The 55343-nt window shown below is 62.2% G+C and carries 56 protein-coding genes and 2 pseudogenes (1 of these 58 running past the window's edge); 34 read left to right on the top strand and 24 right to left on the bottom strand.

The features are described 5' to 3' along the window. From HMPREF9695_RS24790 to xth, 4 genes and pseudogenes are all read left to right on the top strand, one after another. Positions 1-418, top strand: a pseudogene (locus HMPREF9695_RS24790) (helix-hairpin-helix domain-containing protein); its annotated part reaches 1163 nt to the left of the window's first position; the annotation flags it as partial. Between the two features lie 127 nt (positions 419-545). After that, positions 546-731 (top strand): DUF3606 domain-containing protein, encoded by a 186-nt coding sequence (locus HMPREF9695_RS24785; protein ID WP_006023679.1) that lies wholly within the window; start codon positions 546-548, stop codon positions 729-731. A gap of 140 nt (positions 732-871) precedes the next feature. Further along, entirely contained in the window at positions 872-2686 is a 1815-nt protein-coding gene (gene ligD, locus HMPREF9695_RS24780) for a DNA ligase D (protein WP_202988751.1), read from the top strand. Positions 2687-2689: 3 nt separating this feature from the next. Further along, positions 2690-3520: an exodeoxyribonuclease III gene (xth, locus tag HMPREF9695_RS24775; RefSeq protein ID WP_006023677.1), complete on the top strand. Its 831-nt coding sequence runs from the start codon at positions 2690-2692 to the stop codon at positions 3518-3520. Positions 3521-3527: 7 nt separating this feature from the next. On the opposite strand, the gene HMPREF9695_RS24770 is transcribed toward xth, so the two are convergent. Continuing rightward, complete coding sequence (locus tag HMPREF9695_RS24770) at positions 3528-4118, bottom strand: SOS response-associated peptidase family protein (RefSeq protein WP_006023676.1); 591 nt, start codon at positions 4116-4118, stop codon at positions 3528-3530. A 58-nt stretch (positions 4119-4176) separates the two neighbouring features. Between HMPREF9695_RS24770 and HMPREF9695_RS24765 the strand changes: the two genes are divergently transcribed. The 5 genes from HMPREF9695_RS24765 to HMPREF9695_RS24745 all read left to right on the top strand — a co-directional run bounded on the left by HMPREF9695_RS24765 (position 4177) and on the right by HMPREF9695_RS24745 (position 7849). Then, positions 4177-4683: an SOS response-associated peptidase family protein gene (locus HMPREF9695_RS24765; protein ID WP_024921644.1), complete on the top strand. Its 507-nt coding sequence runs from the start codon at positions 4177-4179 to the stop codon at positions 4681-4683. Positions 4684-4695: 12 nt separating this feature from the next. Then, the gene (dinB, locus tag HMPREF9695_RS24760) at positions 4696-5781 is read left to right on the top strand and encodes a DNA polymerase IV (protein ID WP_006023674.1); all 1086 of its coding nucleotides are present in this window, start codon (positions 4696-4698) and stop codon (positions 5779-5781) included. A gap of 409 nt (positions 5782-6190) precedes the next feature. Then, positions 6191-6376, top strand: a complete 186-nt coding sequence (locus HMPREF9695_RS24755; RefSeq protein WP_006023673.1) for a hypothetical protein — start codon at positions 6191-6193, stop codon at positions 6374-6376. A gap of 319 nt (positions 6377-6695) precedes the next feature. After that, on the top strand, positions 6696-6854 hold the full coding sequence (locus tag HMPREF9695_RS24750; RefSeq protein ID WP_006023672.1) for a hypothetical protein: 159 nt from the start codon (positions 6696-6698) through the stop codon (positions 6852-6854). 680 nt (positions 6855-7534) lie between these two features. Beyond that, a complete protein-coding gene (locus HMPREF9695_RS24745; protein WP_006023671.1) occupies positions 7535-7849 on the top strand; it encodes a DUF736 domain-containing protein in 315 nt (104 codons plus the stop codon). 68 nt (positions 7850-7917) lie between these two features. Here HMPREF9695_RS24745 and HMPREF9695_RS24740 read toward each other — a convergent pair whose 3' ends face one another. From HMPREF9695_RS24740 to HMPREF9695_RS24725, 5 genes are all read right to left on the bottom strand, one after another. Next, positions 7918-8181 (bottom strand): WGR domain-containing protein, encoded by a 264-nt coding sequence (locus HMPREF9695_RS24740; RefSeq protein ID WP_006023670.1) that lies wholly within the window; start codon positions 8179-8181, stop codon positions 7918-7920. An 84-nt stretch (positions 8182-8265) separates the two neighbouring features. Beyond that, positions 8266-8727 carry a thermonuclease family protein gene (locus HMPREF9695_RS24735; RefSeq protein WP_006023669.1) on the bottom strand — a complete coding sequence of 154 codons (462 nt, stop codon included), beginning with the start codon at positions 8725-8727 and terminating at the stop codon, positions 8266-8268. A 556-nt stretch (positions 8728-9283) separates the two neighbouring features. After that, positions 9284-9754: a hypothetical protein gene (locus HMPREF9695_RS26525; protein ID WP_006023667.1), complete on the bottom strand. Its 471-nt coding sequence runs from the start codon at positions 9752-9754 to the stop codon at positions 9284-9286. A 75-nt stretch (positions 9755-9829) separates the two neighbouring features. Continuing rightward, entirely contained in the window at positions 9830-10318 is a 489-nt protein-coding gene (locus HMPREF9695_RS24730) for an Hsp20 family protein (protein ID WP_006023665.1), read from the bottom strand. A 352-nt stretch (positions 10319-10670) separates the two neighbouring features. Beyond that, on the bottom strand, positions 10671-11690 hold the full coding sequence (locus HMPREF9695_RS24725) for an NADP-dependent oxidoreductase (protein WP_024921669.1): 1020 nt from the start codon (positions 11688-11690) through the stop codon (positions 10671-10673). Positions 11691-11778: 88 nt separating this feature from the next. Between HMPREF9695_RS24725 and HMPREF9695_RS24720 the strand changes: the two genes are divergently transcribed. Next, positions 11779-12762, top strand: coding sequence for a LysR family transcriptional regulator (locus HMPREF9695_RS24720; protein WP_024921668.1), 984 nt, complete (start codon positions 11779-11781; stop codon positions 12760-12762). 183 nt (positions 12763-12945) lie between these two features. Here HMPREF9695_RS24720 and HMPREF9695_RS24715 read toward each other — a convergent pair whose 3' ends face one another. Beyond that, positions 12946-16449, bottom strand: a complete 3504-nt coding sequence (locus tag HMPREF9695_RS24715) for an ATP-binding protein (RefSeq protein ID WP_006023662.1) — start codon at positions 16447-16449, stop codon at positions 12946-12948. A 3-nt stretch (positions 16450-16452) separates the two neighbouring features. Next, complete coding sequence (locus HMPREF9695_RS24710) at positions 16453-17721, bottom strand: metallophosphoesterase family protein (RefSeq protein ID WP_006023661.1); 1269 nt, start codon at positions 17719-17721, stop codon at positions 16453-16455. 509 nt (positions 17722-18230) lie between these two features. On the opposite strand from HMPREF9695_RS24710, the gene HMPREF9695_RS24705 reads away from it, so the two are divergent. After that, on the top strand, positions 18231-19967 hold the full coding sequence (locus tag HMPREF9695_RS24705) for a retron Ec67 family RNA-directed DNA polymerase/endonuclease (protein WP_006023660.1): 1737 nt from the start codon (positions 18231-18233) through the stop codon (positions 19965-19967). Between the two features lie 101 nt (positions 19968-20068). Here HMPREF9695_RS24705 and HMPREF9695_RS24700 read toward each other — a convergent pair whose 3' ends face one another. From HMPREF9695_RS24700 to HMPREF9695_RS24685, 4 genes are all read right to left on the bottom strand, one after another. Then, the gene (locus HMPREF9695_RS24700; RefSeq protein ID WP_006023659.1) at positions 20069-21217 is read right to left on the bottom strand and encodes a UvrD-helicase domain-containing protein; all 1149 of its coding nucleotides are present in this window, start codon (positions 21215-21217) and stop codon (positions 20069-20071) included. Next, the gene (locus tag HMPREF9695_RS24695; RefSeq protein WP_006023658.1) at positions 21214-22848 is read right to left on the bottom strand and encodes an ATP-dependent nuclease; all 1635 of its coding nucleotides are present in this window, start codon (positions 22846-22848) and stop codon (positions 21214-21216) included. Before HMPREF9695_RS24695 ends, HMPREF9695_RS24700 begins: the two co-directional genes overlap by 4 nt. An 88-nt stretch (positions 22849-22936) precedes the next feature. Next, the gene (gene scpB / locus HMPREF9695_RS24690; protein ID WP_006023657.1) at positions 22937-23599 is read right to left on the bottom strand and encodes an SMC-Scp complex subunit ScpB; all 663 of its coding nucleotides are present in this window, start codon (positions 23597-23599) and stop codon (positions 22937-22939) included. Position 23600: 1 nt separating this feature from the next. Continuing rightward, positions 23601-24542 (bottom strand): DUF1403 family protein, encoded by a 942-nt coding sequence (locus HMPREF9695_RS24685; RefSeq protein ID WP_006023656.1) that lies wholly within the window; start codon positions 24540-24542, stop codon positions 23601-23603. 123 nt (positions 24543-24665) lie between these two features. Between HMPREF9695_RS24685 and HMPREF9695_RS24680 the strand changes: the two genes are divergently transcribed. The 3 genes from HMPREF9695_RS24680 to HMPREF9695_RS24670 all read left to right on the top strand — a co-directional run bounded on the left by HMPREF9695_RS24680 (position 24666) and on the right by HMPREF9695_RS24670 (position 27828). Then, a complete protein-coding gene (locus HMPREF9695_RS24680; protein ID WP_006023655.1) occupies positions 24666-25961 on the top strand; it encodes a site-specific integrase in 1296 nt (431 codons plus the stop codon). 131 nt (positions 25962-26092) lie between these two features. Further along, a complete protein-coding gene (locus HMPREF9695_RS24675; protein WP_006023654.1) occupies positions 26093-26530 on the top strand; it encodes a hypothetical protein in 438 nt (145 codons plus the stop codon). Beyond that, positions 26509-27828: a hypothetical protein gene (locus HMPREF9695_RS24670; protein ID WP_006023653.1), complete on the top strand. Its 1320-nt coding sequence runs from the start codon at positions 26509-26511 to the stop codon at positions 27826-27828. The genes HMPREF9695_RS24675 and HMPREF9695_RS24670 overlap by 22 nt, the downstream gene beginning before the upstream one ends. Positions 27829-28042: 214 nt before the next feature. Here the strand turns inward: HMPREF9695_RS24670 and HMPREF9695_RS24665 are convergent, their stop codons facing one another. Beyond that, on the bottom strand, positions 28043-28441 hold the full coding sequence (locus HMPREF9695_RS24665) for a hypothetical protein (RefSeq protein WP_006023652.1): 399 nt from the start codon (positions 28439-28441) through the stop codon (positions 28043-28045). A gap of 41 nt (positions 28442-28482) precedes the next feature. Here HMPREF9695_RS24665 and HMPREF9695_RS24660 point away from each other — a divergent pair. The 5 genes and pseudogenes from HMPREF9695_RS24660 to HMPREF9695_RS24640 form a co-directional block, all read left to right on the top strand. Beyond that, positions 28483-29412: pseudogene (locus HMPREF9695_RS24660) on the top strand (site-specific integrase); the annotation flags it as partial. Positions 29413-29813: 401 nt separating this feature from the next. Next, positions 29814-31019 (top strand): plasmid partitioning protein RepA, encoded by a 1206-nt coding sequence (repA, locus tag HMPREF9695_RS24655; protein ID WP_006023650.1) that lies wholly within the window; start codon positions 29814-29816, stop codon positions 31017-31019. Positions 31020-31021: 2 nt separating this feature from the next. Continuing rightward, positions 31022-32041 (top strand): plasmid partitioning protein RepB, encoded by a 1020-nt coding sequence (gene repB, locus HMPREF9695_RS24650; protein WP_006023649.1) that lies wholly within the window; start codon positions 31022-31024, stop codon positions 32039-32041. A 219-nt stretch (positions 32042-32260) separates the two neighbouring features. After that, positions 32261-33493, top strand: coding sequence for a plasmid replication protein RepC (gene repC / locus HMPREF9695_RS24645; protein WP_006023648.1), 1233 nt, complete (start codon positions 32261-32263; stop codon positions 33491-33493). Between the two features lie 618 nt (positions 33494-34111). Continuing rightward, positions 34112-34444: a single-stranded DNA-binding protein gene (locus tag HMPREF9695_RS24640; protein ID WP_006023645.1), complete on the top strand. Its 333-nt coding sequence runs from the start codon at positions 34112-34114 to the stop codon at positions 34442-34444. 82 nt (positions 34445-34526) lie between these two features. Here HMPREF9695_RS24640 and HMPREF9695_RS24635 read toward each other — a convergent pair whose 3' ends face one another. Both HMPREF9695_RS24635 and HMPREF9695_RS26075 read right to left on the bottom strand, forming a co-directional pair. Beyond that, on the bottom strand, positions 34527-34898 hold the full coding sequence (locus tag HMPREF9695_RS24635; RefSeq protein WP_024921879.1) for a transcriptional regulator: 372 nt from the start codon (positions 34896-34898) through the stop codon (positions 34527-34529). Positions 34899-34981: 83 nt separating this feature from the next. Continuing rightward, positions 34982-35311: a helix-turn-helix domain-containing protein gene (locus tag HMPREF9695_RS26075; RefSeq protein WP_006023643.1), complete on the bottom strand. Its 330-nt coding sequence runs from the start codon at positions 35309-35311 to the stop codon at positions 34982-34984. A gap of 303 nt (positions 35312-35614) precedes the next feature. On the opposite strand from HMPREF9695_RS26075, the gene repC (HMPREF9695_RS24630) reads away from it, so the two are divergent. After that, positions 35615-36847 (top strand): plasmid replication protein RepC, encoded by a 1233-nt coding sequence (gene repC, locus HMPREF9695_RS24630; protein ID WP_006023642.1) that lies wholly within the window; start codon positions 35615-35617, stop codon positions 36845-36847. Positions 36848-36887: 40 nt separating this feature from the next. Here repC (HMPREF9695_RS24630) and HMPREF9695_RS24625 read toward each other — a convergent pair whose 3' ends face one another. Together HMPREF9695_RS24625 and HMPREF9695_RS24620 are read right to left on the bottom strand one after the other, a co-directional pair. Further along, positions 36888-37313, bottom strand: coding sequence for a hypothetical protein (locus tag HMPREF9695_RS24625; protein WP_006023641.1), 426 nt, complete (start codon positions 37311-37313; stop codon positions 36888-36890). After that, complete coding sequence (locus HMPREF9695_RS24620) at positions 37310-38011, bottom strand: ParA family protein (protein ID WP_006023640.1); 702 nt, start codon at positions 38009-38011, stop codon at positions 37310-37312. Before HMPREF9695_RS24620 ends, HMPREF9695_RS24625 begins: the two co-directional genes overlap by 4 nt. A gap of 535 nt (positions 38012-38546) precedes the next feature. Here HMPREF9695_RS24620 and HMPREF9695_RS24615 point away from each other — a divergent pair. Further along, positions 38547-38969 (top strand): hypothetical protein, encoded by a 423-nt coding sequence (locus HMPREF9695_RS24615; RefSeq protein ID WP_006023639.1) that lies wholly within the window; start codon positions 38547-38549, stop codon positions 38967-38969. Positions 38970-38971: 2 nt separating this feature from the next. Then, positions 38972-41311 carry a relaxase/mobilization nuclease domain-containing protein gene (locus HMPREF9695_RS24610; RefSeq protein WP_006023638.1) on the top strand — a complete coding sequence of 780 codons (2340 nt, stop codon included), beginning with the start codon at positions 38972-38974 and terminating at the stop codon, positions 41309-41311. A 242-nt stretch (positions 41312-41553) separates the two neighbouring features. Here the strand turns inward: HMPREF9695_RS24610 and HMPREF9695_RS24605 are convergent, their stop codons facing one another. The 3 genes from HMPREF9695_RS24605 to HMPREF9695_RS24595 all read right to left on the bottom strand — a co-directional run bounded on the left by HMPREF9695_RS24605 (position 41554) and on the right by HMPREF9695_RS24595 (position 43453). Beyond that, the gene (locus tag HMPREF9695_RS24605; RefSeq protein WP_024927759.1) at positions 41554-41910 is read right to left on the bottom strand and encodes a nuclear transport factor 2 family protein; all 357 of its coding nucleotides are present in this window, start codon (positions 41908-41910) and stop codon (positions 41554-41556) included. Between the two features lie 68 nt (positions 41911-41978). Next, complete coding sequence (locus HMPREF9695_RS24600; protein ID WP_006023636.1) at positions 41979-42683, bottom strand: class I SAM-dependent methyltransferase; 705 nt, start codon at positions 42681-42683, stop codon at positions 41979-41981. Between the two features lie 5 nt (positions 42684-42688). Beyond that, positions 42689-43453 carry a class I SAM-dependent methyltransferase gene (locus tag HMPREF9695_RS24595; protein WP_006023635.1) on the bottom strand — a complete coding sequence of 255 codons (765 nt, stop codon included), beginning with the start codon at positions 43451-43453 and terminating at the stop codon, positions 42689-42691. Between the two features lie 86 nt (positions 43454-43539). On the opposite strand from HMPREF9695_RS24595, the gene HMPREF9695_RS24590 reads away from it, so the two are divergent. Both HMPREF9695_RS24590 and HMPREF9695_RS24585 read left to right on the top strand, forming a co-directional pair. Then, positions 43540-44352 carry a helix-turn-helix transcriptional regulator gene (locus HMPREF9695_RS24590; protein WP_006023634.1) on the top strand — a complete coding sequence of 271 codons (813 nt, stop codon included), beginning with the start codon at positions 43540-43542 and terminating at the stop codon, positions 44350-44352. A 244-nt stretch (positions 44353-44596) separates the two neighbouring features. Next, positions 44597-45313 carry an RNA polymerase sigma factor gene (locus HMPREF9695_RS24585; protein ID WP_152544231.1) on the top strand — a complete coding sequence of 239 codons (717 nt, stop codon included), beginning with the start codon at positions 44597-44599 and terminating at the stop codon, positions 45311-45313. 189 nt (positions 45314-45502) lie between these two features. Here the strand turns inward: HMPREF9695_RS24585 and HMPREF9695_RS24580 are convergent, their stop codons facing one another. Beyond that, on the bottom strand, positions 45503-45886 hold the full coding sequence (locus HMPREF9695_RS24580; protein ID WP_006023631.1) for a winged helix-turn-helix transcriptional regulator: 384 nt from the start codon (positions 45884-45886) through the stop codon (positions 45503-45505). A gap of 108 nt (positions 45887-45994) precedes the next feature. Between HMPREF9695_RS24580 and HMPREF9695_RS24575 the strand changes: the two genes are divergently transcribed. Beyond that, a complete protein-coding gene (locus HMPREF9695_RS24575) occupies positions 45995-46975 on the top strand; it encodes an MBL fold metallo-hydrolase (RefSeq protein WP_006023630.1) in 981 nt (326 codons plus the stop codon). A gap of 148 nt (positions 46976-47123) precedes the next feature. On the opposite strand, the gene HMPREF9695_RS24570 is transcribed toward HMPREF9695_RS24575, so the two are convergent. Beyond that, a complete protein-coding gene (locus tag HMPREF9695_RS24570) occupies positions 47124-47477 on the bottom strand; it encodes a DUF5335 domain-containing protein (RefSeq protein ID WP_006023629.1) in 354 nt (117 codons plus the stop codon). A gap of 430 nt (positions 47478-47907) precedes the next feature. Here HMPREF9695_RS24570 and HMPREF9695_RS24565 point away from each other — a divergent pair, with 430 nt between their 5' ends. The 4 genes from HMPREF9695_RS24565 to HMPREF9695_RS24550 all read left to right on the top strand — a co-directional run bounded on the left by HMPREF9695_RS24565 (position 47908) and on the right by HMPREF9695_RS24550 (position 50439). Then, entirely contained in the window at positions 47908-48819 is a 912-nt protein-coding gene (locus HMPREF9695_RS24565; protein WP_006023628.1) for a DnaJ C-terminal domain-containing protein, read from the top strand. Then, a complete protein-coding gene (locus HMPREF9695_RS24560) occupies positions 48820-49167 on the top strand; it encodes a chaperone modulator CbpM (protein ID WP_006023627.1) in 348 nt (115 codons plus the stop codon). A 76-nt stretch (positions 49168-49243) separates the two neighbouring features. Continuing rightward, positions 49244-49732, top strand: coding sequence for a phosphate-starvation-inducible PsiE family protein (locus HMPREF9695_RS24555; RefSeq protein ID WP_006023626.1), 489 nt, complete (start codon positions 49244-49246; stop codon positions 49730-49732). A gap of 191 nt (positions 49733-49923) precedes the next feature. Then, positions 49924-50439: a nucleotide exchange factor GrpE gene (locus HMPREF9695_RS24550; RefSeq protein WP_006023625.1), complete on the top strand. Its 516-nt coding sequence runs from the start codon at positions 49924-49926 to the stop codon at positions 50437-50439. 855 nt (positions 50440-51294) lie between these two features. Here the strand turns inward: HMPREF9695_RS24550 and HMPREF9695_RS27215 are convergent. Continuing rightward, on the bottom strand, positions 51295-51585 hold the full coding sequence (locus tag HMPREF9695_RS27215; RefSeq protein ID WP_006023622.1) for a glutaredoxin family protein: 291 nt from the start codon (positions 51583-51585) through the stop codon (positions 51295-51297). Between the two features lie 12 nt (positions 51586-51597). Further along, positions 51598-52329 (bottom strand): peroxiredoxin, encoded by a 732-nt coding sequence (locus HMPREF9695_RS24535; protein WP_006023621.1) that lies wholly within the window; start codon positions 52327-52329, stop codon positions 51598-51600. A 97-nt stretch (positions 52330-52426) separates the two neighbouring features. On the opposite strand from HMPREF9695_RS24535, the gene trxC reads away from it, so the two are divergent. From trxC to HMPREF9695_RS24510, 5 genes are all read left to right on the top strand, one after another. Further along, positions 52427-52945: a thioredoxin TrxC gene (gene trxC, locus HMPREF9695_RS24530; protein ID WP_343299494.1), complete on the top strand. Its 519-nt coding sequence runs from the start codon at positions 52427-52429 to the stop codon at positions 52943-52945. A 174-nt stretch (positions 52946-53119) separates the two neighbouring features. Beyond that, entirely contained in the window at positions 53120-53599 is a 480-nt protein-coding gene (locus HMPREF9695_RS24525) for an Hsp20 family protein (RefSeq protein WP_006023619.1), read from the top strand. A 96-nt stretch (positions 53600-53695) separates the two neighbouring features. Beyond that, positions 53696-54202: an Hsp20/alpha crystallin family protein gene (locus HMPREF9695_RS24520; RefSeq protein ID WP_006023618.1), complete on the top strand. Its 507-nt coding sequence runs from the start codon at positions 53696-53698 to the stop codon at positions 54200-54202. 72 nt (positions 54203-54274) lie between these two features. Continuing rightward, on the top strand, positions 54275-55012 hold the full coding sequence (locus HMPREF9695_RS24515) for an NADH dehydrogenase ubiquinone Fe-S protein 4 (protein ID WP_006023617.1): 738 nt from the start codon (positions 54275-54277) through the stop codon (positions 55010-55012). 9 nt (positions 55013-55021) lie between these two features. After that, positions 55022-55343, top strand: a 322-nt coding sequence (locus HMPREF9695_RS24510; RefSeq protein ID WP_006023616.1) for a DNA-directed RNA polymerase subunit omega, incomplete at its 3' end; no start/stop codon positions are given.

Raw genomic sequence — 55343 nt, 5'->3', positions numbered from 1 at the left:
AGCAGCCGGCATCGTCCTGGTCCGCCAGCGGCCCGGGTCAGCGAAGGGCGTGATGTTCATCACATTGGAGGACGAGACAGGCATTGCCAACCTCGTCGTCTGGCCGAAGGTCTTCGAAACCAATCGCCGCGCCATCATGGCGGCGAGCATGATCGCCGTGCACGGCCGCATCCAGCGCGAGGGCGACGTGGTTCATCTGGTCGCGCAGCGGATCGTCGACCTGTCGGGCGAGCTGGCCAGCGTCGGCGAGCGCGAGGCCAGCTTTCCGCTGCCTTACGGTCGCGGCGATCAGGTCCGCAACGGCGGTTCGGCCCCCGATCCACGCGAGCGGGCGCCGAGGGCGGTGCGAACGCGCGACATCTATGTGCCAGACCTCCATATCGACACCATCAAGGTGAAAACGCGAAATTTCCACTAGCGGCGGCCGCGAAACTAAATCCGTTTCACAGTTGAAAGCATTCGAGGGCCGATCAACAATACCGCTGCAATTACCATAAGGATCGGAAATCAACGCAACGGACCGATCCAGCCCCAGGGAGATGCAAATGGCCGACGACAAATCGAAACGAGGCAATGCCGACCGTCGGCGCGTCGCCGGCGGCGAAGGGTACGAAGTCAGTTATTTCGCCAAAAAGCACGGCATCACGAAGGACCAAGCCGAGGGCCTGATCAAGCGGATCGGCAATGATCGCAACAAACTCAACGCAGCCGCCGAAAAGCTGAAGAAATAAACGCAGCGCGGCGAAAGGCTGTTCATCCAGGACAGTTACGCGATCAAAGGACAGGTCGTTCGATTATGGCGACGACGCCCAAAACAAAAGCAAGATCGACCGCACGCGAGACGAAGTCTTCGTCGGCGCGAACATCCGCGGTGGCGCCGGCATTCCGTCCCGTTCAGCTCGCTACGCTGGTCGACGCGGTCCCGGCCGGCGACCGCTGGATTCACGAGATGAAATATGACGGCTATCGCACGCTCGTCGCCGTCGGCGGGGGCGAGGCGCGTGCCTATACCCGTTCGGGCCTCGACTGGTCCGGCCGCTTTCCCTCGATTCTCTCCGATGCCCGTAAGCTCAAGGTCCGCTCTGCTCTGATTGACGGCGAGGCGGTCGTGCTCGATCCCGAGGGGCGCTCGAATTTCCAGAAGCTGCAGGGCGCGCTGAAGGGCGCGCCGGCGAGCATCGACTATTTCGCGTTCGATCTGCTCGAACTCAATGGGGATGATCTCACCAGCCTTCCCCTTCTCAAGCGAAAAGCCAAGCTCAAGGACATTCTTCCCGCGAAGGGCACCCACATCCGCTACTCGGATCATATCCAGGGAAACGGCGAGAGACTGCTCAAGAGCTTTTGTGCGGCCGGGCTCGAGGGTGTCGTCTCTAAGCTCGCCAACTCGCGATATGTCGGCGCACGCGCCGGCAGCTGGGTGAAAACCAAATGCATCAAGCGGCAGGAATTCGTCATCGCCGGCTGGACGCCGTCCGACAAGAGCCGCGCCTTCCGGTCGCTCATTCTCGCCGTCCATGACGGCGGCACGCTGCGCTACGCCGGAAAGGTCGGCACGGGCTTCGATACGGCCGAACTCGCGCGCCTGATGAAGATCATGGCGCCACTCGAACAGAAGGCAGCGACGGTCGAGGCACCACGCGCCGAGGTCCGCGGCGCGCATTGGCTGCGGCCGAGGCTCGTGGCCGAGATCGCCTATACCGAGATGACCAACGAGGGAACGCTTCGGCACCCCAGCTATCTCGGGCTGCGCGAGGACAAGAAGCCCGAGGCCGTCGTGCTCGAGACTGAGCATCACGCCGCCGAACTGCCGGCGCCGGCGACAAGCACGGTCGTCATCACAAGCCGCGACCGCGTCATTTATCCGGAAGCCAATATCACCAAAGGCCAGCTCGCCGACCACTATGCGGCTGTCGCCGAGATCATGCTGCCCTGGATCGGCAGCCGGCCGATCAGCCTTGTCCGCTGCCCACAGGGCCGCGCAAAGCAATGCTTCTTCCAGAAGCACGATGCCGGAAGCTTCGGCGAGACGGTTCACCACATTGGGATTGTCGAGAAGGATGGCCACGAAGAGCCCTATCTCTATATCGACGATGCCGATGGGCTCATGACCTGCGTGCAGATGGGAACGATCGAATTCCATGGCTGGGGCGCGCGTATCGAAGATGTCGAGAAGGCGGATCGGCTGATCTTCGATCTCGACCCCGATGAAGGGCTCGATTTTGAGGCGGTTCGCGAGGCTGCCTTCCAATTCCGCGACATCCTGAAATCGATGGGCCTCGAGACGTTTCCGATGGTGACCGGCGGCAAGGGCGTGCATGTCATCGCGCCGCTCACGCCGAAAGCCGAATGGCCGCAAGTCAAGGACTTCGCCTATCGCCTCGCGCAGGCGGTCGCGCAGAACGATCCGAAGCATTTCACTGCGGCGCTTGCAAAGTCCCGGCGCAAGGGGCGCATCTTCGTCGACTATCTGCGCAACCAGCGCGGCGCGACAGCGGTCATGCCCTACAGCGCCCGCACGCGCGCCGGCGCCTCGGTTGCCGCGCCGATAAGCTGGGGCGAGATGAAGACCATCGACTCGCCGGCGCATTTTCACATCGGCGATGCACCGGAGCTGGTGCGCCGCACGAGCTCCAAAACCCTGGCAGGCTGGGGCCGTGCCGAACAAGTTTTGCCCGATATCTAATCCATGAAAATCGCGACCTACAACGTCAATGGCATCAATGGCCGCCTCCCCGTTCTCCTGCGATGGCTCGCACAATCGCAACCCGATATCGTCTGCCTCCAAGAGCTGAAGGCGCCGCAGGAGAAATTTCCGGACAAACCGATCCGCGATCTCGGCTACGACGCGATCTGGCAGGGGCAGAAGAGCTGGAATGGCGTCGCCATTCTCAGCCGCGTCGGACAGATCCACGAAACCCGCCGCGGCCTTCCCGGCGATCCCGACGACAGCCACAGCCGCTATATCGAGGCAGCCGTCAACGGCATCCTGATCGGCGGACTCTATCTGCCGAATGGCAATCCAAAGCCCGGTCCGAAATTCGATTACAAACTTCGCTGGTTCGACCGGTTGATCGCGCATGCCGGCGAACTTCTCGCCACGGGCCAGCCGGTGATGCTCGCAGGCGACTTCAACGTGATGCCGACCGATCTCGACGTCTACAAGCCCGAGCGCTGGCTCGACGACGCTCTCTTCGCTCCCGAAGCGCGCGCAGCCTATTTCCGGCTACTCGAACAAGGTTGGACCGACGCGCTCCGTACGCTCCATCCCGACGAGGCCATCTACACCTTCTGGGATTATTTTCGAAATGCGTTTGCACGAAATGCCGGGCTGCGCATCGATCATCTGCTGCTCAGCCCGCCGCTTGCCGAACGCCTCGTCGACGCTCAGGTCGACGTTGCGGTACGCGGATGGGAAAAGAGCAGCGATCACGCCCCCGTCTGGATCGAGCTTGCGGATGCGACGACATCCGCGAGGCGCGCAGCGCCCCGTCGGCGCGTGACGCCCGTCCGCGCTTGAGGCGTCGTCAACCAACCTGTGCGACAGACAATGTCCCCGCAGGCAGCGGCTTGATCAGCGACTTCGCCGAGATCGCGGGATTGAGCCAGTCAGCCCACGCGGAGCGTTCAAGAATGACGATCTGCCGATCGTGGTAGGGCTTGATATCGGGCCCCGGCTCCATCGTCAGCATCGTGTAGGCCTCTCCGACATCCTTGGTGTCACGCCAGATTCCAGCGATGCAGAAGATCGCCTCGTCGCGCTTCGTGAAAAGCCATTTGTCCTTCTTCTTCTTTCCCTTTTCCGCCGGATCAGTAAACTCGTAGAACCCATCCGCAACAATGAGACAGCGGTTGCTGGTGAACTCGCGACCATCCGAGCGGAAATTATAGACCGGCCGCTTGTTCTGGCCGGGCCAGCTCCACCGGCGCTGCACCAGGTCGGCTTCGTCGCTCGCGCCTTCGACCGGGCGGATGATCGGACCCATGTCGGTGATTTTAATATCTTCGCGAGCCTCGATGTTCGGCGAGCCTTCGCTGAACCGGATTTTGATCTTGAGATCGGCGAAGTCCTCGACGATCGAGGCGACATCCACCATCAGCCGATAGTCATTGCACATCGCTCCCCCTTTCCTGGCATTGCACTGGCGTGGTGTTCCTATTATGTTCTAAAATGCCATGACCGTGAAGGCCTTCAATTCTGATGCACCACTCGACGAACGCCGCGTCATCGTTCGACGCTCCGGCGACGAGGTCGAGATGGTCGAACTGCCGTGGGGCCTGAAGCCGGGCGAGACCGGCGCACGCCCCTGCACCGTCGTACGCGGCGAGGGGCGAACCTTTCCCAATCATCGTTGCCTCGTCCCGGCCACCGAGTTTCGCCATCGTAGCAATGGTAAAGACTACAGCTTCAGGCTTGCGAATGGTGACTGGTTTTATTTTGCCGGAATTTGGCGGCCGGCGACGCGCGACTGGCCCGAGGCCTATGCGATCATCACCATCGAATCGAACGGCGATATCGCGCCCTATCACGACCGCCAGATGGCGGTGCTACGTCGAAATGAGCGTATGGGCTGGCTCGATGCCATGCGCCCCGAGGCGGACATCTTGTGTCCCCTGCCGGCCGGAAGCTTTCGTGTCTCTCGTTTTCACTACGCCCGCGACCAATCCATGCTCGCGCTTTGACGACGTTGTGCCGTGGCAACGGAGTCGGACATCATCCAGCGCAAGATTATCCATGTGGACATGGACGCCTTTTATGCGTCGGTCGAACAGCGTGACGATCCGCACTTGCGCGGACGACCCGTTGCCGTCGGCGGGTCGGAGGCGCGTGGCGTCGTCGCGGCAGCGAGCTACGAAGCGCGTGCTTTCGGTGTTCGCTCGGCGATGGCATCGATCACGGCCAAGCGCCGGTGTCCCGACCTCATCTTCGTGCCACCAAGATTCGATGTGTACCGTGCGGTGTCGGCGCAGATCCGCGAGATCTTCGCCGAACATACCGATCTGATCGAGCCGCTCTCACTCGACGAAGCCTATCTGGACGTGTCGGAGAACAAGCACGGCATTCCGATCGCGAGCGAAATCGCGACCATCGTCCGCGCGCGCATCAAGGAGGTCACGGGCCTCAATGCCTCCGCCGGCATTTCATATTGCAAATTCCTTGCGAAGATGGCGAGCGACCTCAACAAGCCGAACGGCCAGGCCGTTATCACACCCAGCAAAGGCCCATCTTTCGTCGAGGCGCTCGCGGTGAAGAAATTCCACGGCGTCGGGCCTGCGACGGCGGAGAAGATGGGCCGGCTTGGCATTCACACCGGCGCTGATCTCAAGGCGAAACCGCTGGCCTTCCTGCAGCAACACTTCGGAAAAGCGGGAGGCTGGTACTATCGAATTGCCCGTGGAATCGACAATCGGCCCGTCGAGCCCGATCGGCCGCGCAAATCGATCGGCGCGGAAGACACTTTTCACACCGACCTGTTCGACAGCGCGAGCGTGTATTCTGAAATCAGCGCTCTTGTCGCGAAGGTTTGGCGTCTCTGCGAAGCGAAGCAACTGCGGGCGCGCACGGTGACGCTGAAGGTGAAGTACGCCGACTTCCAGCGGATAACGCGAAGCCGCACCGTCTCGCAGCCGTTTCAAAGCGCGGCGCAAGTCGACGAGCTATCGCGGGCGCTGCTCGATCCCTTGTTCCCGGTCGAGAAGGGAATCCGGCTCGTCGGCGTCACGGTCTCCTCGCTCGAAGACGCGGCCGAAATCTCTGAAGGGCAACTCGCGCTGCTCTAAAGTGCGAAGGCGCGAAAGCGCCGGCTGAAACGCTTCCGGAGGGAGAGCGTGGCCGTTGGCCGCGCGGTCCCGGTTGGGATCGGCAGCCCGCCTGCCGGCCGGGGACGATCTGGATCGGCGATTGCTGCGGAGTGTGACGGCGGCCCATCGCGGGAAGCCGCGGCGTTCCCAGCAGCTTCCGGCGAGGGAAAAGGACGTAGCACACAGGTCGTCTTGCCCGCCGCGAACCAATCCCGCTCTTCAGCGATGGCGTCCTGGCCCTCCTCCGGATCTTCCACGATCAACCCACAAGGGGTCGGCTAGCAAGCTGCCGCCACTGCGGCTGCGCCTTCGCGGTGATCGCGACCGGAGGCGGTCCATCGAGGAGCCATCGAGCGGGAATTGGCCCGCTCCGGATGGAGCCTTCGAGATGTCGCACGATCTTTCACTTGCCCAGAATCACGCGTTCCAGCTTGCCCGCACCCTCATGGTCCCGGTGACGCTCTTCAAATCCGGCGATGCCTATGGTGCCCTCCCCTCCGACGAGCTCGACGACGCCGACGATCTCGAACTGATCCACGAATTCGACCCCTACGAGCGCGGCCCGGCTCACTGAGCCGGTTGCGCTGGCGCCGAGCAGCGCGGTGCCTCGACTATCGGCAGAGCCGATCCCGCAGCGCGCTGCAGAACCAAGAAAGAATGGGCCAGCCATAACGTCGAGCCACGGCCATCTCTCTCTCATTGATGGCCGATCATACCGGCAGTCGGGCCGCGTCAAGGACGCGCGGTTGCCCCCAATTTTCCGCCGCTGCCCGTTGGGCGCCGTCAGAAAATCGGCACCCCCGCGCGCCGGCTCTGCCGGTCGCCTCGCGATCCCTGACCCGTCCCTCCAACACCTGGTGCGTGCCTCCGTCATCGAGACGAAGGAGGTTCATATGGAAGACATTCGTGACATCTACGCCGAAATCGCAGAACTCCGCGCTGAGCTTGCGCATTGCATCCTGACGCGCAGGGAGCGCCGCGAAACGCAGCTGCGGCTTGTTCAGGCGCTCACCGAAGCCGACCATCGGCAGCGCGAAGCGGAGGTGACTTAGGCTCCTTATTGTGTCGGCGCTGGCACCGGGTGTTGCCGCATCCGGAAGGAAGCGCTTCCGTCTCTCGGGTGAAGGCCCCGCCTCTCGGCGGACCCGTCGTCGATTAAGTGTAGAGGTGGCGGGTCAGAGCGACACGCAGGAGCCAGCCTTCGCCATCCGGCCAGCATGTCAGGTGTTGTGGGTGTGGAGTCTGGATTGTCGAGTGGGACGGCCGAGAAATCGTGCGAACCGGACATCGCGCGCCGGGCGGCCGCGGTGCCGCGATATTCGCGCGAAGGCGGGTGGTCGCGGAGCCCTTGCCGGAGACGGTTGCGGTCGGCGCGATCGACGCCGGCCTGAAGGGGCAAGTGCACCGTGATGTTGCCGTCGAATGCGATAACGGTGTCGATATGTGAGCCTGTCATCATTCCCGAGGTGTTTGCGAAAGCCACCCCCAACACGAGCCCGATTGGCCTGGTCTGACCGAAGGACGAGCACGCAAGCGTCCTCTCGATCTTGTCCCCGCAACGTCCTGCGACGACTTTTTTCCGCCGCCTTCGGCTTTGCATCGCGAGACAAAAAAGCCGTCTCCGGCCGCCTTCCACTGCGTTGCAGCCCTTCGGGTGCGGGTCGATCGCCTCCGGCCTCACGACCGCCATCGGGTCGCGATGGGCGCGGCCCTGAAACAAGGGAACGAGACAATGGCTAACATCGGCACCTTCACCTCGAACGGCAACGGCTTCACGGGCACCATCCGCACCCTGACCTTGAACGTCAAAGCTCGGCTGGTCCGCATCGAAAACCCCTCCGACAAGGGCCCGCACTTCCGCATCTTCGCCGCAGCGAATGCCGAGCTCGGCGCCGCTTGGCAGAAGCACTCCGACCAGACGGACCGCGACTACCTCTCGGTCAAGCTCGACGATCCGAGCTTCCCCGCCCCGATCTACGCGACCCTGGTCGAGGTCGAAGGCGAGGAAGGCCTGCAGCTGATCTGGTCTCGGCCGAACCGTGACTGACCCGGGCGACGAGCGGGCCCCGCCGTGAGGCGGGGCCTTCGCCATGCTCGAGTCGCGCCTGGCAGCCGCTAGTTGCGATCTGCAGCGCCAACATCGTGATAGCCACGCCGCCTTTTTGCACGCTCAAGCTGGCCTAGAGCGACGGAGGCTTCCTCGGGCTGGTCGAAGGTCTCCATCATCGACTGGCCGGTGGGCCCGATGCGCCCCCAGTTCCGGATGACCGACGCGCCGCCGAACAGCGTCGGTTGAAGCGCGAGCGCGTAGAAGCGCCGCATGTTTCGGGCCGGCTCGACGCGATGCAGATGGAGCTGTTCAGGAACCTCGTTGGCCATGACGTGAGTCTCGCTTCCTTTAGAAGCGGCGTCCAACGCCTTTCATGAATCAATCTGCGCTGACCGATTCATCAGCCTGATCAGTCAGTCGCACCAGTTTCGACGCGGGCCGCCCCAAGGGCGAGCGAGCCCTTCGGCGATCAATGGCGCGCCAAGCGAGTGGCCAGCCCGCCTTACCACGCGCAGCTTGCAGCCTAAACGGTCTTCGTCCCGGTCCGCGGCGACGAGAGAGAACGGACCGGCATTGAGTAAATCGAGGAGTCTGCGCTTGGCCGCCTCTCCCTTCATCCGCTCTGTCTCGCAGTGCGGCGGGCTCAGTTCGGGAGCATCGATATCCGCTATGCGGATCTTGACCCGCAGATGCCAGAAGGTGTCGCCGTCGACGACGCAGGTCGCGCGCCGCGCTTCGCCGCATATCGAGAACGTCGCCGCAAGGCTGTCCGGATAGGAGGCGGGCAGCGGCCGTTGTGTCGGACTGGCCCGAAAGGGTGGATCCGAGGCGAGCGTCGTCGCCGCAACCAGCAGCATTCCCGCGGCCAGCATCATCTCGGTCTTTATGAAACTTCTCCCTTGATCGATCGAAGCCGGCGATCTCCTCTAGTCTCGGGTCCTTGCTGGAATGTCGATCATGCAGGTCAGACCCTGGAGGCATTCGCCCTTGCGCTTGGCTTGGGCGATCAAGATTTTGGCGAGCCGCCTGCGGCGGACGGCTCTATTCGCTTCGCTCACGGAGCCCGCAGGCGGTCTCCGCCGGGTCCGGTGACGATCCTCTCGCGAGACCATTTAAGCCGAGGTCAAGCCGATGCCCCTTTTCGGCGGCCTTACGGCGCGATCGCCTCCGATCAAGTACGCACCCATCGGGGTCGCGATGCCCGCCGCCCGAGAAGGGCTACGTTTATCGAGGTCGAATGCCGGACAGCCCTTCGGTCATCTGCTCTCGTCCGAACCGCGACTGAGACGCCACGTAGAAGGTCCCGCCGTGAGGCGGGGCCTTCCCAGACAAGTCAGCGACGATGGCCAGCGTTGGATCGGCAAGACACCGACGGATGCGGCCCGTGCCTTAGGCGGCCGGTAGGTTGGTCAAAATCGCCACTGCGCTGGCTTATGCCTGCGCAGGTTCGGGATGAACAAAAGCTCCACCCCCGCCGATTCTTGGCGGTATGGTGGCCAGAGCGGGACAAGGCGGCGGATCGTCGTCGTCATCGCGCCGGCGGCGGGATACGATGCGAGACCATTTTCTCAGCGCGGAGCGGCGACGCCGCTCCGGCGGCATATGCCCCAGCCCAAAGGCTGGGTTCGTCGAAAGCGTTAGGCTGTCGAATGTGTCCAGCGCCTTCAGAGCGCGCAGAATCTCGTCCACCTCGACAATAGAGCCATCCTCTAGCTGACGCAGCGATGGAGAGCCCGGAACTGCGCGGGCGTCAGACGCCCAGGAGGCTAACAGGGCCCGCTTCTCAGCACGGCTCATCTCCGGATCATTTATAACGTCATCAGGCTGCTGGAATATCGGATGTCCAGCGCCGCGGCGTGCTTTATGGCGATCAATGTTTGAAAAGCTGCTATATTCAGTCATCTCCGTTTCTCCGCAATTCGTGACACCCGGATAGATCGGGAGGCAAATCGCAGGGTTTAGGTTTGGTCGACGGGCTCAGGCAGCTTTGCGCTGCGGCTCCGTATCCTGGCTGATCTGCTTCGTCTTGCCGTTGTCTTCCGCCGATGGGGCGCTGCGCGTCGAGCCGATGGCGATCCGGCGAGGCTTCAACTCCTCGGGAATCTCCCGCACCAGATCGACCGACAGCAGGCCATTCTCCAACGTAGCATTGGCGACCTTGACGTGGTCGGCAAGCTTGAACGCTTGTTTGAAATCGCCGATCGCCAACCCTTGGTGAAGAATCTGCCTATTCTCCTGGCTCGGCCTTTTCTGTCCCGTCACGATGAGCTCAGGACCGTCCTGGGTGAGCTCCACCTCATCCGGGCTGAAGCCGGCGATTGCCATGGTGATGCGGTAGTCGTTGTCGCTCTTCTTCTCGATGTTGTAAGGCGGCCAGTCTGAGCGCACGCTGGTATCGAGCATGTCGAGAAGGCGATCGAAGCCCACCGTCGAGCGGTAAAGGGGCCTATAATCGAAGCTTCTCATAGCCATATCCTCCGTAAAGCAACATGGATTACAAGCAGCGTCACAGCGTCTCTGCGACGCCTATTGGTCGGGCCGAAGCCCCGACGCAGAAGGATTTGGGAGAACCAAAAACTCAGTTCAAGAGAGCAAACCGAGATTTTTTGAACGATGTTTACGTTCAAGCAGCCGGATCGATGACGTCGGAGCGGATGCCGTAAACTACACCCTCCGACGGCGAGCCGCCGTCCGAATGGGCTCGACAAACGACACACTCAGCCCCGCCGCGAGCCCGGACGGCCTTGCCGCTTCGCTCATCAAAGCGCCCACCATCTCGAATCAGGCGCCGTCCCAAGACGCGGCTTTGGGATTGACGTCATTTTACCGCCAGGACGATCTTGCCTTGAATGTGCCCCTTGGCAGCTCGCTCGTGCGCAAGCCGCGCGTCGGCAAGGGCATAGGTGCTATCGAGGACGACCCGGATCGTGCCTGCAGCAAGCAAGCTTCCAATCTCCGCCAGCTGCGCGCCACTCGACCGGACCTGAGTCGCCGAGACCGTGACGCCCAGCTTTTTCGCATCCTCCGCGCCGGTGAAGCCAAGAGGAAAGACAGGAAACAGTGCGCCGCCCGGCTTCAGCGTGCGCAAAAACCGTCCGGTGCCGGGTCCGCCCACGGCGTCGACCACAAGATCGACGTCATGCGCCACGTCCTCGGGAGGCGTCTTGGTGTAGTCGATGAACGCGTCGGCGCCGAGATCGCGCAGAAGCGCCTCGTGCTTGCCCGACGCCACGGCGATGACATGGGCGCCTTTCAGCTTGGCGATCTGCACCGCGAAATGTCCGACGCCGCCAGCCGCTCCATTGACGAGAACGGTCTTGCCTTCCAACGGTACCGGCACATGCGGATACGGTTGTAGCGGGTTGGGCGCGTCGTGCCCCAGATCGACCAGAAACTGCCACGCGGTGAGCAGCGACATTGGCGCCCCCGCAGCGTGCGCATGGTCGATCCCGGCCGGCTTGATCGCGACTTCGGAAGCCGGCACGCTGACATACTGGGCGTAAGCCCTGCTGTCGCCAGCGAGGCCCGAGGGAAATCGGACCATCGAATAGACCTCGTCACCCACGGAGAAACCTTCGACATCGCCGGCCACGGCCTCGACGACGCCGGAGATGTCGGTCCCGAGGATGAGCGGGAACGACACCCGCGGCTGCCATTCGGGCGGAAGCATCTTGTAGCCCTCACGCAGATACCAGTCGGGTGGATTGAGGCCGACGGCGTGAACCCGGACCAGCACTTCGCCTGGCTTCAACTCAGGCTTCGGGGCATCCTCATAGACCAGCACCTCGGGACTGCCGAACGCGTGCTGCCGGATCGCCTTCATTGTATCGGTCATCATAATCTCCTTTCGCCGTTCGGTGCTCAGACAGCGATATAATTCCAGTCCCGGCATTGATAATCTGCTCCAATGGCGCTTCAATAGTGCCATGAAGGAACAAATGCTTTTGGAGCGGTTGACCGGCCTGATCGCGTTTGCGCGTGCTGGCTCGATGGGTAGCTTCACCGCCGCTGCGCGCTCCCTGTCGATCTCGCCCTCGGCCGTCAGCAAGAGCATCCAACGTCTTGAGCGGCATCTGGGGGTTGCGCTCTTCACCCGCACGACCCGGTCGCTGGCGCTCACGGCGGAGGGTCGCGATCTGCATGAGCGAGCGCTGCGGCTGCTGGGCGAGGCGGAAGCGATCGAGCAGGCGGCGATGAGCGCGCGCTCGGAGCCGTCTGGCACCTTGCGGGTGGCGGCGTCGCTGCCGATCGGACTGCATGTGATCGCGCCCGCTCTGCCTGCGTTCCGAAAGCGTCATCCCAAAGTGACGGTCGATCTCAGACTGACTGACCGGATTGTGGACATCATCGAGGAAGGCATCGACGTCGCAATACGCATCGGCGATCTTGCGGATTCGCGCCTGTTGTCGCGGAGCCTTGCCCCGTATCGACTCTGCTGCTTTGCGTCACCCGCTTACCTTGCGGCGCGCGGCGCGCCACAGCACCCCGACGATCTGGCGGGGCACGACCTCGTCAACCTCCGCTATCAGAACACGGGTCAGAGCTTTTGGTGGCCCTTCCAGATTGGCGGCGAGGAGATCGAATTGGCGCCCACCGCCGGCATCGTCATCGACGTGAGCGATGCGGTCGCCGTCACGCTCGCGGCCGGCGGCGGCATCGGCATCAGCGCGACCTTCATCGCAGCGCCTTATGTCGAGCGCGGCGCGCTTGTCCCTGTGCTTGCCGCCTTTGCGGTCGAGCGACACAACATCACGGCCGTGTGGCCCGAAAGCCGCCGCGCAAATCCTGCCGTGCGTGCTTTCCTGGACCTGTTGCAGGACGTTTTCCAAGAGCGGCTGACGGCCACGGCGAGCCTGTCGGAAGAAGGGCGCCACGCTGCCGGCCCACAGGCGACAGCGAACGGTTCTTAGGGACGAACATCGCGATAGACGCTAACCCCTACTGCGGCCCACATGGGTATACTGCTGGACGGGTAGCCCAGCACTACCGGCTTGGTTATCCACGACTGCGAGGAGCAGGCCGAGCGCCTCGATGGATCCCGGCGCTCGCTTTTTTGCGGCCTGCTCGGGAGCGGTGTTTTGTTCGCAAAGCTGTCAGGCGACCTCCCGTCTCACCTCGGCCTCGTCAAGGCGATGTAACCGAGCCGTCGGGCACACGCGTTGAACGATTTCGCAAAGGTGCTGGTGATGCGTGAGGTAAATCACCTGGCCGACCTGGGCCATTTCCGCGAACAAGCGAAATGCCTCCTCCGCGCGGAAATCATCGAACGTCTCCATGATATCGTCGGCGACGAACGGCACCGAACTGCGAGCGCGGGCAAACTCGTGATAGCCGGCGACGCGTAGCGCGAGGTAAAGCTGGAAGCGCGTGCCTTTCGAAAGCTTATCGGCGGCCTTCGAACCGCCCTCTGCTGAAATCGCAATCAGCGTATCGCCGTCCTTGCCGGGCTGGGCGATGAGGCCGGTATAGGCGCCGCGGCTGATGGTTCGGAACGCCTCCGACGCACGCGCCATCATCGAACTGCGATGGCGCTCGCGATAGCTGGCGAGCGCCTGCTGCGTGGCTGAGATGCCGGCACGTAGTTGCAGATATCGCGTGGCGCCATCCTCAATCTCGAGCAGGGTCGTCCGTCGGCGCTCCTCGATGATGGCGACCCTGGCGTCTCCACCGATCGCCTCGACCCGATCCTCGGCGGCGGACTTCGCCGCGAACAGTTCATGACAACGCTTGTCCTGGTCTTCCGCTCGGGTCGTCAATTCCGTGAGCTCGGCCTCGAGTGCCGGCCTGTCCGCTTGATCGAGCGCCGCCTCCGCACGCTGGATATCCGATGCACGAAGAGCCTCGATGATATCCTTTTCCGCCTCACGAGCTTGGTTCATGAGGTCGGTTCGTCGCTCGATATCGGACAGCTTCCGGGACACCTCCTCCAGAGAGCCAACCGCGAAAAACGCCGTCATCCGCTGCTTCTGTTCGTCATGAACGGCTTGCGATTCTGCAAGCTCACGCTGGCGCGCTTGTGCCTCCCCGGTCCGCTGCGTCAGGCTGGAGCGCTGGTCGCGGGCCGCCGTGGCACTCCGGACCGTTTCGACGACACGCTGGGCCAGCTCCAGGACGGCGTCGGGACCCGGTTCAATCCCGAGAAGCCCCGTGAGTGCCGCAACCTCCTCGCTGAACGCGAGCTGGTCCCGTTCCATCTTGTGGATGCGGTCGAGAAGGGCAGCACGCTTCTCAATGGTCGGGGAAAGCTCAGTGATCGCGGCGAGCACCTCGCGCACTGCGCCGACCGCCGGGGTCTCGGGTCCCTCGCCGAGCCAGCATCCACGGCATTCCGCCGCCCACGCCTCTGCCCAGCCCTTCTCGTCCGATGTGGCACGCTCCGCGGCGCGTTCCCGCGCAACAACATCTCGGCGACGCTCGTCGAGCTCGACTTGGAGACGGCGCAGTTCGGCTTCCCGATCGAGCGAGGTTTGGGCCATCCCGAGCACGGCATCAAAGCTCGCGTCAGGAGCCGGCGCGAGATCCGCACCCGCCATCGCGGTCGTAAGCCGTTCGGAGGCGGCCGCCGCATCACGCTCAGCAGCAGCAATGTCCCGTTCGGCGCTCTGTAATGCGGCACGCGCCTCAAGCGTCTTTTCCCGCCGGCTGATCCACGCCTCAAGCTCCGCAAGCGACAGTGCCTTGGGGAAGCAGGCGGCTATCACGCCGGCCTCTGCGATGACCTCGGCGTCAATTGCCCCTAAGGCCGCATCGGCTTGTTGGGCGAGTTCAACGGCGCGCGTCAGATCCGTCTCCGCGACGGCAAGCGCCTGTTCGGTCTGATGCAGCTTCGCGAGCTCGCCCATGTGCGAGAACCGCCCTGCAGTCACAATGTCGTCGTGGCGCAAGACGGCTTCGAACGTATCTGCAGAAGCTGTGTCGAGCGCCCGACGGTGCGCGGCCCAAGCCTGCTCACGTTGCGAACGTACTTCCGCGGCTTCGTGATCTGAAACAACGCCGGTCGTCGATGCGAAACTGGCCTTCTCGGCTTCGAGACGCCTGACGATCGTGGTCAGGCGTTGCACCTCTGCATCGCAGCGGGACTTTGCCGACACTGCCTCCCCGCGGGTAACCTTCCAATTCTGCAGCGTATCCGGGCTCGGGCAATTCATGGCGACTAATTCATCGCCGGTGCCCTGCCAGGGACGAAGTGCGACGAGTCGGTCATTGAGCGCATCAAGGGCAGCCGCACGATCGCGCTCCGCCAGCCGGCGACGAACATGATGGTCCGCTGAGCGAAGTGCTTCGATCACGACGGCCAGCTCTGCAAAAGCGCGCTTTCGCTCCGCCTGGACCGTAGGGTCAGCACCGCCCTCGGGCAGCTTCGCCGCAACGTCATCCAGCCGGCGCCGCGCCTCGGCAAGCTCGTCGGATGCGTTCCGGCTGGCGGCCTTGATCCCCGAATAAGCTTCGACCAGATCGCGCAGTCTGCCGATGGTCGCGGAGCTCAACACAAGCCGCTTGGGCTCGGTCTCTTCGGGCCGCTCGATGCGCTGAAGAATTCCGGCGATAGCCAAGTCGAGCTCGCGCAACTGCAGGCGTCGCTCAGGAAGATCCTTTTCAGCGGTGACGTACCGTGCGCGCAGGTCGACAAGCCGCTCTACGCGGTCGGCAGTCCGCAAGGCTGTCTCGTCCACGATGACGGCCCGACCCTCGTCGGCAAGTTGGCCTATCTCGTCGGCAACCGCGCTGATTTTGACACCAAGCTCGATCTCCTGCTTTTGGAGCCGCGGCACTTCGGCTACCCACCCCTGCGGTGCCTCCGGAATATCCGCCAAGGGTGCGACCCGTGCTCGAATGCCCCGTAGAGCCGTGAGACGCGGTAATGCGGTGAGATAGCCCCGGATCTCATCGACGCGCCGCTGGACCTCGGCTCGTTCCTTGACCGCTTCATCGTATTGAACGGTTGCCCGGTCCCGGGTGTCCACCAGCCGAGCGTGATCCGTGGCTAGTGTGTCAAACTGCTCGCGCTCAGCTTTGAGTTCGGCGAGGCGCGACTTCAAATCCGCGAGTGCTCCGGACCTAGCCCGGTATTTGTAGAAGCTGTCAGCATCTGCCGTCAGGTCGACCAATCTGTCGCTGAGGTGCGAGAGGCCTGCACTGGCCGAGAACAACAATTGGCCGAGATCCCCCTTGCTTGCAAGGATGCTCTCGCCGCCTTTTTCGAGCGTTTCATCATCGAGCGAGAACATGGTCCGATAGGCATCCCGCTCGATGCCGCCGAGTTCGCCGCGGATCGCGGCTTCTGGAACGCTGCGATCATGGCCGTCGACCAGGCTGTTCTGCGAGCGTTTGAGACGTGCGAACTCCCTTGTCTCCGCTCCGATATCCAGAGCGGCGCCGATGCGCATGGTCGGATAGGGGTGAAGGAAGTTGAATGGGCTCTGCGAACCGATCCCGAACAACAGGTCCAGGAAGGCAGCAAACGCGGTTGATTTTCCCGCTTCGTTTGGTCCGTAGATGATATGCAGGTCCGGCTGTCCATTCACCCGCTCGCCGAAGTCGATTCTGCGATCGGTGAATTTGCCATATCGGGTCAGGTCAAGGCGGCGAAGTCGCATGCATCACGCTCCTTCGCCCGGAGCTTCAAGACGTGCCATGACGCCCTCTGCGCCGTCGCGCGCCAGCTGGGCGACCGCCTCCCGGAAAGACGCCTCGTCCTTGCCGAAAATGTCGCGACATTCCTGCGGCAACTGAGCCCTGATCTCTTCGGCGATGCCTGCAAGTTCATTCTGAAAGGCCGCGGAATCGAGGACGTCGTCTTCGATCAAGCGATGCAGCTCCCTGAGCGGGTCGCCCGATGTCTCGCTCCGCTGTTCTCCGGGACGGCATGCGATTTCGAGCTGCTCGACCCAGCAGCTGCCGATCACCGAAGCCCGGTCATCGGCCTCGGTTTTCAGCAAGTCGCCGTCGCGTCGAATGCGCCATGCCAGCGGCGTCGCACCAGTCACTCGCACGCGAGCGACAAGGTGCTCTGCCCGGGCAGCAGCCCGTTGGTTCTCGAGCGCGCGCGTCACTGCGGACACCAGCTCGCGCCAATCGTCCATTCCCGTGGCATCGACGGACACGCGTTCGAACTGCGCGACACTTGTGACGCGCTCCTCAAGATGGATCGAGCGATCGTCCGAGATGGTGACGAGCGTCACGGATTTCGGCCCGGCTTCGTTGATGTCACGCCCCTGCGGCATGCCGGGCATCACGATCGCGCAGGTGCCTTCGGTCGCCGAGCGCTTGTGAACGTGGCCGAGCGCCCAATAATGAAATCCTGACGCCTGTAGATCGGCCGGGCTGCACGGGGCGTAGAGGTCATGGCCGGGAGCGCCGCCGAGGCTCGTGTGCATGATGCCAATATTGACCGCCCCATCCACGACCGGCCGATAGCGCCCCAGGAGGCTTTCCGGGGCATGAGGTTGAGCAAAGCTCAGGCCATGGACGACGACGGGGACGCGTCCGGGCGCGCGATCGATCGCGATAGCCTCCCCTCGCCCGCCGAAGATCTTCACGGAATCCGGCAGCACCAATTCCTTGGTGATCTTCGACAGCGCGTCGTGGTTGCCGCGGATGATGAAGACACGAATGCCAGCCTGGTCCAGGCGCCGGAGCTGCTCGGCCAGGAAGCGGGCCGTTTTCATCGAGGTCTGATCGCCATCGTAGAGATCGCCGGCGATCAGCAGCGCGTCGACCTGCTCGTCCAGGCACAGATCGATCACCCGGACGAAGGCGCGCCGGGTGGCGTTACCGATCAGCTCAGCCAACTCGGAATGCCGCAGCGCAAGCGAGCGCAGCGGTGAATCGAGATGAATGTCTGCGGCATGGACAAATCGATACGTCACCCTCGCCTACCCCTGCATTTATGGCTTGCTCGCATTGGGTGGACCTTACGCGCCGGTCAATCGGCGTGATATTGAAATCGCCGAGGAACGCCGGGATAACCGCGAAATTCACAGAAACAGGGGGAGAATGATAACTTTGTCTACGCGATAGGCCTCTAAATTTGAACCCGTAGCCAGGCGGGAAGTCTTTGAGATCGCGTTAGATTTCGGGGCAATTGCCGCAATCCTTCTGTACCTATACTCGTGTGACGTCGTATTGACATCCAGAACAAATCGAGAGCTTGGCATGGCGCGCGACAGATGGTACCGCAATATCAAGCTTACAGGCAGATTTGTTATCGTGTTTCGCGATATATGATCCGATGTCTCGGACGCTGCTCCCTACACGCTGCTCGATTGCAGCATGATGTGACGGCCTATGCGACGCGTAGGAGTGCCTGTAAGCCTTCTTTCTTCGGTGCTTCACGTTGAGCCTCACGGATCTTCGCGCCACGCGAACCAGACACGAAGTGGCAGCGCTGCTGCGCTATCGCCCAAGCGCCGTGTCGTTCATCGTCCACGCAACGCCGCCGGCGGCCCGCTACATCACCTTCGATATTGCGAAGCGAAGCGGCGGTGTCCGCACCATCGATGCGCCGAACGACCGTCTGAAAGGGCTGCAACGCAGCCTTTCGAAACTGCTTTATGAATGCCTGCGCGAGATCGAAGCAAAAGATCCTCGCCGCAACAAACTCTCCCATGCGTTTCGTCCCGGCGCTTCGATCATCAGCAACGCTAAGACGCATCACCGGCGTCGCTACGTGCTGAACCTTGACCTGAAGGACTTTTTTCCGGCTTTCAACTTCGGCCGCGTTCGCGGCTTCTTTCTGAAGAGCGAACACTTTCGTCTTGCGGAGCCGGTAGCAACGCTTTTGGCTCAGATCGCATGCAAGGACGGAAAGCTGCCGCAGGGCAGCCCGTGCTCGCCGGTCATCACTGAGTTGATGACGCACTTTCTCGATATCCGGCTGGTGAAGCTGGCGGCGAGGCATAAATGCACTTACACGCGCTACGCGGATGACATCACAATCTCCACGAACCAGCGCGAGTTCCCATCGGCGCTAGCCGAATTGGACGGGGCCGAGTGGAAGCTCGGCGAGGAGCTTGTGTCGCGCATCAATGACGCCGGCTTTGAGGTGAATGACGCCAAGACGCGCATGCAGCTTCGCGGAAGTCGGCAGATGGTGACAGGGCTTACCGTCAACGAGAAGGCCAATGTAGCGCAGACATACTACAAGCGGGTTCGCGCGACAGCGCATCGCTTCCTGACAACGGGGGCATATGAACTCAACGGGGTGGCTTGCAACTCCGTGCCGCGCCTGGAAGGCATGATCAATCACATCTATCATGTGCGCGAGCGGCAGATCGACATTGCGATCGCGAACGAAGGCAACAAAGAGAAGCAGCATAAGCTGCACGCCGAGCGCACGAAGATGAAGAATGAGTGGCCCTCGGCGATCCGCGTCGTCTACTACGAACTCATTTTCTTCAAAAGCTTCATCAACCCGCCGCGGCCGTTGATCATCTGCGAAGGGCCAACCGATCCTGTGTACCTGAAGAGCGCCATCCGGCGGCTTGCTGCCGCGCACCCACTTCTTGCGTCAGTCGTGGGAGGCAAGCCTGAGCTGAGGGTGAATTTTTTCAAGTATTCTGATCAGGCGCGTGACTTCCTTCAGCTGCGAGGGGGCTCCGGCGATTTGCTGCGCTTTCTGATTTCCTGGAAGGACGCCTTTAACCGCTACGAGTTTCGCCCGGCCGAGCATCCGGTCATCGTTCTCATCGACAACGATGATGGGGCGAAAGAGATTTTCAGCTACCTCAACAACAAAAAGAACTATGGCCTAGATATCGCGTGGGACAAGCATGACCTGTTTTTCCATCTCCACGGACCCCTCTATCTGGTGAAGACGCCGGCGCTCGGCGCGAACCTCATGTCTTGCCCCGAGGATTTCTTTGAACCTGCCGTTCTGGCGGAAAAGCTCGACGGCAAATCCTTCAACAAGGAAAACAAGATCAATCCCGCGACCGAGTATGGAAAAGCTGTGTTCGCAACGCGGGTCGTGAGGCCAAGGGCCGGGTCGATCAATTTCGCCGGTTTCACCCCATTGCTCGAACGGATCGAGGCCGTGATCCGGGACTATGCGGCACGAAAGGCCGCGGCGGCGGCTCCAGTGCCAGCGATCGCAGCCGCCGCTCCCACGCCGTGACGTTGCGATGGTGGGCTTTCGCTGGGTGTAGAAGCGATGGGACGATTTCGGAGTCGCGTTAGCTGCATAGCTAGGTTCTCGCGACCGATGAGATCCCAGAATCAGATTGCTGGCACTTGGTAGAGTGAAAAGCCCGCGGGCAGCGAGGCCGATCTCCAATCCATCGCAATAGCTACGCTGTAACGCGCGCGGGTGAGCGCAACATAAAACTTTGCTCGGCTTTGTGCCGCCAGCTTGCTGTCCGGATCGGCAAGCCATTGCTTCATCGGATCCGTTGGCAGGATCACGACGTGGTCGAATCCACGTCCCTTGGATTCTCCAAAGTTCACCGCCTGCGACGACGGGTCGACGCCCCTGCTGGTGACCTTGTCGCGCAGCTGCACGGGTCTGACGGTCGCCAGATAATGATCATAGTCTGCGATCCTCAAGATGAATACGCCAGCGCTGGCCGGCAGAGGGCGATGGCACGAGGCACACTCGCAAGCCTGAGTGGCAGCAAACCCGGGGAATAGCCGTGACGACACCGCACAGATGGCCTCGCTGTTACGGTGCGATCGGTTCAGGCTTACCTCGTCAATCTCGATCTTCAGCTTTTTGGGCAGCGACCGTAAAAAGTCTGCGATGCCGCCGTCGGCATATTTTGCGAAGCGGCGCTCGTTATGGGTCAGGTAGGTCACCTGCCGAGGATCGCCAACCATCAGCAGGCGGACCGGGCTTCGCGCCAGCGCTTCGATGATGTCGAGATCATAGCCAGCGAGGTCCTGGACTTCGTCGATGAAAACGTGAGGGAACACCCGGCTCAGCCTGTCGACGACCGCGCCGCCGCTCTGCTCGTTGCATCGGATCACCAACTTGGACAGCTTGTCCGAGAAGACCTGTCCACGCCGATCAAAAAAGTGGTTTGCGATGTCTCCTTCGGGCCAGGTCACCGCGATGCCCCGGCTGTTGGTGTAGCGAATGGCCGACTGGGCTTGGACCAATGCCATGCCTTTGACCAGAAATTCAAACACAGCACCCTGAAACGGCTTCACGCCATGGGTAATCAAGAGACTGAACCAGGTCATGATCACCACGTTCGACGGAACATGGCCAACGACGTCGAAAAATTTCTGGCGGATCTCCGCCTCGTTGGATTCGGTGTAGGTGGTGATCAGGACCCGCTGGTCCCTAATCTTAAGTGCCTCTTCGACGAGGTAGGTGGTCTTGCCGGAGCCGGCTGCCGCGATGACCAGCCTATTCTGGCCAATCACGGCGCGATCGCCCGGGTAATGTAGTCAGGATAGGTAATCGCCGTTTTCGAACTGAAGATGGCCAGTGCACAATCGGTTTTGTTGGCGCGCATATGAAGGTGGAGTTCATCGTCTGTCTTGGCAGCGGTCCCGAGCATCTTGTTTAAGGCTTCTCGACCGTTCGCCTTCAAGATTTTTGGCTCAAGCGTGTTGTAATTGAAGGGCTTTTCTTTGACCGTCAGCCCACCCGTGTCGACGTCGGGGTCGAAGCAAATCCTGATCGACGGTTGGCCATCGAACGCGGCGTACTTCTTCTGCACTGCAGCGGTGTCGCCGTCGTTGTCGGTCACCACGGCCGCCGGGATTTTCAACGCCAGCGCTAGCTCGAGGAAGCGCAGGAAGGCCGTACCGACCGAGATGACGTCAATCCCGTCCTGAATAGGCAAGCGCCCGCCATTGGCGTCCATGTAGGCCCGCTGGACCACCAGTTCGTCGGAGTCGCCTTCCACCAGGATCGCCTTCTTGGCCAAAGCCAGGCGCAAGGTGTCGTACCCTGCAAGTTTCTTGAAGAAGTCGCTGGCCTGCAGCTCCGAAATCCGGACTACCTTGCCCTCGCGCAGCACGATCAGATGGTCGAGGCCGAGCTTGTTGGCCACGAAGCTGCTGTGGGTCGAGATGATGATCTGCTTCTCGCCGTGCTGGGCAGTTAGGTCAGCGATCAATTCGTTGAGCCGAGCGTGCGACAGATGGTTTTCCGGCTCCTCCAGCAGGATGGCCGTGGCCTCGGCGTTTTTCTTGGTGCTGAGGGCGAGCTTAGTTTTGATCACGCACTGCTCACCCTTGCCGATGTACTGGAAAGGGATGAAGTCGATGTAGGTCATCAGACTGCTTTCCCAGGCGGTCTGGGACGACAGATCGACAGAGATGGAGACGGACTTCTGACTAATTTTCGCGGCCTTAGTAATCCGATCGTTGATCAGCTTCAGGTTCTTGTCCTCGACGAAAGCCTCCTTCAGCTTTCGGTGCGCCTGCGAGATCGAAGCGCGCTCGGTCTCCTCCAGCACGTCACGGATGATCCGCGAGACATAGACGTCGGACCCGTTTTGAAGCCGGGCGCTGGATGAATCAATCAGCGCGGACTTGATCGGAATGTTGCGCGAGGTGATCCCCTTGCGCGCGAACGACCGCATGGTCGCAGCATAGTATTCTACGGGAATGGAGGTCAGCTCCCCGGCCGCCACGATCGCTTCGTAGGGACCCTTGTAATTCTCCTCGTCGAACTCGACGCGATATATCACGCCGCTTGCCTTAATCTTCTCGGAATTCCCGTCGCCCTCGAGCTCGGCCAACTCGCTCGAGTCTCCCGAGAAGAACAGCTCAATGGTGATCGCCGGCGGCGGTAAGGGTGACCCGGTCTTCAGGCTGGCGACGTACTTCTGCTGCGCGGCCAAATTAAAGAGGTAGCTGGTCAGATCGTTTTTGAGCGGGCGGCCGTTTAGCATCCCGGTCAAGCCCAAGTGGATCGCCTCCAGGATCGTGGTCTTTCCGGACTCGTTGCCGCCGACGATGACGTTCAGGGCATCGTTGAGCGCGAGAGAAAACGTCTCCTCATAGCACTTGAAGTTGGTGATCTTTACCTTGGCGATCTTCATGCGCCCTCGATGCTGAGTTCGTGAAACGCCGCACCCGCGAATCGCGACATAGGCGATATTATCACCACTGGCCAATCCGACGGGTCGTTCAATCTAGGCGATCATCCTCATCAACGAGTCCGCCGGGAGCGATGGGAATATCCCCCGCCAACAACTTTTCCTTGCTGAGCAGGCCGGCGTCCTCAAGCGCTTCCATGTCCGGCAGGTCGCGTAGCGTGTTGAAGCCGAAGTGCGACAGGAAGCCGTTGGTCGTCACATAGGTGTAGGGCGCGCCCGGCTGCGGGCTGCGAGGTCCGGCCGCGATGAAGCCGAGGCCGCGCAGGTGGCCGATGGTGTCGCGACTGACCTCCTTGCCGAAGAACTGCGACAGCTCGCTGCGGGTGATCGGCTGGTAGTAGGCGATGCAGGCGAGGATCAGGTTCTCGGCCTGCGACAGGGACTTGTCGGCGCCGCCGCCGATTGCCGTCCGGATGGTATCGCCGAAATTCTTTCGGGTGCGGTATTGCCAGCCGCCGGCGACGGAAACGAGCTCGTAGGGCCGGCCGCGCAGCTCGTCTTGGATGTCGTCAATGATTAGGTCGAGATTGCAATCGCGGCCGACGACGCGCGACAGCACCTCGCGCGTCACCGGCGCCGGCGAGGCGAAGATCACCGCCTCGACGCGGCCCATCCATTCGCGCCAACGCAGTTCAGGCGGCAGGTCCGCGAGGTCGAGGTCGAGATCCGTCTTTGCGCGCGCCCGCCGTCCCATGTCAGAGCCCGTACAATCGGAAGGTCGGCCGGCCGGTCAGCTCGCGGACGGCGCCGAGCGCCACCAGGCGCTCGAACAGGCGGCGCATGCTGCGGTCGCTCGCGGTCTTGCCGGCGCCCGCGGGCTGCGCATCCTCCATTATCAGGATCGCCACCATGGTGTCGGCGTCCTTGCCGCGCAGCTTCGGCGCCGCCGCCAGCAGGCGATCGGCGCGCCGCGCCAGCTCGACATAGAGATCCGCCGCGCTTGCAGCCGCACGCGCATAGGCCTGGGCGCAGGCCCTCGGCCAGGCTTCATCCGCCACGTTGGATTTCACAGCCACGCGCAGATCGCCGCGGCGGATCTGGCTCGCGATCAGCGGCACCGCCATCGGCCATTTCAGGCGCTGGGCGAGCATCATGTCGGCGAGCCACAGGGCAAGCGGCTCGCTTTGCGGCACGAAGCGCAGGCTGGCCGCCGCAATCTCTGCGGCGGCCGCGACGGCATTCCCCTGCCCGGTCATCAGCTTGTCGGCCTGGGCGACGACATCCTCGAGCGCGTCGCTGAAGCGCACCTCGAACAGCGCCGACAACCGCAGGGTCCAGTCTTTCGACGCCATGGCGCTGCGCTCGCCGAGATGCCGCCAGGCTTTCAGGATGCGCCCGCCCGGGCCCGGATCGTCACCGTCGCGGCGCAGATACCAGGCGTCGCGCAGCGCCGCCTCGTCCTCGGTGCGTCCGCCGTGCCGGGCCAGCACCGCGGCGTTCGACAGCGACAGCCGATGCCGCCACAATGATCCCAATGGATGCTCGCTGCGCGCGATCGGATGGATCGCGGCGAGCGCGGCGCCGGCCGAAAACATCGCGTCATCAACGCTCTCGGACGTCACGCCCTGCCGCACCCAGCCCGGAAACGGCGGGAAGGTCGGCGGGGCATCGGGCATGAGTCGCGCGCGTGAGGCCATGATCGAGCCTATCTCCACGCGGCGCTTTTCGCCACCCAAATCGCACAAAACCGCCGCGCCTGTCGGAAAATAAAAACGACCGATAATGTTGCATTATCGGTCGTTTTGCTCTTTATATAAAGAATGGCCCAAAACGTCGAGCAGAAGCCGAGAAATTACGTCGATCGACCCTCCGGACCGTCCCACGGCACGGGGCCAACGGCTGACGTTTCGGCGGCGCGGCCGTCGGCCGAGCTCAAGGACGACCTGCCGGATATCATCGACGTGGTCATGGAGATGGGAAAGATACCGGAGGAGCCGCCGGCGGAAGCCGAAGCCCTCCGCTATGGCTCCGGGCGTTCGTCGTTCGGAAAGCCAAATCGTTGGCTTTCCGCCGGCGATGCCGACCACTCCTCACCCCCTCCCCTTCCGGTCGTGTCGAACCCGCGCCTGCCGGCGCATCTCGACGCGCTCGCCGATCGGGCGCGTGGCTATGTCGAGGCGGCGAGTTCAGCCAACACGCGCCGCGCCTACGCGGCAGACTGGAAGCATTTTACCACCTGGTGCCGCCGGCAGGGCGTCGAGATGTTTCCGCCCGATCCGCAGGTGGTCGGCCTCTACATCACCGCATGTGCGTCCGGAAAGGCAACAGGCGACAAGAAGCCGAACTCCGTGTCGACGATCGAGCGCCGGCTCTCCTCGCTGACGTGGAATTATGCGCAACGCGGCCAGGCGCTGGACAGGAAGGATCGCCACATCGCCACGGTCATGGCCGGCATCCGCAACACCCACGCCTCCCCTCCCCTTCAGAAGGAAGCCATCCTCCCGGAAGACCTGATCGCGATGCTGGAGACCTTCGACCGCGGCACGCTACGCGGTCTGCGCGATCGCGCCATGCTGCTGCTGGGCTTTGCTGGCGGTCTGCGCCGCTCAGAAATCGTCGGTCTCGACGTTGCCAGGGATCAGACCGAGGACGGACGCGGTTGGGTCGAGGTTTTCGACAAGGGCGTTCTGGTGACGCTACGCGGCAAAACCGGCTGGCGCGAGGTTGAGGTCGGTCGCGGCTCGTCTGATGCCACCTGCCCGGTCGTTGCTCTGCAGACTTGGCTGAAACTCGCTCGCATCGCCCATGGCCCCCTGTTCCGGCGCGTCACCGGCCAAGGCAAGGCGGTGGGCTCTGAGCGGCTGAACGACCAGGAGGTGGCACGGCTGGTCAAACGCGTCGCATTGGCCGCTGGCGTCCGGGGCGACCTGTCGGAAGGCGAACGGGAGCAAAAGTTCGCGGGGCATTCGCTGCGCGCTGGCCTCGCGTCCTCGGCCGAGGTCGACGAACGCTACGTGCAGAAACAGCTCGGCCACGCATCCGCCGAGATGACTCGCAAATACCAGCGCCGGCGAGATCGCTTCCGGGTCAATCTCACCAAGGCGAGCGGGCTGTAGGGCCAAAACCCCCTCCCCTTCTGTGCCAGCTGCATCTAGGCATCACATAGGCACGACAGGTAGTTACGAATGAGTTCCATGCCAAAGTCTGATACAGTGGGGCTGATGGAATTTCTAGGAAACGAAGACGAATGAAACGGGCGGGCAACAATCCGAAAAGGCGAGTGGCACCTCAAGATCTATTGTCCGACGGCGCAAAGGAGGAGCTGGCTCTTCGCGCGCGCTATATCGGCAGCGGTCACCACAAACGAAATCCCGCTGACTACGGCCTTGAGCGTACAAATCCACGCCCCACGAAATCACTATGTGATCTTCTTCGAACTGTGCCACTGGCGGAGGCACAGGGACTCTTGCAGCAGGGAATTAACCTCGGAATGGTAAGCGAGCTTGCCTTTGACGGCTTCCCGAAGTTTATCTGGTCCGTGGACATGGAAGGTGAAGTTTATGAGGCCAAGACGGATCCTATGACCACAGGAGTCTATCACGGCTATCGCCTCGAAGAGGAGGACGATATGCGTGACAACGTGAAAGCGATTTGGAAGCAGAGATGCCAGCCAGCTGGACGATAGCGGCGGATTGGGAGTCGCTCGACGTAGGCTCGCCGGAGGAGCGGGCCTGCTTTGCCGCGCTCGGCATCAAGGCCCAAGGCATTTGGTTGACTGAGGGAAACGACGTCCTGGCCAACCGTCTTCGTCAGTCGCCCCTGCTTTCCGCCTATCACCTAGCCGAATGGCTTGCCTGGAACTGGTGGCGGCTGCGTTGGGAGCCTCGTTCCAACGCCTACGACTGGCCGTACGCTCACCGTATGGCAACTATCGGATCTGGGTATATCTGGCCAAATATTACGATATTCTCTGATGGGGAGCGGATCGCACTTATTTCCAAACCTACAACCGAGCGTCCGCAAACTCCGTTCCGATACATCGCTGACCACGCTGGGATCTTGCCCGCGAGCGAATTCGAGTCCGAACTTGATCTTTTCATTGGTCAAGTGATCGAACGGTTGGATTGGGCATCGATATCTGGAAGCAATCTTCAGACGATTTGGGCCAGCGTTTGTGAGGAACGTCGGGTGCCCGAGCTTGCTCGCGCCCGCAAACTCGAAGCCCTACTAGGAAGAGATCCAGACGCCGCCGAAAGCGGGGTCGTAGAACACCTTGTAAAGGACATCGCTGACCTAGGTGCGTCGGCCGTCGAGGAACTCGCAGCGGAACATGGTCAGAGCGGAAAGATCCTTACGGGCAATCATCTCCGCGATGTTGCCACGAGCTACGGCTTTGACGCTGCTCCGAAGGACGTAGCGCGCCTGCCTGCTGAAATTGGCTTACGTATCGGTGGGCAGATACCAGCCTACCGAGTTGGTGCATCGGCGGCTCGTGCGCTGCGCGAACAGGAGCGGTTGGGCGAAAAGCCAATTTCCAGCCGCAAGCTTGCTGAGATCGCAGGCGTTGATCAGGCCGTAATTGACGATCGCCGAGGCTCGCCTGATATTTCTTTTGCGCTGGATGAGGTTCACAAAAATGCGAGCCGAGTGGTGTTGCGCTCCAAATGGCGCTCCGGTCGGCGGTTTGAGCTCGCGCGGCTCCTTGGTGATCGTCTAGCTCGCCCCCCCATTGGACGCCTGTTGCCAGCTACGAAGGCATACACTTATCGCCAGAAGATGCAGAGGTCCTTTGCTGCTGAGTTTCTTAGCCCATTTTCAGCGGTCGATGAGATGCTGGCTGGCGACTACTCCATGGAAAGCCAGCAGGACGTAGCGGAACACTTCGATGTATCTCCTTTGACGATCCAAACTTTGCTGATGAATCATGGCCGCGTTGAAAGAGACGCTTTCGATACGGAGCTCGAATCCGCCGCCGCGGCGTAGCGAAGTGCTTCAGGCTAGATCCTTGGCTCGATGATTTATGACTATCGATAACCACCCCTTATCGATAGTGTTGGACGTCCGAACGCAAATCAGCGATTCTCGCGCTCCAGAGCCCCGGAAAATCACGCCCGCCGGGCCTCCGATCGACCAGAGGACAGCGCCGCTGCCAGCCCCCTGCCCTCTTCCGGACGCCCGCGGCCGCCGCCGGCGGCCGTCACTCGGTACGCGGCACGCTTTGATGCGGCGCGCTGGTCGCGACCTCGCCCCGGGCGATCGCGACGAAACGGCGCTTGACCTCCGCGAACAGGCCCGGTGTCAGCGCGCCGTGGTAGCCGCTCTCGGTGTCGACGGCGCGCAGGTCCGGCCCGGGCCAGGCGAAGCGGTTGCTCTCGGTCAGCACGATCCACGAGCGTTCGGCGTCGAGCCGCAGACGTCCCTTGACGTCGGCCGGGATCTCGATTGCGTCGGCCGGATTGGTGGGCGGCGTGTGGGTGATCGGCAGGACGCGCACGATCGGCGCGCCCTCCTCCGTCGTCATGACGATCGCCAGCACCAGGCAGGGCCGGTCCTTGTCGCCCTCCTCTCGGCCCTCGCGGTGCTGCCAGTCCCACAAATAGGCGTAGCGAAAAATCCAGCCGACGCGGACTGTTCTCGCCCATGCCTTCCTTGGCGAGGTGCTTGAGAGTCGCGACGTTCGTCGCGCATCATCTGTGGGATCCCGCGCAGCGCGCGATCGACTTGCGCCATGGCATGCCAGCCGACGTCGCTGGCGAGCTGCGCGCCGAGGGCCTGCTGCGAACCGAGGGACCGCACGCGCCGAATACGGTGAGGCGGCGCCTTGCCAGCTGGGGGACGCTGCACCGCTGGAAGGGGATCGACAGTCCGCTCAGCGCGCCGAGCCTTCGTTCGGCCGTGCGTCTGGCTGTCCGCGCTTCTCCGCGGCCGCGCCGCCGTAAAAGCAAGCGCTCGGTAACGCGAGACGGCCTCGATAAGCTGGCCGCAACCTGCGCGACCGATCGGCTCGCCGATACGCGCGATCTCGCGATCCTGCTGCTGGCGTTCGCGTCCGGAGGCCGGAGGCGGAGCGAGGTGGCGCGGTTGCGTGTCGAACAGCTGAGCGACGAACCCGGCGTTCCGCTTGATCCGCTTGATCCGAAGTCGCCGACCTTGCCGTGCGTCTCGATCCAGCTCGGTCGCACGAAGACCGGCGATGCTGACGAGGCGGGCAGAGTGTTCCTGGTCGGCCCGCCCGTCGAGGCGTTACGCGAGTGGCTCGAGCGAGCCGATATCCGGAGAGGCCCGATCTTCCGCGCGATTGACCGTTGGGAGGCTCTTGACGAGCGAGCACTGACGCCGCAGTCCATCAATCTGATCGTCAAGCGACGCTGCGAGATCGCGGAGCTTGATCCCAAGGAGTTCACGGCGCACGGGCTGCGGGCGGGATATCTCACCGAGGCGGCGCGCCAGGGCATCGGCTTGCCGGAAGCGATGCAGCAGTCGCAGCATCGGTCGGTCCAGCAGGCGGCGAGCTACTACAACGAGGCGGAGCGCGCTCAGGGCAGGGCGGCCCGGCTCGGTGTTTGAGTAGCGGCTGATGAAATGAATGGCTTGAGTTGTCCGCGTACAACTCGACGCAGGTCAGCCTCGTCAGGCTTCGGCCCCCTCTGTCTGGCGCGAATATAGGCGGGAGCTCGCACAAACAAGTGCCGGTGTACCGTACGGCGCGGCGTTGAACGCTCCCCGACTCGCGCCGCGCGCGCGTTAAGTTGTCCGCGTACAACCCAGTCACGTGAGGTGCGACAGTTCGTGCAAGGGCAAACATACGCTCTTAAGCGCGCCAAAGCCGAATTCCGCCTTGGTTGAGACCATTCCGTTAACTTCTCATTAACCCATTAATCCTTGCAGCAACGAAAGAATCGGGCATAACTTGGGTTCAACGCTTTTTGGGCCGACCTGCTCAGAAAACCGCAGATGCAGAGAAACCGATGCCCGCTACGCTTCTGCCGAAAGACAATGCGCCTCGCGATCTCAGGTCGTTGATCAACGCCGATGCGGCGGAGCTGTCAATGCGGCTTCGCGCGAGGCAGCTTGAGGACTTTCCCCCGGAGGCGAAAAAGACGTTGCGTCCGTTCTCTCCATCCGAGGCGGCGCGTTTCATCGGAATAGCCGACGGCTATCTCCGTCAGCTCGCCTCTGAAGGGAAGGGGCCCGATCCCCTTCCCAATGGGCGTCGAATGTATTCGCTTGAGGATGTCGAGGCGCTACGCCAATCGCTCGACGCTTCTGGCAAGGGCGGCCGCCGCTACACGCCTCGCCGCAGCGAAAATGAGAAGTTGCAGGTCCTCGCGGTGATGAACTTCAAGGGGGGAAGCGGCAAGACGACGACATCGGCCCATCTGGCCGAATACCTCGCCTTTCGCGGATATCGTGTGCTGGCTATCGATCTGGATCCTCAGGCGAGCCTGACTGCACTCTTCGGACTGCAGCCCGAACTCGACGTCGCGGACAATGACACGATCTATGGCGCCATTCGGTACGACAGCGATCGCCGCGAGATGGCCGAAATTGTGCGGGCTACCTACATTCCCACGCTTCATTTGATCCCCGGTCAACTCGAACTGATGGAGTTCGAGCATGAGACGCCGAAGGCGTTGATGACGCGGCAGGACGGCGGCCAGATGTTCTTCGCTCGCATCGGTGAAGCACTGGCGCAGGTGAGCGATGCCTATGACATCGTCATCATCGATTGCCCGCCGCAACTCGGGTTCCTGACCCTCTCGGCACTCTGCGCCGCGACAGCTGTACTCATCACAGTCCATCCTCAGATGCTGGACGTAATGTCGATGTCTCAGTTCCTGAACATGACCGCTGGCTTGCTCGATGTCGTCGCCAATGCAGGCGCGGCGACTGACTACGACTGGATGCGCTATCTGGTCACGCGATACGAACCGAGCGACGCGCCCCAGACCAAATTGGTGGGCTGGATGCGCTCGATCTTGGGTGAACGAGTTTTGACCCATCCGATGGTCAAGAGCACGGCCATCGCCGATGCCGGATTGACCAAGAACACACTCTACGAGGTCGATCGGAAGGGCTTCTCCCGTCCGACCTATGACCGTGCGATTGAATCTCTCGACCTCGTCAACGGTGAGATCGAGGGTTTAATTAGGCAGGTCTGGAAGAGGGTCTGAGCATGGCTCGGAAGATAAGCTTCGACCACGTGCCCAGCGAGCCACAAGCGTCGCAAGAACCTCCAGCGCGACTGTCGGCCAACCAGGTCCGGCCGCTTCTGGGCCTGGACCGGCCGCTCAAGCAACCGGGCGCGCTCGGTGCGATCTCGCAGAACCTCGGCGGGATCAAGGAGCGAGCGGATAGGGCCGACGAGTTGGAGAGACAGCTGCTCGAGGGGCAGACGATCGTCGAGCTCGATCCGGCCCTCGTCGACGATTCCTTCGTACCGGACCGCATGGAGGCGAGCGCGGCCGATGAGGCGGCGTTCCAAGAGTTGATCCGCGAGCACGGTCAAAATACGCCGATCCTCGTTCGCCCGAGCCCGGAGAATTCAAGCCGCTTTCAGGTAGCCTTCGGGCACCGGCGCCTACGCGCTGCCCGCTCGCTCGGAAGAAAGGTGCGGGCGGTGGTCCGCGCTCTGAGCGACGAAGAGCTGGTGGTCGCCCAAGGCCAAGAGAACAGTGGTCGAACCGACCTAACCTTTATCGAGCGAGCCCGCTTTGCCGCGCGACTCGAAGAGCGCAAGTTTTCGCGCGAGACAATCATGGCGGCGTTGAACGTCGACAAGGCTGCGCTATCGCGACTCATTGCGGTTGCGACCCGCGTCCCCACCGAGGTCGTCGAGGCGATCGGCGCCGCGCCTGGCTATGGCCGCGTTCGATGGCAGGAGTTGACCGATCTCCTTGATGGCGACGGCAATCGACACCGCGCCATCGCGCTTGTGAAGGAGGAAGGGTTCGCTGACCAAGACAGCGACAAGCGGTTCGAAGCACTCGTCGCAGCGTTGCGCACCAAGGCGGCGCGGGCGCGGGCGGAAAGCTGGTCGGCGGCCGACGGCACGCTCGCAGCGAAGGTTATGCGAACCGGCAAGAAGCTCAGTCTGACTTTCGACGACCGCGTAGCCCCGCAATTTGGCGAATTCGTTCGCGAGCACTTGCAAAGGCTCTACGACGAATACCGCGCCGCGTCCGGCGAGGACTGAAGGAACACCCACCCGGAATGAGCCGGCTGGGCAGGTGCAATCTGGCTCAGGAGAAACCTAGGCAAAAGAAAAAGGCCCCCGAAACGTCACCGTCCCGGAAGCCTCTGTCTTAGTTTGGCGACTGATAGAGAATCACTTCCGCGAATCGCAGTCAAGTGTCTCATGCGAGACGGCGCCGTTTTGGCGAGCAGATTTCCTTTGCCCGAACGAGGCAAAGACATGGAACCCTATCAATCAACGACGCCCTTCGGGCGGCGATCGCTGACGCTTGCCCATGTGGCAACACAGATCGTCGCGTCATCCCGGCCGCCTGAGAAGGTCGTGCACAAGTGGAAGATCTTCCAAGCCATCTGCAGGGCACGGCCGAGCCTCGGCGTGACAGAGCGAGCGCTGTCGGTCTTGAACGCGCTCCTCACCTTCCATCCCGAGACGGCGCTGACGGGCGAGGACGACCTTGTCGTTTTCCCCTCGAACCAGCTCCTGTCACTGCGCGCGCACGGCATGCCGGCGTCGACGTTGCGACGCCATCTCGCGGTCCTGGTCGACGCGGGCCTCGTCATCCGGCGGGACAGCCCCAACGGCAAGCGCTACGCGCGCAAAGGCGCGTCCGGCGAGATCGAGCTGGCGTTCGGATTCGACCTCTCGCCGCTTGTTGTCCGCTCGGAGGAATTCGAAAGCCTGGCAGCCGCCGTGGAAGCCGAGGCGCGCGCCGTTAAGCTCGCGCGGGAACGCATCACGCTGTGCCGGCGCGATATCGCCAAGATGATCGCGACCGGTCTCGAGGAGCGCGTGCCGACGCGCAGGGGAGGGCAGGGGCCTGCAGACTGGGCCGAGGTGCACGCCGCCTTCCGCTCGATCGTCGAGGGGGTTCCGCGCGCGGCGACGCGCACGCAGCTCGAGGCGGCGGCGGAGGAGCTATCTCAACTGGCTGACGACGTACTCAACCTCCTGGAAAGACATATAAAAACACAGGATATGAGCGCCAATGAGTCCCGAAATGAGCGCCATATACAGAATTCAAATCCAAACCCCTTAATTGATCTTGAACCTGGCTTTCGAGGAAGCCGGGCGGCGAGGGCGGTGCCAGAACCCCAAACGCCGAGGATTGCGGAAACGGCCTATCCGCTTGGAATGGTATTAAACGCTTGCCCGGACATCTCCGACTACGCCAAAGGCGGAATTTCGAACTGGCGCGACCTGCTGGCGACCACGGCCGTTGTGCGCTCGATGCTTGGGATCAGTCCCAGCGCCTGGGAGGAGGCGCAAGCCGTCATGGGCGAAATGCAGGCCGCGGTGGTTGTCGCGTGCATTTTGCAGCGCGGCGCGGCAATCCGCTCCGCCGGCGGCTATCTGCGCGGTCTGACCGAACGGGCCAAGGTCGGAGAATTCTCGCTCGGCCCAATCCTGATGTCGCAGATAAACGCGCAACTGCGCACGAAGCGATCCGCATGATGGCGCGGGCGACGTTGGCAGAAGGCAGGCCTCGCCAGTGGTTCGATCGGCCGTCGGCATCCCGCGTCGGCGAGGCCGCTGCCGCTGGGCGGATCTCGGGTATTGCGCTCCCGGCGTTGGCGCGGCGGTCCTGCCGTCGGATCCATCGCAGGGCGGTTCGCCGCTGCCGCTCGATCCGGCCGTGGTTGATTTTCCTGGTCGACCCCGATCCGTGCGGCGCTTCCTTGCTAACCCTCGGTCCTTGATGGGCAGGCATCGACATCCCGGTCTTCCGTACCGCGAGATGGGCACGGCGTGTGGTCCAGGTAGCACGACGACGATTGCTCCTCTCTACAGGTCGGGCGGCGCTCCCGGTTGCATGGCTGGATTCCTATGGCCGTCGCCGGCACGGCGGTCCCTACGCCCGAGAATTTTCCCCTGCCGGATCACCCCGCGAGCGGGGCCCCGACCGGCATTCCTCGCGCACGCGCCAGCGGCGCCAAAATTCACGGCCTGACGGGACGCAGCGCTGCGCTCGCCCTTCGCCCGCGTCTCGCGGGCTTCGGCTCTGTGCCGTCTTCCCGGCCATGACGGATCGCCATCGCAACGGGGCGCAGCCCCACAAGATGGAGAGAGACTATGCGCAACATCGCCGAATTCACCCTCATCGGCCACGTCGGGACCATCAAGCACGTCGGCAAGACAGTCCGTGTTACCGTCTGCGTCAACTATCCCTTCAAGGATAAGGGCGGCGAGTGGAACGACGACCAGCACTGGAACGAGGTCACGATCTTCACCAAGTCGATCCAGGGCTACGTGAACGAGCACGTCAGCAAGGGCGACCTCGTCCACGCGCGGGGCCGCCTGCGGCAGAACAGCTACGAGCGCGACGGCAAGCGGATCTACACCGTCGACCTGATCGCCCTGGAATTTGGCCGCCTCGCCCAGGCCGCTGAGCGCTCAGCCGCATAACCGATCCAGTGGGGAGGCGAAAGCCTCCCCACCTTTTCCATCAATCTTGAGCAGTTGGTCGCCGCATCGAGCGCCGGCGCCGTCAGGAAGGAAGCTTTCGCGATCGCGTCTGACGTGCCAAGGCGCGATCGGCGCGATTTTTCTTGCTGATCGCCGACGTCAACTCGTCGTAATCGACACCGCTCTTCTTGAGCGCGCGCCGTGCGTCCGACACATCGAAGCCGAGCAACTCAAACACGCTCATGTTGAGGCTCGAAGCGATCCTTTCGATCGTACGCAAAGTTGGATTCCCGATGCCGCGGACGATCGTATAGTAGGTCCCGCGCGCCAGCCCGGTCTTCGGCAGGAATGCTTCCATGCCGCCATTTTCGATCTCGAGCTGCTGCAGACGGATGGCCAGCATCTCATTCAGCACCGAATGATCGACTGGCTGAGGCTTGCGAACAGGCGACATGGCGAAAGGGCTTTCGGACAAAACTCCGCATCCGATTCACCATACATTACGTCTGAAGTCTAGTATATTGGACGTTGTCAATCCTACCGTAAATTCTTTGAATATGCGCTTCCCTTCATCGAGCCGATTGAGTTGCCCTCGTGCCGACGGTCCGAGGTCCGCTTCCGCAACAAGGTCAGAGGGTCGACGCCCGCTCGTTCCGCGATGAGTTCAATGTAACTAAGGCTTGGATTCGCTGCTGTCGTCATCAGGTGGAAGTAGCTTGATCTCGGGATCCCTAGGCTTTTCGCGAACTCTCCACGGGTTAGCTGTGCTTCGAGACGCAGTGCTTCGAGCCCCGACTGAAACGCTCCTATGAGCAAACATCCCTTCGCTGCGTGATCTGCTTTGCGTCGGCATGACTTCTCAGCCATGAGCCTTCCCTCCGAACGATGATCCGAACGATACCCATGCCGCCGCAGCCTACATATTGGACGGCCGGCTAACATTCAATATAATGTACTGATCTGATTCAACCAGGAGAAGTGCGTTCAGACAAAGAAAAACCCGGCAGAGCCGGGTCTCTCAAGAGGGTCAGCGGGCTGGCGACGGCAATCGCCAGCGAGGCCTCCAAACGCAAAGGCATCCTAGCTCGCGCGATCCGACAGTTCAAGAGACTCAGCGTTTTCACGCCACGGTCTTTGTTTGCCACGCGCTCTCGCAACGAGAGGACGCGAATGCAGATGCTTGGCTTCAATCCTATCGCCCCTTTTGGATGCGGCGCGCTGTCCCCGGCCGCGCTTCGGATTCAACGCGACGTTCGGCAGTGCCAACCCGGCAAGGCCTGCCACAAATGGAAGACGTTTCGCCACGCATGCGAAGCGAAGGCCGCCCTTGCCCTTTCCGATCGCGCGCTGACCGTCCTGAATGCGTTGCTGAGCTTCCACCCGGACACGGTGCTCACACTCGGGTCCACGGATCTCGTCGTGTTTCCATCAAATCGCGAGCTCTCGCTACGCGCCCACGGCATCCCTGCGTCGACCTTACGTAGGCATATTGCCGCTCTTGTGAAATCGGGTCTTATCCAGCGTCGGGATAGCCCAAATGGCAAACGCTACGCTCGGCGCGCAGCAGGCGGCGACATCGAGCTGGCATTCGGGTTCGACCTCAGCCCGCTCGTGGCGGCTGTCGACGACCTTGCGGAACTCGCCGCTCGCGCTGTCGAGGAGCGACATGTTCTCGATGCGCTGCGCGAGCAGGTCACGCTCGCGCGCCGCGACATCGCAAAGATGCTCGCGCTGGGTGTTGAACGGGGCGTCGATGCCGACTGGCCAGCACTGCACCACGAATTCCTGGGGCTGATCGACGGCCGACCACGCACGCCGTGCCGCGCTGCCCTCGAGCCGCTCGCCGCGGCGCTGGTCGAGCTGTCGGGGCGGATCCTCGAAATTCTTGAGAGTCATATCGAACCCACAAGGCCAATACGCGAACCGTCCGCAAATGCGTCCATAGCAACGAACCCGACGCCGAAAGCCGGCGCCGAAAGCGCCAGCAATGCATTCCAGCCCGACATCGAGCGCGATGTCGCATCAGCAGTCCCTGTCCGGCTCGTCGCCGAGACGTGTCCTGATTTTGTGGACTACGCCCGCCACGGGCTGCGAACGATACGGGACGTGGTGGACGCCGCCGTCATCGTGCGCCCGCTTCTCGGCGTCAGCCCAAGCGCGTGGGAAGAGGCCTGTGCTGCAATGGGGCAGGGGCCGGCGAGCGTCACCTTGGCGCTGATCCTCCAGCGCGGCAACGGCATCAAAAATCCCGGCGGCTACCTCAGGACGCTCGCCCGGCGTGCGGCAGCCGGCCAATTCTCTATCTGGCCTATGCTGATGGCTCTCCGCGGCGCGCAACGTGGAAAGGATCCAGCAGAGATGAAGACACCTGCAGGACCTTCCTTCCCGGACGACAGCGCGTAGCAGCGATTCGTGCTTCGTGACGCCTCTTTCACAATGGCGACTACGAGTCGTCGGCGGGCGGCAATCGACCGAGCCGCTTGAAAAGATCATAGAGGGCGCGGTCGACGATGCGCAGCGGCTGCGTGCGTTGCTCGGCGGCAAGCTGGCGGAGCACCAGGTCGATTGGATCGGGAAGGCGAAGCGCGTAGGGCCGCGACGAGGCGCGTTCGCCATAAGCCTCGAACGGATTGCGCTCGCGATTTCGTGGTGGCCGCTCCCCTCGCTTGGATGAGATAGAATTGGCGGCTTGCGATGGCGATCTGCCTGGCGCCGGCGCCGGCGTAACGGGATCGTCGTAGGCAGGAGTGACGACCACGGGCTGAAGGACAGCTTTTTGAGAGGCCGGCGCGACTGCGCGCTGGGCGCGGAACGCATCGCGGGGAAGGGGAGGCCGGTCAGACTTCTCGCTGGGAGCTCCGTCGCTCATGCGACCGGCTCGCCGGTCGCCGCGCCCTGGCTCGCTGCGAGCAACTCGCGGACGACCTGATCGGCATTGTAGCGGGCCTTGCGCACCGACTCGTCCCTGTCGCTCATCTGGTAAAGCGTTCCGAAGCCGCTTGTCATCGTGCGGTAGGTCACACGCCGGTAGAGCGCCGTCGAGCAGACCGGCACGTGCTCGGAGTCGAGGTAGGCCACGACCTCGCGGAGGGGTCGCGTGTTGCGGTCGAGGCTGTCGTATTCATTGAACAGAACCCGATGCTGGCTCATCGGCAGCTGTGCCGCGGCGGCGTGCTGCTCGAGATTGCGAAGGGTCCGCACGACCTGCGACGCATCGAACGTATGTACCTTGCACGGCAACACGACGAGGTCGGCCCGGAGCGCCGACTGGATCAGTACCTCGCCGTAATAGCCGGGCGTGTCGATCACCACAACGTCGTAACCGGCCAGGCGTTCGACGGCTTGAACCAATGCGGATTCGTCGGGGGCGCGGACCAGATCGACGCCCTGCGGGCTCAACCCCCGCGCGACGGAGGAAGCATGCCACTGGTATGAAGAGCCCTGCGGATCGGCGTCGACGATCGCGGCGGAGTAGCCATGCTTCGCGAACTCACCAGCGAGAATGATCGCAACCGTGGTCTTGCCGCTCCCGCCTTTTGGGTTCGCCACTGCGAATATACTCGGCACCGTCAAGCCCTCCGTCGCTCGCTCTAACAGAAATCAACATACAGTATAATATACATGCGGCTATGCTGCAATTCGTCATTCCGGAAGTACCGGAAAGCCTTGATGCGGTGTTCAGGTGATGCGTTGATACGGCATTGTCGTTCTAGCGAGTTGCCGTAGTGCGTGATGTCGCCAATGCGGTGCTGGCGGAGCGCATTCGTGCGGTAGTGCATTGTTGTCGGAGCAATGCGTTGCAGTGTTGCGCTGTTACGGTAATTCTTCATTGCGGTCTTAACGTGGGCGCTGTGCGCCAAGCGGGCCTTCGGGTTCAAGGGACGGCTGTCCAGGCGCGAGCGCTCTTCATGCGCGAAGTCTTACATACGGTTTAATAGATATTGGTTGACAAGATACCGGTTTGTGGGCCAAACCGGGGGACGGCTGCTGAACGCAGCCGAAGGGCGCTGACGCGCCTTCGTGGTCATCGGGTCGATGCCCACGCCTTGGCTCCGGCCTAACGGCCGCCGAGCCTTGCAAACGGAAGGGAAGGGGAGAGCCGATGGCCCGCTCCGAGAAGGCACCGCGACGCAAGCCGAGGCTTCGGACCGAGCTGTCGGAGCTCGATGAGCAGCGGCTCCAGGAAGCCGTCGCGCTGTTCGGATTGCCCAAGGCCGAGGTCGTGCGCCGGTTGATCCGCGCATCGGTGCAGGCGGGTCCTGCCCTGTCGGCCGAGAATACCCGCGCCGTCGTCCAGCTTGCGAGCCAGGTCCGCATGGTCGGCCGAAACCTCTCGCAGGTCCTCAAGGCCATCCATCGCGGCCAGGCGGTCCGGATCGAAGACACCGAGCCGGTGTGGCGCGGCCTGCACGAGATCGTCTCGGCGATCAACGACGAGCTCACTGAAATCACGATCGCCTATGGGTCCAAGCTGCGACGCGAGGCCCGACTCTCGTTGCCGGCCGAGCTCTCTGGACGGGAGTAGCGATGAACCGGGACGCGCAGATCGCCTGGTGGGTTGAGCTGGTCGAGGCCGCGCGTCGCGCGGTCAGTGATGCCGGCGAGACGCGGCGCCGGCGATCGCTTGGTCTCGACGACGAGTTACGCGCCCGTCGCGGTCGCGTCGCGCCGCTCCCCAAGGCGCCGACCGCGCAGGAGATCATCCGCGGGACGACGATCACCGGCGGCCGGGATGAGGAGCGGACGCGGCTCCTGCCGACCTCGGCCGGCGGTGGCGGAGGCGGAGGAGGGACGTCGGCACCGTCGGGCTCGAAACCCGGTCAGGTCGCGGGAGGCGGCGGTCCTGGCGGGGGAGGCGCGCGCGCGGCGGGGCAGGGCGAGGCGGTCGGCCGGGCTCGTCAGCTGGCGGCCGGCTACCAGCCCGCCGTGATCAAGGTGGTGTCCTATGCCCGTGGAGTCGCCCGCGCGACGGCGACCGGCCAATATGTTCAGCGCGAGGATGTCGCGCTCGAAACGTATGACGGGCGGATCCTCGCCGATCGCCAAGCCGTCGCCGACGAGATCAAGGCCTGGTCGACCAACTTCGCCAAGCGGGCCGAGAGCCACGACGTCGGCGCCGTGCGCTTGTCCCTGCAGGGGGTGGCCGACACGACCGAGGGCAGGGAAACCTACGAGAAGGCGATCGCGGCGGGATTCGAAGGCCACCGGTATGCTTATCGCCTCGACGTCACGCAGAAGGGCGAGCTCGAAGCGCGCATCGTCACAGCAATGGCTGGAGCGGGCAAGGAGCGCTTCCGGGTTCGGGAAGAGCGCGTCGGAGAAGAGGGCAGGGGTTTCACCCGGAAGCGGCTCGATCTGGCGTCGGAAGCGCGCGCGAAGGAGCGGATAACGGTAGCCACCGGCTTGGCGCCGGACGCAATCGCCATCGCTCCGGGCGCCACGAGCCATGGCCGCGACGGCGTTACCTATCGGCTGAATAAGCTGATCGAGAAAGGGCCTGCGATCGACGATCGTGGCCGCGCGATCGCCAATGTCGCCGAGACCAAGACCGCGGCGCGAGAATGGGGAGCCACGCTCCGCTCGCAATCCTCGCGTGATACCATGCATCTGATCGTGTCGGCGAAGGCCGGGACGGACGTTGGCGCGCTGACGCGGGCTGCCCGCGCGTTCTTGCAAGATCGTTTTGCCGATCACAAGTTCATATTCGGCGTCCACACCGACAAGGAGGCCGACGGCCATGTCCACGTCCACGCCGTCGTCGCGGTCAAAAGCGAGTCCGGGCAGAAGCTGCATCCGAGCCGAGAGACCTTCAGCGAATGGCGCCAAGTCTATGCCCAGCATGCGCAGGCGGAAGGTCTCAAGATCGTCGCGACATCCGCACGCGAGCGCGCGTCGTCGCAAAGCTACGGCCCCAAGGACAAGGCGATCGTCGAAGCGGCGGATCGGCCGCGGCCGACACGAGAGGCAAGCGATCGCGCCTATGCCGCGGATCCAGCCAATCGGCGGCTCATCGACAATGCCCGGCAGCGGATCGCGGTCGCGCGGACAAATCCAATTCGCTTACCCCTGAGGGCGCAGGACCTGAAGTTCGTTAACGAGGGCGTTCAGGCCTGGCGGACGATTGTAACCGAGCAGCCGGCGAACGCGCAAGCAAAGGACATGCTCGAGCGCCTGCTCATGGCCCAGACTGTCGGGTCTATCGTGCAGACGATCGGGAAACGCGTGGAGCAGCTGACGAAGGAGAACCCGACCATGGCAGTGACATCGGAGCAGATGGCAAAGGATCTGCGCCTCATGAACGACGCGGTATCGCGAACGAGCGACCTGCTGCAGGGCGAGACGAAACAGCAATTTCGCGAGGCCTCATCGCGATATCTCGAGACGCTCGCAAACCGCGTCGACCTGCAACGAGCTTCAGAACACGGCATCCAGCAGATGACGCGCGCCGAAGTCGAGGCGATCGCCGGTGCCAATGCCGACAGGCTCATCGAGCGGGCGAGCGGAATTCAGCAGCGTGAAGAGCGTGAGGCCGCTGCGGCCGCGAGATTGGCAGATCGCGCGATTGCCGCTGAGCGTCGGGAGGAAGCCACGGCCGGCATCGACCCGACGTCCCAGCGCGAACTCCGCGCCGAGCGGGCGATCGTCGCCGGCGCGCAGAAGTCAGCAGCGCAGGAGACGCGGGAAGCGGCGGCGGCGCGCGAGGCAGCAGCATCGCTCGCGCAACATCCTGCCGACCGCCTGTCGCCGACGCTACTTCAGAGCGATGCGCTCGCGCAGCTGCGTGCCGAACAAGAGCAAATCATTCGTGAGATCGAAGCCAGCGAGGGGGCCCAGGCTCAGTCGACGAAACCACAGCGGATGACGTAGTTATCCAGAAACGTCGGACGGCACGAGACTACCATGTTCTCGCGCCTGGCGCCGCGGCAAGGTCTAAAATTGGCGACGAGATCTGCGAGACGTTCACCTCCGGCCAAAACACGCGATTGTTCCGACTGATCCCCGAGACGACCGCTAAGATGCGCCGGATCCTCGATCCCGGCTGGGTGCTCGAGCTCGAAGCCGGTCGAGAAGCCGGCTGGTGACGGTGCCGGACGAGAGGAGACGGGAGACTATGGAAGCTCCGCCCCGTAGAAAGCCTCCCCCTGGATCTGCTCGCCGTGCTCGTCGAAGATCATGAGTTCGCAGGCCCGGTGCCGCTGTCCGTTCAGATCGGCCTCGTAGATCACGTTGAGCTCTCGTCGGACGGGATCCCATGTCGCGCGGTCGAGTGTGAACGCAAGCGCGGTCAGCTTGTCGAGTGCCGAACGCCAATAGTCGGCGAGGGCGGTTTTCCCTTCAATGCGAGACGAGCCGACATATTTGGCTGCGACCGGACTGAGGAAGACGGCATCGTCGCGGAAATGACTCAGCACCACTTCGAGGTCGCGTCGGTTCCATGCTCTGATCCAGCCCTCGGCGAAAGCCATCATAGCGTCCCGCGTCATAACCACGTGTTGCTGTATAGGCGCCACAGCTTCTGGCTCGTCTCGTTCGCTCATGCGCTAAGCCTCGCGATCCATGCTCCCCAGAACAGGCTCGAGAAGAAAAGTCGCGGCGGCTCGAAGCCGGTCTCGCCGAGCAGGCTTTCGACCGCGGCGTCCGACTCGGGCGGATCGGCGCCCTGCAGGATCTTGCCGCGCTTCGCCTCGACCTCTTCCCGTGACGCGCCCGCCATCCGCCAGCGCTCGCCCCAGGCCTTCAGGAAGGGCGGGTTTTCGGCATAGGCGCCGCGATTGCAGGCGAGAATGAGCGTACCGCCGGGGTGAAGCCGCGCCGCGACCGCGCGCAGCATAGCAAGCTTCGCCTCGCGTCCGCGAAGATGATGGAGAACGCCCATAACGGTCACAGCATCGAAGCGGTTGGCTTCCGGCAGTTCGTCGACATAGCCGGAGTGCCAGGTCGTCAGATGGCTAAGACCGGCGGCCTCGACGGATGCAATGGCCCCGGCCAGCATCGGCGGGGAGGGATCGACCGCAAGGAAGCGCCAGCTCGGCCGAAGCTTGCCGGCGACGAGGATCTCCTGCGCCGTTCCGCCCGCGCCGACGACCAGGATCCGTCGGTCCAGGCTCTCGCCGAGATCCGCCGACAGGAGACAGGCGGCAAGCTCATGGCAGGCGTCGTAGCCGGCGAGCGCGATACGGCTTTGCTCGGCATATTCGCCGGCGCGCGTGCGGTCGAATTTGGCGGCGGATGTGGTCATGATCCTCAGGCTGCCGCAGCTTCGATCAGCGTGATGTCGAGCAGGAATGAGCCGTCCGGCTCGATTGCAAAATGCGCTCGCGTCTCGGTGGATGCCGCCGCTTGAAGCGCCCGGATTGCCTTGACGTTGTCGGCAGGTGTCCGCATCCGCGCCGTCCAGACCGGGAAGTCCATACGCAACTGCCAGCTTCGTGACGAAGTAACGGTGAAACCGACACGATGCAGCGCCGCCATCCATTCGCTCACGCTGTAGTCGCGCACATGCGAGGTGTCGCGCAGCAATTCGACGGCCTGCAGATGGGTATCGAAGAGCGCCGGCCCGGGCGAGCAGGCGTCGATGAAGATGGCCGGAGCGCCGGACTTCAGCACGCGGCGAGCCTGTCGCAGGCCGCCGTCGAAATCCTGCCAGTGATGTGCCGAGTAGCGGCAGGCCAGGAAGTCGAAGGCAGCATCGGGGAAGGGCAGGCGCTCGGCCGGCGCCTCGACGGTCTCGACGTTGGAAAGACCTTTTTCGCGTGCCGTGTCTGCCACCGCGGCCAGCATCTCGCGCGAGAGGTCAGCGGCGGTAACCCGCGCCGCGTGACGCGCCATCAGGTAGGAGACATGGCCGCCGCCCGTGCCGAGGTCGAGCGCATGCCGGGGCCCGTGCTGCGCAACGATGGCGTCGAGCGCCTGGAGATCGGCGCCCTGCGCGTGAACGACACTCTCGACATAAGCCTTGGCGCGTGGCCCGAACTGGGCCTCCACGACGCTATCGTGATATTTTGCCATGAGCGTATCCTGCGAAGTTCGGTCCCCAGCATGCGCACTATTGAAACTGTTACAATATAGAGTTTTATCCTATTATCATTTCCGCCATGCTCGGATCCGACCAACGCCGCCTTCTCGGCGATTTCGTGCGCGCCCATCGCGAGCGCGCCAGACCTGCCGTTGCGGCCGGCCGCCGCCGGACACCCGGCTTGCGGCGCGAGGAGCTCGCAGCGCTCGCAGGCATCAGCATCACCTGGTGCGCATGGATCGAACAAGGACGTCCGGTACAAGCCTCGCCCGAGACACTGGGGCGGCTGGCCGAGGCCTTGTCGCTGACACGGGCGGAGCGCGCCTATCTGTTCGAGCTCGCCGACCGGGTCGATCCCGACGATTCTGCCGGTCTCGCCGAGGCGGCACCGGCGTCGCTGGTCGCTGCGGTCAAGACCTTCGCGCATCCGGCCTATGGTCTCGATCGCCTGTGGAACGCCTGTTGCTGGAACGAGTCCGCCGCCAGTCTGTTCTGCGGCTGGCTCGATGGCGACCATCAGCGCAACCTGCTGCGGTTCGTCTTCATCGAGGACAAAGCCCGCTCGCTGATTCCGCAATGGCAGGATCGCGCGCGCCGGCTTCTGGCGGAATTCCGCGCCGATTTCGGCCACAATTTTCGCGATCCCCGCGTCAAGCAGTTCATCGAGGGGCTCAAGGCGGAGAGCCCGCTCTTTGCGCGGCTGTGGAACGATCAGGACGTTCAGCACCGGATCGGCGGAACGCGAACCTTCGATCATCCAAAGCTTGGGCGCCTCAGCTTCGATCAGCACAGCTTCAGCTCAACGGAACGTCACGACTTCAAGCTGGTGCTGCTGGTGCCGGACCCATCGGCAAGCGGGCGATCGCGATCGTTGGCGAGAAACCCTGGATGAGCGATCGCCCGGTTCATCAGTGGCGCCGATCCGCCGCCGCCTCGATCACGCGATCGCGGCGAGTTCGCTCGCGGGGTAGTCGATGTATCCCTTGATCACGCCCTGTTGGAGGCTGTCCGGATCAGGTGTCGCCAATTACAAACAAGAGGCACTTGAACGCTAGCCAGCGGAAACTACGTGTCTCTGGGCCCACAATTGGGACCAACATGGAGAAAACAGGACACCAGTGTAGGGTTAGATTGAGATGTCTTCCGCCAACGATATCACCCCTGCTTCAGGTTCAATTCGCGACACGTCGGAAGAATGTGCAGCGTCCGCTGTGTCCCTGTGGCAAGCAAGCCTGCACGGTGATCGGGACGCCTTTCAGCGACTACTTAATCCGCACCTTGAGGAACTGCTTGCTGCCGCGGGGCGCGATCTTCGGTATCATTGTGCAATCGGCGACATTAGGCAAGACGAGATCTCCGCCGAGGAGTTGGTGGGCGAAACCCTTCTTCGCGCGTGGCGCGATCGCCATCGTCGGCCCCATTCGCTGGATATTCGGCCCTGGCTGCTCGGTCTCCAATTCCGCGTTCTGACGCGCATCGTTCGGCAGGAGCTCCTACGGCGCGACTTGGCCTCCGTCTCGCTCGAAGCGCCGGCTCCCGCAGAGCCGATCTACGACGATGACGAGTCATTCTGGGAGTGGTATCAGCCGGACGAGACGCTACGATGGGAGGATATCGTAGCCGTCGACGCCACCGCCGGAGTGGAAGAACCAGAACTCTTCGATCGCGGCGTGCCAGGGCTTTCGCCGCTTGCGAGGCAAGTGCTGATCTTCCGCCATGTTCATCGCTTCACAGTCGGGGAGGTCGCATCCAGCCTCGGGTTACCCTCCCGCCGGGTTTCCGAGCTTTGGCTTGAGGGGCACGCTGTCCTGGTAGGCATAAAAAGGGACGACCGCGGCGCGAACTCGGATTGACTGGACTCTGCGCGCGTCAACCCCGAAATTGCGAGATCGTGTCACCGGTGCGGCGCGCGTGAAGGCCGAGGACCGGAGCATCTCCCGGCCTGACTGATACATGGTGGTGCTCGAGCCTTTCGCGTCAGGTGCTGGAAATGTCCGAGAGCGCGGAAGCGGCGGTTTCGACGAGCGGTCCCCGGGCGCCGATCACTCGGATGAAGCTGCGCAGTCCACGCGGTCTTCGATCTCGAAGGCATGCGTCTCGACCCACCGATCGAGTTCACGGATGACGCTGCTCAGCGAGAAACCTAAAGGCGTGAGCGAATATTCAACCCGAGGCGGCACCTCCGAGTAGCTGGTGCGCTCTACCAAGCCGTACTGCTGGAGACGGCGTAGCGCCTGAACGAGCATCTTTTCTGAAATACCGCCGATGCGCCGGCGCAGTTCTGCGGTGCGGTAGGTGCGTTCACTGAGCGCGTGCACGACGAGCAGCGTCCATTTTTCCGCTAGCAGAGCAAGCACCTTCCTTGCCGGACAATCGGCAAGAAACACATCGCAGCGGAGTTCACGGAAAGCAGAGATTTTTTCCATACTTACCTCCGGGTACGTACTTCTTCGGAAGGAGGTATGGGCACATCTCTTCGCGCGCAAGATGCCGCGCCACTTGGGTGCGGCGTCTGACGATAAAGGAGATGCGAGATGAAGTTACTTTCGATCTTGATGGCAGCTGTCTCGGCTTCCATGCTGCCCCTGCCCGCTGCTGCTCAGGAACGGCCTATCGCCATAACGGAGCAGTCCGTCCAGGCACCCGGGTTCTACCGAGTGATGCTCGGCGATTTCAAAGTTACGGTTCTCAGCGACGGAACGACCGCGGTGCCGTTCGGCGACCTACTGCATGGCGCAGATCGCGCCAAGCTGTCAGAGATGTTCCGGCGAGCCGGCGAGCCGATCGATCGCGAGACCTCGATCAACAGCTATCTGATCGATACCGGCGACCATCGCATCTTGATCGAAGCAGGCGCGGGGCGTCTCTTCGGCGACTGCTGCGGCCGCCTTCCCGCGACGCTGAGGGCGGCCGGCTACGGGCCGGAGATGATCGACGCCGTTCTGCTCACGCATGTCCATGGAGATCATTCAGGGGGCCTCACGCTGGATGGTCGCCGGGTCTTCCCAAATGCCGACATCTATCTGGCGAAGGGCGAACTCGACTACTGGCTGAGCGATGCTGCAAAGGCCCGCGCAAAGGCAAGCCAACAGAAAATGTTTGAGGAGGGCCGTGCCGCGCTGACCCCATATCAGGCAGCTGGCCGGCTCCGGACGTTCACCGCGCCGACCACTTTGTTTCCGGGCATCCGCGCCATTGCCGCGCCCGGTCATACGCCGGGCCATAGCTTCTATGAGGTCGAGAGCCGCGGCCACCGTATGCGGGTGATTGGCGACATCATCCACGCGGCCGAGATCCAACTGAGCCGACCCGATATCACTATCGACTTCGACGCGGACGAGAAATTGGCGGCGAAGACCAGAGTGGCCACCCTGGCTGAGCTCGCCAGCAAGCACGAACTAGTTGCAGGCCCGCACATCTCCTTCCCCGGACTAGGGCATATGGTCCAATCCGGGGCTGCCTATGCGTGGATGCCGATTCCCTATTCCACTGCCATTCGCCAAGTCGGGCAATGACATTCGACGCTTCTCCGCGTCGTCGCCACGCGGCCAGCGGCGGCGCGGCATTCTCATCGGACGGTGCCGTCGAGCACGGCGCGGTCTGTGACCGGAGGAGACCGGGGGCGCCGGAGTTCAAATGTCGGCCTCCCACTTCCACCTTAAATCACCGCGCCGGTGCCCGCGCCGGTGGCGGGAGCATAAGCGGTTCCGTGAGTTTGACGATTTGCTTTTGCCCCTCGTCGTCAACGACCTCCATGCTTGTAAGGCCGGTCGGCCCCTCGTCAACGGTCACACTGCGCGGCTTACGGATGAGGTGATCGAGGCCCTCGACGGCGACTTCGAGAATGTCGTCTTTGGGGTCGTAGGTAATACCAACGATTGGCACCCATTTTGTCGCGATCTGGTCACCGAGCGTCAATGCGGCAACCTCGATCTGCGCACGCTTTCCCTCCAATCCCTTTGACACGCGATCGCAGTACGATTGCCATTCGCTTTTCGAAAGTTGATGCACGGCCATTCAAGATCTCCTGTTTTCAGCGGCAACTCGTGCCAAGAACTCTAAAGTCACGACGCGAGCGCCGGTGTGCAACGAGCACGGCTCGATCCCCCGAATCCCAAAGCATGACCTGGAATTCTTCGGCGCAATGCAGGGGCTGCGATCCATAGCGACGATGATGTCGCTGGGACACGCAAGTCCGAGTGGAGCTCTCCCTCTGAATTCCCGGGCATTCTCCGAAAGCGGGGTGGGCTTTCAATATTGTGCCGCGTTTAATTCCGCGATGAACTGACGACCGTCATTGCCTCGGCCGTGTGAATCGGCGAGGCGGGATATTCGGGAGCAGCCATCGCCACATCACCTGGTCGGGGACCGGTCTCGCGTTAACCGCTAAGCCACTTATATCGTGAGGCGACATTCAGACCCGATTGACTCGTCATGGAGTGTTGGATTGAACGAAGATCCGTACAGAGTGCTGGGTGTCGGGAAGAACGCCAGCCAGGACGAGATCCAAAAGGCTTATCGCAAGCTCGCGAAGAAGCTTCATCCGGACCTCAATCCTGGCAACAAGCAGGCCGAGGAGCAGTTCAAGGCAGCATCTGCCGCCTACGACCTGCTGAGTGATTCCGAGAAGCGTGCGCGTTTCGATCGCGGCGAGATCGATGCCTCCGGCCAGGAACGTCCGCGGCAGCGCTACTATCGCGACTATGCGGGCGCGGCCGCCGGGGACCATCCTTATGCGACGGCGGAAGGTTTCTCCGATTTCAGCGATGATAGCGACCTTTTCTCCAGCATTTTCGGTCGGGGTGGACGCTTTAATTTGAAAATGCGTGGCGAGGATGCGCGCTATCGCCTTCCAGTAGAGTTCCTTGAAGCGGTCAACGGAACGGTTCGCCGTGTCACCCTAGCTGATGGCTCAACTGTCGATGTGAGCGTTCCGCCAGGCGCGCGGGAAGGTCAAATGCTAAGGCTCGCGGGCAAAGGGAACCCTGGCGTCGGCGGGGGGCCGCCCGGCGACGCCTTCATCGAGATCATCGTCAATCCCCATCCCTTCTTCACGCGACACGGAGACGACATCCATCTGGAGCTCCCGATTTCGCTAACCGAGGCCGTCCTAGGCGGAAAAATCTCGGTCCCGACCGCTACTGGAGCCGTGACAATGAGCATCCCGAAGGGCTCCAATACGGGCACCATCTTGCGCTTACGCGGGAAGGGCGTTTCGCGCCACGACGGCTCGCGCGGTGACGAATATGTCAAACTCAAAGTCGTACTGCCCGACAAGCCGGACGCAGAGCTCGAACAGTTCGTGCGGGGATGGGCCGTCGGCAAGGCCCAGGACCCGCGAAGCGGGATGGGAGGATGAATGCTGGATTTCAATGAGTTTCTAGTGCGGGTGCAACTTAGTGAGGACGTAATCGAGGCGTGGGTCGCAGAAGGATGGTTGCGCCCCCGACGGACGGGGACAGGACCGGCTTTCTCTGAGATCGATGTTTCGCGTGCTCAGCTGATACAGGACCTTCGGGACGATCTTGGTGTGAACGAAGAAGGCGTCGCGATCATACTTGACCTAATCGACCAGATGCATGGGTTGCGAAAGACGTTGCGCGAATTATGCGGAGCAATTGGGATACAGCAGGCTGATCTGCAGCACCGCATCCTTTCAGAGATGCGCAGCCAGCGGCCGATTCAGCTTAAGGGGCCAGAGCGGTAATGACGGAACGAGCCGCATCGCGAGGCTTCCGGTTGAACGCTTAATCTACATCAGACCTATGTCGCGGGGGTAAGCAATGAAACTGCTTGAAAGGTTTGATATAAATACCGCTGGATGGCGCTTAGCGAGCACCTACGAGAGATTCGAGCAAGTCGTCGTCTTGATCCTGACCGGGTTGATCATTGTCGTGATCGCTTCGGCAGTTTGGCATCTCGCGGCGAAAGTGCTGTTCACCCTCATATTATCGAGTTTTGATCCAACCGATCCCACCGTTTTCCAAACCGTCTTCGGAATGATTCTGACGGTTATCATTGCGCTAGAATTTAAACACTCGATCTTAATAATGGTCCGACGTCAGCAGAGCGTGGTGCAGGTCCGTACCGTAGTCCTGATCGCGATGCTGGCCGTCATTCGGAAGTTTATAATACTCGATATTTCCGCAACCACGGCGGCCCACGTGTTTTCTCTAGCTGCAGCGATCGTCGCGCTTGGTTCCGTGTATTGGCTTGTTCGCGATCAGGATCGGAAAGATGAAGTCGACAAGCAGGAAGCCAGTCCAACCTGATCGGGTCTCCGGTCCCCCGGTGCGGAAGGACATTGCTCCTTCTAAAGGGGCATCCCCCAGAAGCACGCAGGCGTGTGAGAATTGACGGTCGTCAGGGCGGCCCCCTTTCGTCACGGGCAAACTACCGGATGGGCGGCCGGCAGAGGAGGCGACCGCCGCGCAGGTCCAAGACGGGTGCATCGGGAGCTAGCATGTCATCGCCACACAGCAAGGAAGATGAGCTTGTCGCCACTGACGCTATAGACGCTGCAACGTTGCTAGCTGAGAACGCCGCACTTCGAGATCGATTGCTGCGAGCACTAGCAGAAGCTGAAAACGTTCGGCGACGGGCTGAGCGAGAGGCTGAGGAGACGCGCAAGTTTGCGGTTGCGGAGTTCGCGCGAGAGCTGCTGCCTGTCGTAGACAATCTCCAACGCGTAATCGATGCCAAGACGGCCGCACCAAGCGAGCCCGGCGATGCGTTGACGGAGGGCGTGGCCACCACCTTACGGCTCTTTCTCCAAACGCTTGAGCGCTTTGGAATTAAAAAGATTTCGGCTCTCGGGACGCGTTTCGATCCAACCATTCATGAAGCCCTTATGGAAACGGCCGATCGGTCGCATCCGCCAGGAACGGTAACGAACGTCCTGGAGGACGGTTTTACTATTGGCGGACGTCTTCTCCGACCGGCGCGGGTGTCGGTGGCCAAGGAGCAGGCCGATGGCTGACGTCGTGAGCGAAGAGAATTCTGCTGGACCACCGCGCGATCTGGCACCGCCGGAGTCGCTCATCCCAAGTCCGAAAAGACATTGCTTTGTGCCCCAAGGTTGGCCGAACCCCAGAGCGCCTCTGGGCTCAAGAGAGTCCTCCGAAGCAAAGCGCTCTGCAGAGCAAACCACGGAAATGCTGTGGTAACGCTCATATGCGAGATGAAAACGATGTCGAGAACTGTCAGTGTCAACTTGAAGCGTCCGTACCGTATCCTGTGCAACGAGAATAATTACCTGCGTGTTGGGTACAAGATCTTACACGAAGTCACGTCGGGGCGTTTCGACAGACGTCACGCCACCTGCTGGTGAAGTATCATGCTGTCTGTGCTCCAAGGAGCTGCCGTGTCGCTTGTCGTCCTGACGGGAGGATCAGTACCGAATTATAGCGCTGAGCGCTTCTGTCGTGGGATCGCGGAGCTTCTTCACGACCCTGACTACCGGCAGCCATGCATTGCACGCGAGCGTGAGGCATTCGATAGCCTGAAGGGATCATGGTCAAAGTTCGACGCGCGGGATCGCTCCCGTTGCGTCAGCCTTAGCTCGCTGGGTGCCACGCCCAGCTATCTGGAACTGCTCGCCTGTCTCGAGACCGCACAGGAGATCCGGGAACGGGAGGCGCGGGAGCACCTGTTGCAACGCGGTCGTCGTCCTTGACGCGCCGTGGCGCCCGCAACGTCTGCTTCGAGCCGATGGCGACGAATCGCTGGCTCCGCCTTAAGTTTCGATTCACGCGGCCTCTGCGATGCGCGAAACGCCCGGCCCGAGCAGCCGAGACTTTAATCTCGGCTGCCGGTCTCCTTCATGGAACGCCGTTCAACGGTAGCCGGCACGGCTCAAGGCCCAATCGAGTTCACGCAACGATGGTTGGACGAGGACCTGGCCCCCGATCGTGACCGTCGGGCTTCCGATCCGGCCACCCGCGATCCATTCGAGCTGGGTTCTTGCTTCTGGATGGGCCTCCCAGTCGATGAATCGATAGGGTACCCCGGCGCGATCGAGATGCCGGCGCACCATCATTGTAATGCCGCACCATCTGCTGCCGTAAACCGCTACATCTGCGGTCTGTGGCCGCCTAACAACGGGAGAGTACGTCGACGCATACATGGTGAATCCTCCTCAAGCTGCCTTGGGAGTTGCCAGCCGATCCAGCGCGTCGAACAGCTCGTAGATGTCCGGCACGTGCTGGAGTTTGGGTGACACTTGGGAGTGGCGAATGACCCCATTCTCATCGATGACGTATAGGGCTCGTTCAGAGAATCCGTCAGCCTCGCGCCAGACCTTATAACGCCGGGCAACATCCCCTTTCGGATTGAAGTCGGCCAGCAGCGGGAAGGTCAAGCCGCGCACAGCTGACCAGGCCCCGTGGCTGTACAGGCTGTCGACGGAAATCCCGACCACATCGGCGCCACGTTTGCCGAACTCATCGAGCTCGTGCTGATAGAGATCAAGCTGGCGACTGCAGCCTGGGCTCCAGTCGAGCGGATAGAAGGCGAGAACGACACGACGCCCTCTATAATCAGACAAGCGCACGGTCCGACCATTTGCATCAGGGAGCGCGAAGTCGGGCGCTTGTTCTCCCACGGCAAGCGGCGTGCTGAGCGCGTCACCTTCCATCGCGGGTGCGTGCTCATGGAGGTCGACAATGTCCTCGATGGTGGGTCCCGACCGGGATTGGTTCCCGCTGCCTAACGTCTGGACTCGCCAGAGCTCCTGAACCATCCCGTGGAGCAGCGAAAGCGCCTTCCTTTCGGCGCCGTCCGGTAACTTCGGTGCGAGTGCGGCGAAATCGGCTTCGAGCTGCTCAATACGGCTCGGCCGGACATTCAACTGACCAGTGTGGCTGTCCATAGCTAAACCTCTTCAATTAGATCCTTTCCGTTGGTTGACGAAGTGCCGTGGTTGTCCGCCGGCACCACGACATCGATATAAGTGCGGTCCACGGCACATGCCAATGAAGCAGCCCGAGGAAACAACGCAATTTCTGACCAGATGTGACGGCAAGACGTCTTGTACAAGGAGACCGAAGATGACGGAGAAACGCCGGGTCGTATGCCCGAACTGCGACAGTATCAACGCCGTACCGACCGATCGGCCGGCCGAGGCCGCAAAGTGCGGGCGTTGCCACGCCAAGTTATTCCAGGGCCTTCCAATCGATCTAAGTTCCGAGCGATTGGAGAGGCACGTCGCGAATTCAGACATTCCGATTGTGGTAGATTTTTGGGCTCCCTGGTGCGGCCCATGCCGTGCGATGGGGCCAATCTATGCACAGACTACGAAATCGATAGAGCCCAGGGTTCGGTTCGCCAAGGTGAATGTTGACGAAAACCCCCAGGCTGCGGCGCGATATAGCATCCAGGGGATTCCGGCTTTGGTGGCCTTTCGGGAAGGCAAAGTCGTGGCGCGTCAGGCGGGCCTGACAGATGCCCAGGCGCTCCGCGGATGGGTGGAGCGGCTGGCGGCCTGATCGGGTAATAATAGGTGTCAGAAAAGTGACCGTGCCTCTTGAACCGGTAACGGGTTGAACTAAATCACCGAACGCCGGCTGCCACCGTCGGGGCCGGCAGGATCGAGTGGCTGAATCGCCTCATCGATCTGGAATCGATCTTGTATCCATGTTGCTCAAAGGGAGAATGTGGCTATGAGCACTACGTTTGATCTATCTCCGCTGTATCGGTCGAGCGTCGGCTTCGACCGGATGCTTAACAGTCTCGAAAATGCCGGTCGCTTCGCGACAATCGATGCTTGGCCGCCCTACGACATCGTCAAGACAGGTGACGACGATTATCGCATCGAGATGGCGGTGGCTGGATTCACCGAAGACGAGCTGACCGTCACGCAGGAGCAGAACATGCTCATCGTTGCAGGGCAGAAGTCCGGCGAGGACCAGAGCGGACGATATCTGCACCGAGGCATTGCGGCTAGGTCTTTCCAGCGCCGCTTCGAGCTTGCTGACCACGTGAAGGTCGCAGGCGCGAGCCTAGTCAATGGTCTGCTGACGATCAGCCTGCAGCGCGAAATCCCCGAGGAAATGAAGCCGCGCCGCATCGCGATCGCGACCACTGACGGGATGGCGAAGGGTAACCGCGATCAGCCCGAACCTCACAAACTAGCCGCCTAAAGCTTCTGCCAGAGGTGGTTTCTTCACGGCGCTGGACGGTACGTCCGGCGCCAACGGCAGAACTTTGCAAACCAGCTAAGAGAAAGGAGAACAATCATGAGTGTCCGTGACCTTATTCCGTGGGGTCGCAATAACAATCAGACCCCTTCTGTTTATCGTGACGAGGATCGAAATCCGTTCCTTTCGTTGCATCGCGAGGTGAACCGCCTGTTCGACGACGTGTTTCGGGGCTTCGACAGCCGGCTGCCCGCGTTTGGTTCGCTCTCGTCGTTCGCCGGCAGTTGGCCAAGCGTCGAAATCTCCGAAACTGACAAGGAGATCAAGGTGACGGCCGAAATCCCCGGCCTCGAGGAGAACGACGTCGAGGTTCTGATCGATGACGGCGTGCTGACACTGAAAGGCGAGAAGCGTTCCGAGACCGAGGACAAGGAGAAACAGTTCTCCGAACGCTTTTATGGACGTTTCGAGCGCCGCATCCCCCTCGGGGTTGAGGTCGAGGAGGACAAGATCGACGCGCGCTTCAAGAGCGGTGTGCTGAGCATCGTGCTCCCCAAGAGCGCCAAGGCCCAGTCGCAGGTGAAGCGTATCGCGATCAAGAGCTAACGTATATCGCGTCGGTGGCGGGCCAGCGGGCCGCCACCGACGAGATCCTTCGCCAAATTGGGAGGGATAGCAATGACGGAGAATATCAGACACACCTTGAATACTGGATCGGTTGGACCGACGCGGTCACGGTTCACTAACGACAACCGCGCGTCGCCACTATCGATGGGGCGCTCGTTGTTCCCCGAAGACGCGGTCGCGCACATTTACAAGCCGTCCCGCTCGGTGGTGACGTCGGGTACGGCTCGCACGAAGGGCTGGAAGCTGCGCTTCGAGCCGCGGAGCGCGCCTTTCATCGAGCCCCTCATGGGCTGGACGGGCAGTGAGGATACACTGACTCAGGTCGAGCTCAGCTTTCCGACTCTGAAATCAGCGGTTCATTACGCGGAGCGGCAAGGCTTGTCCTATGTCATCGAGAGAGGGCGGCAGGCCCCCCGGCACACGAGCACGCCAGGGGCGCACATGAACCATCCCTTCTCCGACGCGACGCTGGCGAAGCTTGGGCTGTCGCACCTGCAGCGAAAGTACGGACAGGCTATGGAGGACGCCGCGAATCGGAACGATCCTGCGGGTCCGGAAACATGGGCGTCGCCAATGGATGTCTTGGCGGACGCGGCGCTGTCGCTAGAGGCCAAACGATCGATTCTAATGAACTGGGCTTACACCGAGTACTTGATCGATCTGGCGACGAACGAGGGCATGCCCGAGAACAATCGCCCGACGCGACTAGATGAGGTCGAACAGGCGTTGCTTGCGCTCGAATGTCGCGTCGCTGCGGACGATGCCCGCTCGAAACGAAAGGTCGCGTGAGGTGCGGCCATGGACCCATTCGTCATCTTCGATTGCGAGAAGGTCCTGCGGAATCGCTTCGCGCTGACGGTCGTCGCCGCAGCGCGGAGCAGGGCGCTCAAGACGGGGAGCGCCCCTCTGCTCAAGCGGCCCACCACGGACGTCGTCGACCTCGCCCTGCAAGAGATCGCCGCCGGCGTCTTCACGAGGGACGAGCTTGACCTGTGCCAGCTTGACCGCAAGCCCGCGCGGTCGCTGCCGTCGCCGGCCCGCCACCAGCTCCCTGACCGCGCGGTGGGTGCCACTGCAGCGGTTTCTGGTAGCCAGACTTTCATTGATGATCGTCATCGCG

This window comes from Afipia broomeae ATCC 49717 (assembly GCF_000314675.2).
In the GTDB taxonomy this organism is placed as follows: Bacteria; Pseudomonadota; Alphaproteobacteria; order Rhizobiales; family Xanthobacteraceae; genus Afipia; species Afipia broomeae.
This window is presented reverse-complemented; position numbering and strand designations above follow the sequence as displayed.

Coding starts and splice junctions, on each gene's coding strand:
- HMPREF9695_RS24785 (WP_006023679.1), top strand. CDS start 546: ATGGCCGACGACAAATCGAAACGAGGCAATGCCGACCGTCGGCGCGTC.
- xth (WP_006023677.1), top strand. CDS start 2,690: ATGAAAATCGCGACCTACAACGTCAATGGCATCAATGGCCGCCTCCCC.
- HMPREF9695_RS24770 (WP_006023676.1), bottom strand. CDS start 4,118: ATGTGCAATGACTATCGGCTGATGGTGGATGTCGCCTCGATCGTCGAG.
- HMPREF9695_RS24765 (WP_024921644.1), top strand. CDS start 4,177: ATGACCGTGAAGGCCTTCAATTCTGATGCACCACTCGACGAACGCCGC.
- HMPREF9695_RS24755 (WP_006023673.1), top strand. CDS start 6,191: ATGTCGCACGATCTTTCACTTGCCCAGAATCACGCGTTCCAGCTTGCC.
- HMPREF9695_RS24750 (WP_006023672.1), top strand. CDS start 6,696: ATGGAAGACATTCGTGACATCTACGCCGAAATCGCAGAACTCCGCGCT.
- HMPREF9695_RS24745 (WP_006023671.1), top strand. CDS start 7,535: ATGGCTAACATCGGCACCTTCACCTCGAACGGCAACGGCTTCACGGGC.
- HMPREF9695_RS24740 (WP_006023670.1), bottom strand. CDS start 8,181: ATGGCCAACGAGGTTCCTGAACAGCTCCATCTGCATCGCGTCGAGCCG.
- HMPREF9695_RS24735 (WP_006023669.1), bottom strand. CDS start 8,727: ATGATGCTGGCCGCGGGAATGCTGCTGGTTGCGGCGACGACGCTCGCC.
- HMPREF9695_RS26525 (WP_006023667.1), bottom strand. CDS start 9,754: ATGACTGAATATAGCAGCTTTTCAAACATTGATCGCCATAAAGCACGC.
- HMPREF9695_RS24730 (WP_006023665.1), bottom strand. CDS start 10,318: ATGAGAAGCTTCGATTATAGGCCCCTTTACCGCTCGACGGTGGGCTTC.
- HMPREF9695_RS24725 (WP_024921669.1), bottom strand. CDS start 11,690: ATGATGACCGATACAATGAAGGCGATCCGGCAGCACGCGTTCGGCAGT.
- HMPREF9695_RS24720 (WP_024921668.1), top strand. CDS start 11,779: ATGAAGGAACAAATGCTTTTGGAGCGGTTGACCGGCCTGATCGCGTTT.
- HMPREF9695_RS24715 (WP_006023662.1), bottom strand. CDS start 16,449: ATGCGACTTCGCCGCCTTGACCTGACCCGATATGGCAAATTCACCGAT.
- HMPREF9695_RS24695 (WP_006023658.1), bottom strand. CDS start 22,848: ATGAAGATCGCCAAGGTAAAGATCACCAACTTCAAGTGCTATGAGGAG.
- scpB (WP_006023657.1), bottom strand. CDS start 23,599: ATGGGACGGCGGGCGCGCGCAAAGACGGATCTCGACCTCGACCTCGCG.
- HMPREF9695_RS24685 (WP_006023656.1), bottom strand. CDS start 24,542: ATGGCCTCACGCGCGCGACTCATGCCCGATGCCCCGCCGACCTTCCCG.
- HMPREF9695_RS24680 (WP_006023655.1), top strand. CDS start 24,666: ATGGCCCAAAACGTCGAGCAGAAGCCGAGAAATTACGTCGATCGACCC.
- HMPREF9695_RS24675 (WP_006023654.1), top strand. CDS start 26,093: ATGAAACGGGCGGGCAACAATCCGAAAAGGCGAGTGGCACCTCAAGAT.
- HMPREF9695_RS24670 (WP_006023653.1), top strand. CDS start 26,509: ATGCCAGCCAGCTGGACGATAGCGGCGGATTGGGAGTCGCTCGACGTA.
- repA (WP_006023650.1), top strand. CDS start 29,814: ATGCCCGCTACGCTTCTGCCGAAAGACAATGCGCCTCGCGATCTCAGG.
- repB (WP_006023649.1), top strand. CDS start 31,022: ATGGCTCGGAAGATAAGCTTCGACCACGTGCCCAGCGAGCCACAAGCG.
- repC (WP_006023648.1), top strand. CDS start 32,261: ATGGAACCCTATCAATCAACGACGCCCTTCGGGCGGCGATCGCTGACG.
- HMPREF9695_RS24640 (WP_006023645.1), top strand. CDS start 34,112: ATGCGCAACATCGCCGAATTCACCCTCATCGGCCACGTCGGGACCATC.
- HMPREF9695_RS24635 (WP_024921879.1), bottom strand. CDS start 34,898: ATGTCGCCTGTTCGCAAGCCTCAGCCAGTCGATCATTCGGTGCTGAAT.
- HMPREF9695_RS26075 (WP_006023643.1), bottom strand. CDS start 35,311: ATGGCTGAGAAGTCATGCCGACGCAAAGCAGATCACGCAGCGAAGGGA.
- repC (WP_006023642.1), top strand. CDS start 35,615: ATGCAGATGCTTGGCTTCAATCCTATCGCCCCTTTTGGATGCGGCGCG.
- HMPREF9695_RS24625 (WP_006023641.1), bottom strand. CDS start 37,313: ATGAGCGACGGAGCTCCCAGCGAGAAGTCTGACCGGCCTCCCCTTCCC.
- HMPREF9695_RS24615 (WP_006023639.1), top strand. CDS start 38,547: ATGGCCCGCTCCGAGAAGGCACCGCGACGCAAGCCGAGGCTTCGGACC.
- HMPREF9695_RS24610 (WP_006023638.1), top strand. CDS start 38,972: ATGAACCGGGACGCGCAGATCGCCTGGTGGGTTGAGCTGGTCGAGGCC.
- HMPREF9695_RS24605 (WP_024927759.1), bottom strand. CDS start 41,910: ATGGCTTTCGCCGAGGGCTGGATCAGAGCATGGAACCGACGCGACCTC.
- HMPREF9695_RS24600 (WP_006023636.1), bottom strand. CDS start 42,683: ATGACCACATCCGCCGCCAAATTCGACCGCACGCGCGCCGGCGAATAT.
- HMPREF9695_RS24595 (WP_006023635.1), bottom strand. CDS start 43,453: ATGGCAAAATATCACGATAGCGTCGTGGAGGCCCAGTTCGGGCCACGC.
- HMPREF9695_RS24590 (WP_006023634.1), top strand. CDS start 43,540: ATGCTCGGATCCGACCAACGCCGCCTTCTCGGCGATTTCGTGCGCGCC.
- HMPREF9695_RS24585 (WP_152544231.1), top strand. CDS start 44,597: ATGTCTTCCGCCAACGATATCACCCCTGCTTCAGGTTCAATTCGCGAC.
- HMPREF9695_RS24580 (WP_006023631.1), bottom strand. CDS start 45,886: ATGGAAAAAATCTCTGCTTTCCGTGAACTCCGCTGCGATGTGTTTCTT.
- HMPREF9695_RS24575 (WP_006023630.1), top strand. CDS start 45,995: ATGAAGTTACTTTCGATCTTGATGGCAGCTGTCTCGGCTTCCATGCTG.
- HMPREF9695_RS24570 (WP_006023629.1), bottom strand. CDS start 47,477: ATGGCCGTGCATCAACTTTCGAAAAGCGAATGGCAATCGTACTGCGAT.
- HMPREF9695_RS24560 (WP_006023627.1), top strand. CDS start 48,820: ATGCTGGATTTCAATGAGTTTCTAGTGCGGGTGCAACTTAGTGAGGAC.
- HMPREF9695_RS24555 (WP_006023626.1), top strand. CDS start 49,244: ATGAAACTGCTTGAAAGGTTTGATATAAATACCGCTGGATGGCGCTTA.
- HMPREF9695_RS24550 (WP_006023625.1), top strand. CDS start 49,924: ATGTCATCGCCACACAGCAAGGAAGATGAGCTTGTCGCCACTGACGCT.
- HMPREF9695_RS27215 (WP_006023622.1), bottom strand. CDS start 51,585: ATGTATGCGTCGACGTACTCTCCCGTTGTTAGGCGGCCACAGACCGCA.
- HMPREF9695_RS24535 (WP_006023621.1), bottom strand. CDS start 52,329: ATGGACAGCCACACTGGTCAGTTGAATGTCCGGCCGAGCCGTATTGAG.
- trxC (WP_343299494.1), top strand. CDS start 52,427: ATGCCAATGAAGCAGCCCGAGGAAACAACGCAATTTCTGACCAGATGT.
- HMPREF9695_RS24525 (WP_006023619.1), top strand. CDS start 53,120: ATGAGCACTACGTTTGATCTATCTCCGCTGTATCGGTCGAGCGTCGGC.
- HMPREF9695_RS24520 (WP_006023618.1), top strand. CDS start 53,696: ATGAGTGTCCGTGACCTTATTCCGTGGGGTCGCAATAACAATCAGACC.
- HMPREF9695_RS24515 (WP_006023617.1), top strand. CDS start 54,275: ATGACGGAGAATATCAGACACACCTTGAATACTGGATCGGTTGGACCG.